Source organism: Prescottella subtropica (assembly GCF_005434945.1).
Classification (GTDB): domain Bacteria; phylum Actinomycetota; class Actinomycetes; order Mycobacteriales; family Mycobacteriaceae; genus Prescottella; species Prescottella subtropica.
On record NZ_SKCH01000023.1, the window covers coordinates 1 to 55581 of the forward strand.

At 70.5% G+C, this 55581-nt stretch carries 61 protein-coding genes and 2 pseudogenes (1 of these 63 only partly in view); 46 read left to right on the forward strand and 17 right to left on the reverse strand.

Features of this window, described 5'->3' with window-relative positions:
* Nucleotides 1–79: 79 nt before the first annotated feature.
* Nucleotides 80–481, reverse strand: a complete 402-nt coding sequence (locus E0497_RS16670; protein ID WP_241665936.1) for a hypothetical protein — start codon at nt 479–481, stop codon at nt 80–82.
* 233 nt (nt 482–714) lie between these two features.
* Between E0497_RS16670 and E0497_RS16675 the strand changes: the two genes are divergently transcribed.
* The 6 genes from E0497_RS16675 (at nt 715) to E0497_RS16700 (ending at nt 5834) form a co-directional block, all read left to right on the forward strand.
* Nucleotides 715–954 (forward strand): hypothetical protein, encoded by a 240-nt coding sequence (locus tag E0497_RS16675; RefSeq protein ID WP_137725918.1) that lies wholly within the window; start codon nt 715–717, stop codon nt 952–954.
* A 39-nt stretch (nt 955–993) separates the two neighbouring features.
* On the forward strand, nt 994–1725 hold the full coding sequence (locus tag E0497_RS16680; RefSeq protein ID WP_137725919.1) for a Mut7-C RNAse domain-containing protein: 732 nt from the start codon (nt 994–996) through the stop codon (nt 1723–1725).
* 128 nt (nt 1726–1853) lie between these two features.
* Nucleotides 1854–2894: a protein kinase family protein gene (locus tag E0497_RS16685; protein ID WP_137725920.1), complete on the forward strand. Its 1041-nt coding sequence runs from the start codon at nt 1854–1856 to the stop codon at nt 2892–2894.
* A gap of 5 nt (nt 2895–2899) precedes the next feature.
* Nucleotides 2900–3886, forward strand: a complete 987-nt coding sequence (locus E0497_RS16690) for a hypothetical protein (protein WP_137725921.1) — start codon at nt 2900–2902, stop codon at nt 3884–3886.
* Complete coding sequence (locus tag E0497_RS16695) at nt 3883–5184, forward strand: adenylosuccinate synthetase (protein ID WP_137725922.1); 1302 nt, start codon at nt 3883–3885, stop codon at nt 5182–5184. Before E0497_RS16690 ends, E0497_RS16695 begins: the two co-directional genes overlap by 4 nt.
* Before the next feature lie 8 nt (nt 5185–5192).
* Nucleotides 5193–5834 (forward strand): NUDIX hydrolase, encoded by a 642-nt coding sequence (locus tag E0497_RS16700; protein ID WP_137725923.1) that lies wholly within the window; start codon nt 5193–5195, stop codon nt 5832–5834.
* 6 nt (nt 5835–5840) lie between these two features.
* Here the strand turns inward: E0497_RS16700 and E0497_RS16705 are convergent, their stop codons facing one another.
* Nucleotides 5841–6470: a TetR/AcrR family transcriptional regulator C-terminal domain-containing protein gene (locus E0497_RS16705; RefSeq protein ID WP_137725924.1), complete on the reverse strand. Its 630-nt coding sequence runs from the start codon at nt 6468–6470 to the stop codon at nt 5841–5843.
* Nucleotides 6471–6580: 110 nt separating this feature from the next.
* Here E0497_RS16705 and bioB point away from each other — a divergent pair, with 110 nt between their 5' ends.
* The 3 genes from bioB to E0497_RS16720 are packed head-to-tail and all read left to right on the forward strand — an operon-like array spanning nt 6581 to nt 8352.
* Nucleotides 6581–7585, forward strand: a complete 1005-nt coding sequence (gene bioB, locus E0497_RS16710; protein WP_137725925.1) for a biotin synthase BioB — start codon at nt 6581–6583, stop codon at nt 7583–7585.
* On the forward strand, nt 7572–7787 hold the full coding sequence (bsaP, locus tag E0497_RS16715; RefSeq protein ID WP_137725926.1) for a biotin synthase auxiliary protein BsaP: 216 nt from the start codon (nt 7572–7574) through the stop codon (nt 7785–7787). The genes bioB and bsaP overlap by 14 nt, the downstream gene beginning before the upstream one ends.
* A 10-nt stretch (nt 7788–7797) precedes the next feature.
* Nucleotides 7798–8352 carry a DUF2567 domain-containing protein gene (locus tag E0497_RS16720; protein ID WP_241665937.1) on the forward strand — a complete coding sequence of 185 codons (555 nt, stop codon included), beginning with the start codon at nt 7798–7800 and terminating at the stop codon, nt 8350–8352.
* A gap of 269 nt (nt 8353–8621) precedes the next feature.
* Here the strand turns inward: E0497_RS16720 and E0497_RS16730 are convergent, their stop codons facing one another.
* Nucleotides 8622–9323, reverse strand: coding sequence for an NUDIX hydrolase (locus tag E0497_RS16730; protein WP_137725927.1), 702 nt, complete (start codon nt 9321–9323; stop codon nt 8622–8624).
* A 103-nt stretch (nt 9324–9426) separates the two neighbouring features.
* On the opposite strand from E0497_RS16730, the gene nadA reads away from it, so the two are divergent.
* The 5 genes from nadA (at nt 9427) to E0497_RS16755 (ending at nt 14046) form a co-directional block, all read left to right on the forward strand.
* Nucleotides 9427–10461: a quinolinate synthase NadA gene (gene nadA, locus E0497_RS16735; RefSeq protein WP_137725928.1), complete on the forward strand. Its 1035-nt coding sequence runs from the start codon at nt 9427–9429 to the stop codon at nt 10459–10461.
* Nucleotides 10461–12047 carry an L-aspartate oxidase gene (locus E0497_RS16740; protein WP_137725929.1) on the forward strand — a complete coding sequence of 529 codons (1587 nt, stop codon included), beginning with the start codon at nt 10461–10463 and terminating at the stop codon, nt 12045–12047. The genes nadA and E0497_RS16740 overlap by 1 nt, the downstream gene beginning before the upstream one ends.
* Nucleotides 12044–12907, forward strand: a complete 864-nt coding sequence (gene nadC, locus E0497_RS16745; RefSeq protein WP_137725930.1) for a carboxylating nicotinate-nucleotide diphosphorylase — start codon at nt 12044–12046, stop codon at nt 12905–12907. The genes E0497_RS16740 and nadC overlap by 4 nt, the downstream gene beginning before the upstream one ends.
* A 16-nt stretch (nt 12908–12923) precedes the next feature.
* Complete coding sequence (locus E0497_RS16750) at nt 12924–13394, forward strand: SRPBCC family protein (RefSeq protein WP_137725931.1); 471 nt, start codon at nt 12924–12926, stop codon at nt 13392–13394.
* A 259-nt stretch (nt 13395–13653) separates the two neighbouring features.
* A complete protein-coding gene (locus tag E0497_RS16755) occupies nt 13654–14046 on the forward strand; it encodes a tail fiber domain-containing protein (protein WP_137725932.1) in 393 nt (130 codons plus the stop codon).
* A gap of 3 nt (nt 14047–14049) precedes the next feature.
* Here the strand turns inward: E0497_RS16755 and E0497_RS16760 are convergent, their stop codons facing one another.
* Together E0497_RS16760 and E0497_RS16765 are read right to left on the reverse strand one after the other, a co-directional pair.
* On the reverse strand, nt 14050–14667 hold the full coding sequence (locus E0497_RS16760) for a LysE family transporter (protein WP_137725933.1): 618 nt from the start codon (nt 14665–14667) through the stop codon (nt 14050–14052).
* 17 nt (nt 14668–14684) lie between these two features.
* A complete protein-coding gene (locus E0497_RS16765) occupies nt 14685–15989 on the reverse strand; it encodes a glycoside hydrolase family 1 protein (protein WP_137725934.1) in 1305 nt (434 codons plus the stop codon).
* Nucleotides 15990–16144: 155 nt separating this feature from the next.
* Between E0497_RS16765 and hisD the strand changes: the two genes are divergently transcribed.
* The 12 genes from hisD (at nt 16145) to E0497_RS16820 (ending at nt 24976) form a co-directional block, all read left to right on the forward strand.
* The gene (gene hisD, locus E0497_RS16770) at nt 16145–17479 is read left to right on the forward strand and encodes a histidinol dehydrogenase (protein WP_137725935.1); all 1335 of its coding nucleotides are present in this window, start codon (nt 16145–16147) and stop codon (nt 17477–17479) included.
* Nucleotides 17476–18600 (forward strand): histidinol-phosphate transaminase, encoded by a 1125-nt coding sequence (locus E0497_RS16775; protein ID WP_137725936.1) that lies wholly within the window; start codon nt 17476–17478, stop codon nt 18598–18600. The genes hisD and E0497_RS16775 overlap by 4 nt, the downstream gene beginning before the upstream one ends.
* Nucleotides 18600–19214, forward strand: a complete 615-nt coding sequence (gene hisB / locus E0497_RS16780; protein ID WP_137725937.1) for an imidazoleglycerol-phosphate dehydratase HisB — start codon at nt 18600–18602, stop codon at nt 19212–19214. The genes E0497_RS16775 and hisB overlap by 1 nt, the downstream gene beginning before the upstream one ends.
* A gap of 4 nt (nt 19215–19218) precedes the next feature.
* On the forward strand, nt 19219–19371 hold the full coding sequence (locus tag E0497_RS20630; protein ID WP_170312994.1) for a hypothetical protein: 153 nt from the start codon (nt 19219–19221) through the stop codon (nt 19369–19371).
* Entirely contained in the window at nt 19371–20537 is a 1167-nt protein-coding gene (locus E0497_RS16785) for an MFS transporter (protein ID WP_137725938.1), read from the forward strand. Before E0497_RS20630 ends, E0497_RS16785 begins: the two co-directional genes overlap by 1 nt.
* Nucleotides 20538–20593: 56 nt before the next feature.
* The gene (gene hisH / locus E0497_RS16790) at nt 20594–21229 is read left to right on the forward strand and encodes an imidazole glycerol phosphate synthase subunit HisH (RefSeq protein ID WP_137725939.1); all 636 of its coding nucleotides are present in this window, start codon (nt 20594–20596) and stop codon (nt 21227–21229) included.
* On the forward strand, nt 21226–21477 hold the full coding sequence (locus E0497_RS16795; protein ID WP_137725940.1) for a hypothetical protein: 252 nt from the start codon (nt 21226–21228) through the stop codon (nt 21475–21477). The genes hisH and E0497_RS16795 overlap by 4 nt, the downstream gene beginning before the upstream one ends.
* A gap of 46 nt (nt 21478–21523) precedes the next feature.
* Nucleotides 21524–22258: a bifunctional 1-(5-phosphoribosyl)-5-((5-phosphoribosylamino)methylideneamino)imidazole-4-carboxamide isomerase/phosphoribosylanthranilate isomerase PriA gene (priA, locus tag E0497_RS16800; protein ID WP_137725941.1), complete on the forward strand. Its 735-nt coding sequence runs from the start codon at nt 21524–21526 to the stop codon at nt 22256–22258.
* 13 nt (nt 22259–22271) lie between these two features.
* Complete coding sequence (locus E0497_RS16805) at nt 22272–23087, forward strand: inositol monophosphatase family protein (protein ID WP_137725942.1); 816 nt, start codon at nt 22272–22274, stop codon at nt 23085–23087.
* A 15-nt stretch (nt 23088–23102) separates the two neighbouring features.
* A complete protein-coding gene (gene hisF, locus E0497_RS16810) occupies nt 23103–23876 on the forward strand; it encodes an imidazole glycerol phosphate synthase subunit HisF (protein ID WP_137725943.1) in 774 nt (257 codons plus the stop codon).
* Nucleotides 23873–24220, forward strand: a complete 348-nt coding sequence (hisI, locus tag E0497_RS16815; RefSeq protein WP_137725944.1) for a phosphoribosyl-AMP cyclohydrolase — start codon at nt 23873–23875, stop codon at nt 24218–24220. The genes hisF and hisI overlap by 4 nt, the downstream gene beginning before the upstream one ends.
* 81 nt (nt 24221–24301) lie before the next feature.
* Nucleotides 24302–24976, forward strand: coding sequence for a DsbA family oxidoreductase (locus tag E0497_RS16820; RefSeq protein WP_137725945.1), 675 nt, complete (start codon nt 24302–24304; stop codon nt 24974–24976).
* A gap of 14 nt (nt 24977–24990) precedes the next feature.
* On the opposite strand, the gene E0497_RS16825 is transcribed toward E0497_RS16820, so the two are convergent.
* From E0497_RS16825 to E0497_RS20670, 3 genes are read right to left on the reverse strand one after another with little or no spacing between them, the layout of a single operon-like run.
* On the reverse strand, nt 24991–25437 hold the full coding sequence (locus E0497_RS16825; RefSeq protein WP_137725946.1) for an STAS domain-containing protein: 447 nt from the start codon (nt 25435–25437) through the stop codon (nt 24991–24993).
* Between the two features lie 57 nt (nt 25438–25494).
* Complete coding sequence (locus E0497_RS16830) at nt 25495–26232, reverse strand: SigB/SigF/SigG family RNA polymerase sigma factor (RefSeq protein ID WP_137725973.1); 738 nt, start codon at nt 26230–26232, stop codon at nt 25495–25497.
* A gap of 47 nt (nt 26233–26279) precedes the next feature.
* A complete protein-coding gene (locus tag E0497_RS20670) occupies nt 26280–26720 on the reverse strand; it encodes an ATP-binding protein (RefSeq protein ID WP_137725947.1) in 441 nt (146 codons plus the stop codon).
* A 207-nt stretch (nt 26721–26927) separates the two neighbouring features.
* Here E0497_RS20670 and E0497_RS16840 point away from each other — a divergent pair, with 207 nt between their 5' ends.
* A complete protein-coding gene (locus tag E0497_RS16840; protein ID WP_137725948.1) occupies nt 26928–27197 on the forward strand; it encodes a DUF6480 family protein in 270 nt (89 codons plus the stop codon).
* A 6-nt stretch (nt 27198–27203) separates the two neighbouring features.
* Here the strand turns inward: E0497_RS16840 and E0497_RS20635 are convergent, their stop codons facing one another.
* Nucleotides 27204–27359 (reverse strand): DUF6131 family protein, encoded by a 156-nt coding sequence (locus tag E0497_RS20635; RefSeq protein WP_170312996.1) that lies wholly within the window; start codon nt 27357–27359, stop codon nt 27204–27206.
* Between the two features lie 102 nt (nt 27360–27461).
* Between E0497_RS20635 and E0497_RS16845 the strand changes: the two genes are divergently transcribed.
* Nucleotides 27462–27641 (forward strand): tautomerase family protein, encoded by a 180-nt coding sequence (locus tag E0497_RS16845; protein WP_137725949.1) that lies wholly within the window; start codon nt 27462–27464, stop codon nt 27639–27641.
* A gap of 11 nt (nt 27642–27652) precedes the next feature.
* Here the strand turns inward: E0497_RS16845 and E0497_RS16850 are convergent, their stop codons facing one another.
* Entirely contained in the window at nt 27653–28147 is a 495-nt protein-coding gene (locus tag E0497_RS16850; RefSeq protein WP_137725950.1) for a MarR family winged helix-turn-helix transcriptional regulator, read from the reverse strand.
* Between the two features lie 142 nt (nt 28148–28289).
* Between E0497_RS16850 and E0497_RS16855 the strand changes: the two genes are divergently transcribed.
* The 10 genes and pseudogenes from E0497_RS16855 to E0497_RS16900 all read left to right on the forward strand — a co-directional run.
* On the forward strand, nt 28290–29828 hold the full coding sequence (locus tag E0497_RS16855; RefSeq protein ID WP_137725951.1) for an anthranilate synthase component I: 1539 nt from the start codon (nt 28290–28292) through the stop codon (nt 29826–29828).
* Nucleotides 29828–30517 (forward strand): TIGR02234 family membrane protein, encoded by a 690-nt coding sequence (locus tag E0497_RS16860; protein ID WP_137725952.1) that lies wholly within the window; start codon nt 29828–29830, stop codon nt 30515–30517. Before E0497_RS16855 ends, E0497_RS16860 begins: the two co-directional genes overlap by 1 nt.
* A gap of 80 nt (nt 30518–30597) precedes the next feature.
* Nucleotides 30598–31407, forward strand: coding sequence for an indole-3-glycerol phosphate synthase TrpC (gene trpC / locus E0497_RS16865; RefSeq protein ID WP_137725953.1), 810 nt, complete (start codon nt 30598–30600; stop codon nt 31405–31407).
* A gap of 61 nt (nt 31408–31468) precedes the next feature.
* A complete protein-coding gene (gene trpB, locus E0497_RS16870; RefSeq protein ID WP_137725954.1) occupies nt 31469–32755 on the forward strand; it encodes a tryptophan synthase subunit beta in 1287 nt (428 codons plus the stop codon).
* Complete coding sequence (trpA, locus tag E0497_RS16875) at nt 32752–33555, forward strand: tryptophan synthase subunit alpha (RefSeq protein WP_137725955.1); 804 nt, start codon at nt 32752–32754, stop codon at nt 33553–33555. The genes trpB and trpA overlap by 4 nt, the downstream gene beginning before the upstream one ends.
* A gap of 5 nt (nt 33556–33560) precedes the next feature.
* The gene (lgt, locus tag E0497_RS16880) at nt 33561–34463 is read left to right on the forward strand and encodes a prolipoprotein diacylglyceryl transferase (protein ID WP_137725974.1); all 903 of its coding nucleotides are present in this window, start codon (nt 33561–33563) and stop codon (nt 34461–34463) included.
* The gene (locus E0497_RS16885) at nt 34460–35113 is read left to right on the forward strand and encodes a TM2 domain-containing protein (RefSeq protein ID WP_137725956.1); all 654 of its coding nucleotides are present in this window, start codon (nt 34460–34462) and stop codon (nt 35111–35113) included. Before lgt ends, E0497_RS16885 begins: the two co-directional genes overlap by 4 nt.
* Before the next feature lie 15 nt (nt 35114–35128).
* Nucleotides 35129–36161 (forward strand): annotated as a pseudogene (locus tag E0497_RS16890) (cryptochrome/photolyase family protein); the annotation flags it as partial.
* Nucleotides 36162–36202: 41 nt separating this feature from the next.
* A complete protein-coding gene (locus tag E0497_RS16895; RefSeq protein WP_421958355.1) occupies nt 36203–36388 on the forward strand; it encodes an SRPBCC family protein in 186 nt (61 codons plus the stop codon).
* Nucleotides 36385–36639: pseudogene (locus E0497_RS16900) on the forward strand (SDR family NAD(P)-dependent oxidoreductase); the annotation flags it as partial. The gene E0497_RS16895 and the pseudogene E0497_RS16900, both read left to right, overlap by 4 nt.
* A 353-nt stretch (nt 36640–36992) precedes the next feature.
* Here the strand turns inward: E0497_RS16900 and E0497_RS16905 are convergent.
* Nucleotides 36993–37649 (reverse strand): fasciclin domain-containing protein, encoded by a 657-nt coding sequence (locus E0497_RS16905; protein ID WP_137725957.1) that lies wholly within the window; start codon nt 37647–37649, stop codon nt 36993–36995.
* A gap of 176 nt (nt 37650–37825) precedes the next feature.
* Here E0497_RS16905 and E0497_RS16910 point away from each other — a divergent pair, with 176 nt between their 5' ends.
* On the forward strand, nt 37826–39391 hold the full coding sequence (locus tag E0497_RS16910) for a molybdopterin-dependent oxidoreductase (RefSeq protein WP_137725958.1): 1566 nt from the start codon (nt 37826–37828) through the stop codon (nt 39389–39391).
* Here E0497_RS16910 and E0497_RS16915 read toward each other — a convergent pair.
* Nucleotides 39384–40136, reverse strand: coding sequence for an anti-sigma factor (locus tag E0497_RS16915; protein ID WP_137725959.1), 753 nt, complete (start codon nt 40134–40136; stop codon nt 39384–39386). The two genes, E0497_RS16910 and E0497_RS16915, sit on opposite strands and share 8 nt — an antisense overlap.
* Complete coding sequence (gene sigK, locus E0497_RS16920; RefSeq protein WP_137725960.1) at nt 40129–40734, reverse strand: ECF RNA polymerase sigma factor SigK; 606 nt, start codon at nt 40732–40734, stop codon at nt 40129–40131. Before sigK ends, E0497_RS16915 begins: the two co-directional genes overlap by 8 nt.
* A gap of 165 nt (nt 40735–40899) precedes the next feature.
* Here sigK and gltB point away from each other — a divergent pair, with 165 nt between their 5' ends.
* From gltB to E0497_RS16945, 5 genes are all read left to right on the forward strand, one after another.
* Nucleotides 40900–45492 carry a glutamate synthase large subunit gene (gene gltB / locus E0497_RS16925; protein ID WP_137725961.1) on the forward strand — a complete coding sequence of 1531 codons (4593 nt, stop codon included), beginning with the start codon at nt 40900–40902 and terminating at the stop codon, nt 45490–45492.
* Nucleotides 45485–46990 carry a glutamate synthase subunit beta gene (locus E0497_RS16930; protein ID WP_137725962.1) on the forward strand — a complete coding sequence of 502 codons (1506 nt, stop codon included), beginning with the start codon at nt 45485–45487 and terminating at the stop codon, nt 46988–46990. The genes gltB and E0497_RS16930 overlap by 8 nt, the downstream gene beginning before the upstream one ends.
* Nucleotides 46991–47063: 73 nt before the next feature.
* Nucleotides 47064–48482, forward strand: a complete 1419-nt coding sequence (gene pyk / locus E0497_RS16935) for a pyruvate kinase (protein ID WP_137725963.1) — start codon at nt 47064–47066, stop codon at nt 48480–48482.
* A gap of 15 nt (nt 48483–48497) precedes the next feature.
* The gene (locus E0497_RS16940) at nt 48498–49385 is read left to right on the forward strand and encodes an acyl-CoA thioesterase (RefSeq protein WP_137725964.1); all 888 of its coding nucleotides are present in this window, start codon (nt 48498–48500) and stop codon (nt 49383–49385) included.
* 94 nt (nt 49386–49479) lie between these two features.
* Nucleotides 49480–51333, forward strand: coding sequence for an ABC transporter ATP-binding protein/permease (locus E0497_RS16945; RefSeq protein WP_137725965.1), 1854 nt, complete (start codon nt 49480–49482; stop codon nt 51331–51333).
* A gap of 18 nt (nt 51334–51351) precedes the next feature.
* On the opposite strand, the gene E0497_RS16950 is transcribed toward E0497_RS16945, so the two are convergent.
* Nucleotides 51352–51693, reverse strand: a complete 342-nt coding sequence (locus E0497_RS16950; protein ID WP_137725966.1) for a transglycosylase family protein — start codon at nt 51691–51693, stop codon at nt 51352–51354.
* A gap of 388 nt (nt 51694–52081) precedes the next feature.
* Nucleotides 52082–52735, reverse strand: a complete 654-nt coding sequence (locus E0497_RS16955; protein WP_137725967.1) for a cysteine hydrolase family protein — start codon at nt 52733–52735, stop codon at nt 52082–52084.
* Nucleotides 52736–52800: 65 nt separating this feature from the next.
* On the opposite strand from E0497_RS16955, the gene E0497_RS16960 reads away from it, so the two are divergent.
* Nucleotides 52801–53361, forward strand: a complete 561-nt coding sequence (locus tag E0497_RS16960) for a hypothetical protein (RefSeq protein WP_137725968.1) — start codon at nt 52801–52803, stop codon at nt 53359–53361.
* A gap of 39 nt (nt 53362–53400) precedes the next feature.
* On the opposite strand, the gene E0497_RS16965 is transcribed toward E0497_RS16960, so the two are convergent.
* A complete protein-coding gene (locus tag E0497_RS16965; protein WP_137725969.1) occupies nt 53401–54594 on the reverse strand; it encodes a lipid-transfer protein in 1194 nt (397 codons plus the stop codon).
* Nucleotides 54591–55043, reverse strand: coding sequence for a Zn-ribbon domain-containing OB-fold protein (locus E0497_RS16970; RefSeq protein ID WP_137725970.1), 453 nt, complete (start codon nt 55041–55043; stop codon nt 54591–54593). Before E0497_RS16970 ends, E0497_RS16965 begins: the two co-directional genes overlap by 4 nt.
* A 338-nt stretch (nt 55044–55381) precedes the next feature.
* Here E0497_RS16970 and E0497_RS16975 point away from each other — a divergent pair, with 338 nt between their 5' ends.
* A protein-coding gene (locus E0497_RS16975; protein ID WP_137725975.1) for an alpha/beta fold hydrolase crosses the window boundary here: on the forward strand, nt 55382–55581 show its 5' portion. It continues 643 nt past the right edge of the window; only the first 200 of its 843 coding nucleotides appear in the window; it begins with the start codon at nt 55382–55384; its stop codon lies beyond the right edge, outside the window.

A 55581-nucleotide genomic window follows, 5' to 3' on the forward strand; every position in this document is an offset into this window, starting at 1 on the left:
AGCTCGGATAGGGCAGACTGGTCCAGGGCCATCGCGTGGTCTCCTTGTCGTGAGTTCCTTGGTCGGTACTCACAGAGCTTCACGCGGTGGCTCTTCCGCTTCCGGGACCGACACGGTCACGGAAGCGGGGATCCCGGTTTACACCACCCCAGGGGACTCTCCCGTCCACCCGTCCGGTCAGCGGCCGGAACCCGCGCCACGACGCGGTCCAGCCGTCACCGTGCAACAGCCCCGACCACTCCCACCGGCGCGGCGTGTCGTCGCCGGTGCGCTGCAGGACCGGTGGGCGCCCGCTCGGTTCGAGCAGGCCGCGCACGGTGACGGTGTCGCCGTCGTCCGCCGGGTATTCGACGAACCGCAGCGGGAACGCGAGCACCTCCCCGACCCGGGGCGGCGGAATCTCCCCGTCCTCGATCGCCAGTTCCTCGACCAGGACGGTGAGAACACGACGGTCACGACCTGATGCACCCGCAGGAGTCATGCGCCCGAGCGTATCCGCGGGCCAGAGAGAGCAGGCTCATCGAGATCGGCGTGGGGAGTCGCACGTCGTCGCAGGGCTTGTCGCCCCGCCGCAGGCCGATTCGAGGTCGACAACCCCTGCGACCACGCGACTCGGCCTGCGACAACAATCCGAAGGCCGGCGACCCTGTACCGGCACGACGAAACCCGCATACGTGGGTACGGTCGACGCAACAGATGCGGACGGGGGAGTTCATGTTGATCGGGATCGGCGCAGCACTGCTGGGCGCAGTGTGTCACCTGTTCGGTGCGGTTCGTGGTGCCCACACGGCCGGCTGGATACTGAGCATCGTCGGCGCGCTGGCGCTGGGCGGCACGCTGTGGAATACGCATCCGGGCGTCGGTATCGCTGTCGCGGTCGGTGTTCTCGTCCTGGTCGACGGGGTGCCCGGCCTGATCTCGGGGTTCCGCCCCGGGCGCGCCACGTATCCCTGACACTCGCGTCGGTCGGTACCGTGGTGGACAGGTGCCACCATGTCCCGTCACCACTGCGAGTTCCGTTTCTACGGTGAGCTGAACGATTTCCTGCGCCCGCTGTTGCGTCGGCGGACGGTCGTGCACGTGTTCGACGGCACCCCGTCGGTGAAGGATCGGATCGAGGCGTTCGGGGTGCCGCACACCGAGGTCGATCTGATCCTGGTCGACGGGGGAGTGGTCGGCTTCGGGCGCCGACTGTGCGGCGGGGAACGGGTTGCCGTCTATCCGACGTTCCAGGCGTTCGACGGCCTGCCGCGGCTGCGGCCCCCGCCGCCGGAGCGGTTCGTCCTCGACGTGCATCTCGGCGCGCTCGCCCGCTACCTGAGACTGCTCGGTATCGACTGCGCCTACACGAACGACGCCCCGGACGACGTGCTGGTGGCGCTGTCACGCACCGAATACCGCGTCCTGCTCACCCGTGACGTGGGACTGCTGCGGCGGTCGGCCGTCGTCCACGGCGGCTTCGTCCACGAGACCGATCCGCGCCGCCAACTCCGCGAGGTGCTCGACCGGTTCCGTCTGGCCGACCGGCTCGCCCCGCTCACCCGCTGCGCCCGCTGCAACGGGATCCTCGAGGCCGCCACCCCGGCGCGCGGGGACGTCCCGGAGTCGGTGCGGGGCGAACAGGTCCGGTTCCGCCGGTGCCCCGACTGCGACCGTTTCTACTGGCCGGGCGGGCACGTCACCCGACTGCGGGGACGGCTCGCCGAGGTCGGCGTCTGGATCTGATCGCCGCCGCAGGGGCTGTCGGACGGTCGCAGACCCATTCGGTGCGGAGAACCCCTGCGACCGGTGGAGAACCCCTGCGACTCCGTGACGTCTTGCAATCTCCACTTGTAGTCATTTAGACTAAAACCATGACCACGACCACTGCAGGTTTCACGGCCGTCGAGTCGGCCACCGCGCCGGCCGACCTGTTCGGTCCTCCCGCAACGGATTCCGCGGCCCGTCGCGCCGCGCGCCGCGAGTTCCACCGGCTGTCGATGCTCGTGCACCCGGATCGGGTCGCTCCGGCCGATGCCGCCCGGGCGGCCGCGGCGTTCGCCACCGTGACGGAGCTGTACCGCAGCTGGTGCGGGGAACCGGTGGCCGCGGTGACGCTGACCGGGACGGCGGGTACCTACACCCTCGGTGGTCGGCATGCGTGCGGATCGGTCGCCGACCTGTTCCGTGCCACGGACACCGACGGCACGCCGGTGACGGTCAAGATTCCGCGCGCGGTGGCGTCGAACGTCCTGCTCGACGCGGAACGGGCCGCGCTCACCGACATCGCGGCCTCGGCCGAGCGCGGACACGACTGGCTGCGCGCCTACTTCCCGACGCTCGTCGACCGGGTCACCCACGTCGATGCCGCGTCCGGGGCCCGGCGGTCGGTGAACGTCCTCGACGCGCTCGCCGACGGCTTCGTCACCCTCGCCGACGTCCGGGCCGCGCACCCCGACGGGATCGATCCGCGGGATTGGGCGTGGATGCACCGACGGCTGCTGCGGGCCGTGGCGGCCGCGCACCGGGCCGGCTGGGTGCACACCGCGATCACCGCCGACAACGTGCTGATCCATCCGGACCGGCACGGGGTGGTGCTCGCCGGATGGTCGTTCGCGACCCGGCCCGGCGACACTCCGGCCGCGCGGATCGGGTCGCAGCGACAGTTCTATCCGCCGGACACCGCGGCGACCCCGGCGTGGGACGTGTACATGACGCACGCGCTGATGCGGCACATGCTCGCAGGCCGTGCCCCGACGGCGATGCGCCGCTTCGTGTCCGGCTGCATGCAGGACGCGCCGCGCCGGCGCCCCGACGCCGCGGACCTGCTCACCGAGTTCGACGACCTCCTCGACCGACTGTACGGGCGACGACGCTTCCGCCCGTTCGCATTCCGCACCTCGAAAGGACAGTGATCATCATGGGTTACGGCAAGTGGGACGACGACACGTTCGCTGCGGCCAAGACGTTCCGGGCCGCCCGCGGACTCGACGACTTCGGCTACACCGCCACGATGCGGTCGCGGCCGTACACCGAGTGGAAGGTGGACCCGAGCCTCGACCCGTACGGGGTGACGGCGCGGGAGTCGCGGGACTCGGACGGCCACCCGGGGTCGCTGCCGATCGCGGTGCTGTTCGACGTCACCGGCTCGATGGGCGTGGTGCCGCGGATCATGCAGGACAAGCTCGGCAAGCTGCACGGGCTGCTGCAACGCAAGGGGTACGCGGACGATCCGCAGATCCTGTTCGGTGGCATCGGCGACGCCGACAGCGATCGGGTGCCGTTGCAGGTCGGGCAGTTCGAGTCGGACAACGCGATGGACGACCAGTTGCGCACCATCTTCCTCGAGGGCGGTGGCGGCGGGCAGAAGTCGGAGAGCTACGAGCTGGCCGCCTATTTCATGGCCCGGCACATCACCACCGACGCGTGGGACCGGCGGGGCCGCAAGGGCTATCTGTTCGTCATCGGCGACGAGCTGAACAAGCCGCGGCTGTCGGCCCGGCAGGTGCGGGCCGTGATCGGTGACGATCTACGTCAGGACGTGAGCGTCGAATCGGTGTACCGGGAACTCGAGCAGCGCTGGAACGTGTACTTCGTGCTGCCGAACCAGTCGGCGTACTACACCGACCCGCAGATCGCCGAGCACTGGACGCGGCTGCTGGGCGAGCGGTTCCTCAAGCTCGACGATCCGGCGGCGGTGTGCGAACTGATAGCCCTGACCGTCGGCATCGGCGAGGACCGCATCGACCTCGGGAAGGGGCTCGCCGACCTGCGCGACATCGGCTCGGTCGACGAGGCCGCCGCGGTCGGCACCGCACTCGCCACGCTCGGCGCCACCCGCGCCCCGGTGTCGACGGCGACACTGCCGCTCGGTGATCCGGGCACCGACGACGTCACGTTCCGATGACCGGCGACATCGGGGGCCGGGACATCGGGGGCCGGGACATCGTCGTCGTCGATCTCGGGTTCGGTGACGCCGGCAAGGGCGCGACCGTCGACTGGCTGTGCTCACCCGACGCGGGCCTGGACGTGGCCGCCGTCGTCCGCTTCAACGGCGGCGCGCAGGCCGCACACAACGTGGTCGCCGACGGCCGGCACCACACCTTCTCCCAGTTCGGGGCCGGTACGTTCTCGGGTGTGCCGACGGTGCTGTCGCGGCACGTGCTCGTCGAACCGATGGCCCTGGCCGCCGAGGCGCGGGAACTCGCGACGCTGGGGGTGCCGAACCCGTTGGGGCTGTTGCACCTCGACCCGGACGCACTGCTCACCACCCCGATCCATGTGGCCGCCAACCGGACCCGTGAGGACGCTCGCGGGGACGGTCGGCACGGGTCGTGCGGCAAGGGCATCGGGGAGACGGCGGCGTATGCGCTCGCGCACCCGGACGCGCCGACCGTCGGCGACTGCCGGACACCGGACCGGTTGCGCGCCAAGCTCACCCGGATGCGTCACGTGTACGGTCCGCTGCTGGACGGCGGCCGGCACCGCCTTCCCGACCTCGACGACCTGGTTGCGATGTACACCGAGTTCGCGGCCGCGGTCCGCATCGTCGACGGCGGCGGTCTCGCCGACCTCGCCGCGCGGGGACGGTTGGTGTTCGAGGGTGCGCAGGGCGTTCTGCTCGACGAGTGGCGCGGCTTCCACCCGCACACCACGTGGTCCACCGTCGAACCGTCGAACGCGCACGTGCTGCTCGACGAGATCGGCCGCGACGGCTACGTGCTCGGTGTGACCCGCACCTACACGACGCGGCACGGTGCCGGACCGCACCCCACCGAGGATCCGTCACTCGCCGCGGCCCTGCCGGAGATACACAACGGGACCGGCCGCTACCAGGGTGCGTTCCGGGTGGGGCACCTCGACGAGGTGCTGTTGCGGTACGCCGTCGACGTGTGCGGTCGCGTCGACGGGCTCGCGGTCACCCACCTCGACGCCGTCGCCCGCGCGGCGGCGGCCGGTGTCCCGCTCCGGACGGGACGGTTCTACCCCGGATTCGGGGACCGGATCGCGCCCGGGCCGTGGCGCGACCTCGACCACCAGCAGCGGCTCACCGACGCCCTCGACGCGGTCTCCGTCGACTACGCGCCGCTCGACCCGGCCGGGGTGCTCGACCGGATCGCGGACGTCACCGGCGTCCCCGTCGTGCTCACCGCGCACGGACCGGACCGGGCCGACCGCCGGGTCGCCGCACCCGTTGCCGCATGATCGACGGCATGGATCAGTCCGCCGTCTCCGTTGACGTGCTCGCCCTCCGGTTCGGTGACCCCGAGCCGGGCCGGTTGCGGTACGCGGTCGCCCCACGCAGCTGGGAGCCGTACACCGGGCAACTCGCACTGCCCGGTGTGCTGCTCGGGGCGGGGGAGCGGCTGCGGGACGCCGCCCGCCGCGCCGTCACCACGAAACTCGGTGTCCCCGACGGATCCGTCGCCGCCACCGGTCAGCTCGCGGTGTTCGACGAGCCGCACCGCGACCCGCGCGGCCCGACCCTGTCGGTGACGATGTGGGCCGTCGTCACCGACGGTGGCGCTCCGGACACGCGTTGGCTGGGCTTCGGCGAGCCCGCCGAGCCCGCCGATCTCGCATTCGACCACGACCGGATCGTCGCCGACGGCCGGGCGATCGCCGGCGATCGGCTCCTGTGGCACGACCGGGTGTTCACGCGCGCCTTGCTCGGCCCCGAGTTCCCGGCCACCTACGCCGTCGAGGTCACCACCGCGCTCACCGGCGCCCGGCCCGACGCCGGCAACCTCAACCGCACCCTGAAGAACCTGCCCGGCCTCGAACGTACCGACGAACGGGTGCGAGTCCAGGCGACGGGCCGGCCGGCGGTCGTGTGGCGGTGGACCGAGCGGTGACGCGGCTCAGGGCCGCGGCGCCGCTTCGGTGAGCCGCGCCCGCACCCCGTCGACGAACAGGGCGAGACCGAAGTCGAACCGCACCTGTGGATCACCGTCGAGCAGTTCGTCGTCGGAGCCGAGGTCGGCGCCCGTCTCGGTGTCCGGGGAGGCCGGGGTGCGGGTGAGGGCGCCCATCTCCGCCAGTTGGGCGCGGGACTGTTCGTCGACGGTGTGCCCGAGCACGAAGTACAGCAGCGTGTACGCCGCGAGTTCGGCGTAGGGGCGGGGCAGGCCGGCCCGGACCCCGGCGCCCACGAAACTTTCCCGCGCCAGATTCGACGTCATCCGCGACGCGTACGTCGCCGCCACCAGTTCGGCGCCGTCGCGGTGCGCGAGCAGGGCGCCACGGAGCCGGTGTGCGAGTTCGGCGATGCCGTCGTCCCACCGCTCCGACGTCACCGGGGCGTCGACGCCCTCGAGGATGCGGTCGGCCATCGCGCCCAGCAGCGTCTGCTTGTTGGGGAAATGCCAGTACAGGGCGCCCGGCTGCACGCCGAGCGAGGTCGCGAGTCGTCGCATCGTCAGGTCGGCGAGACCGTACTCGTCGAGGATCGCCATCGCGCCGTCGAGGACGTCGCCGCGTCGTAGCTGCACCGATCTGCTCCTGCCGATTACCGGGTGGTCCTTTGACACTAATCGACCGCCGCTCTAACGTGAACGCCGTTCAACTTGTACGGTGTTCAAGTCTTCTTCAGGAGCGTGCAGTGACCCAGGCCCCCGACATTCTCGAGATCGCCCGCGACCAGGTCCTGGGCCGCGGTGAAGGATTGACCCAGGAGCAGGTGCTCGCGGTCCTGACACTCGACGACGGCCGTCTCGAGGACCTGCTCGCCCTCGCTCACGACGTGCGGATGCAGTGGTGCGGCCCGGAAGTGGAGGTCGAGGGCATCATCAGCCTCAAGACCGGCGGCTGCCCCGAGGACTGCCACTTCTGTTCACAGTCCGGGCTGTTCGCGTCCCCGGTCCGGTCGGCGTGGCTGGACATCCCCAGCCTCGTCGAGGCCGCGAAGCAGACCGCGAAGACCGGCGCCACCGAGTTCTGCATCGTCGCCGCGGTCCGCGGCCCGGACGCCAAACTGCTCGCGCAGGTCGCCGCCGGGATCGAGGCGATCCGCAGCGAGGTCGACATCCAGATCGCGTGTTCGCTCGGCATGCTCACCCAGGAGCAGGTGGAGCACCTCGCGGCGATGGGTGTGCACCGCTACAACCACAACCTCGAGACCGCGGAGTCGTACTTCCCGAACGTCGTCACCACCCACACGTGGGAGGAACGCTGGGACACACTGCGCATGGTGCGCGAGGCCGGCATGGAGGTGTGCTGCGGCGGCATCCTCGGCATGGGGGAGACGCTCGAGCAGCGCGCCGAGTTCGCCGCGAACCTCGCCGCCCTCGACCCCGACGAGGTGCCGCTGAACTTCTTCAACCCGCGTCCGGGCACCCCGTTCGGGGACCTCGACGTGCTGCCGGCATCCGAGGCCCTCAAGGCCGTCGCCGCGTTCCGGCTGGCGCTGCCGCGCACGATCCTGCGGTTCGCGGGCGGACGCGAGATCACCCTCGGTGACCTCGGCGCCAAGCAGGGCATCCTCGGTGGCATCAACGCCGTCATCGTCGGCAACTACCTCACCACCCTCGGCCGGCCCGCCGAATCCGACCTGGACCTGCTCGTCGACCTCGAAATGCCGATCAAGGCGCTCAATGCCACGATCTGACGCCCCACGCTTCGACCCGTTCACCGGCCGCCCCGCCGGCACCGACGACGTCGTATCGATGTCCGCGCGACTGGGTCTCGAACCGCCCCGGTTCTGTGCGGAGTGCGGCCGGCGCATGGTCGTGCAGATCAGCCCCGACGGATGGTGGGCCGAGTGTTCCCGTCACGGTGTCCTCGATTCGGCCACGCTCGGACGCAGGTAACGTCGCGCGGGTGACGACATCTCCGCATTCGCCCCGGCGCACCCTCGCGCGGATCACCGGCCTGCTCACGGTGGTCGGCGCGCTCGCCGGGGTCGTGTGGGCGCTGCTCGCGCCGGGCGTGCGGATGCTCGTCGTCGAGCAGGACCGGGGTGTCCTGCTGACCTCCGAATCGCAGCACCATTTCGTGGCGACCGCGATGTTCTGCGGCATCGGCCTGGTGGTCGGGGTGCTGTCGGCGGTCGTGGTGTGGGGGGTGCGGCGGGTGCGTGGGCCGGCTGCGGTGGCCGTGCTGGTCGTCGGGTCCGGTCTGAGCGCGGGGGCCGCGATCCTCGCCGGAGCCGGGGTGGCGTCGCTGCGCTTCCCGGACGTGGATTCGCCGGCCGTGGGATCCATCATTGCGGTCGCGCCCGGTATCGGGACACCGACGGTGCTGATCGTGCAGCCGCTCTTCGCGGCCCTGACCTATCTGCTGCTCGCCGGCATGAGCCCGCACGACGACCTCGACACCGGGGCGGTCACGGAACCGGCCGATCCCGCTGCAGTGCCTTCGCCGCTCGCGCCGTGAACGTCGTGAACGCGGTGGCGTCGACGATCCTGCCGGAACAGGTGGTGGGTGACACCACTCGGACTGGGGACGATATCGAGATGGAACCGGTCGTGCAGGTTGCCGGGGAACTGTCGCAGGGGTTGTCCGACTGTCGCAGGCCCATTCGCCGGGGAGAAACCCTGCGACGATGGGACACCCCCTGAGACAGTGTCGCTCGCCGTTCGTCGTCGGGGAACGGGCGCCTTCCGGCGGGATGCCCCACACGTCACTGCCGGCCCGCCGCGCACTCACCCCGGCGGGCGCAGTGCCGCGAATTCGTCGGTGACGCGTAGGCGGGCGTCGGTGAAGCGGTAGAGGGCGGCGGGGCGGCCGCCGGCGCGACCGGAGCGGGCGGTGTTGCCGGTGGCGGTGATGACGCGGCGGCGGGTGAGGACGCGTTGCAGATTGGTGGTGTCCACCTGGTATCCGAGTGCGGCGCAATAGATGTCGCGCAGGGTGGAGAGGGTGAATTCGTCGGGGGCGAGGGCGAACGCGATGTTGGTGTACGACAGTTTCGCGGCGAGACGGGTGCGGGCGTGGTCGACGACGGTGCCGTGGTCGAACGACATCGGTGGCAGCGCGGACACGGGATGCCATGCGGTGTCGGGGGGGAGCCGGGGATCGGCGGGCAGTGGGACGAGGCCCAGGTAGGTGGAGGCGATACGCCGGTCGCCGGGAACCCGGTGTGGGTCGCTGAACACCGACAACTGTTCGAGGTGGGCGACGTCGCGGACGTCGACCTTCTCGGCGAGCTGACGTCGGGCGGAGGTGGCGAGGTCCTCGTCGTCGCCGAGGGTGCCGCCGGGCAGGGACCACGTGCCGGACTGGGGGTCGAGGGCGCGCTGCCACAGCAGCACCATGAGCTCGTCACCTGCGGCGACACCGTCCGGTCCGGGGCGAACCTGGAACACCGCGGTGAGGACTTCGTGGACGGTGCTACCATGTGGCATGTTTTCGATCCTAAGTCGAAAACCTCGATTTCGGAAATTCGGGCCGGCCCGCCCGAGTTGGAGTGACGGGGTTGCCGAGCGGTCCCGTGAAGAAGGAGTGGCCATGACGTCAACGGTGTGGGCGGGTGCTGCCGGACAGATCCAGGACGGTCCCGGTGGATACACCGGCATCGAGGCCGGGCCCGAGTGGGCGGCCGAGGTGCGTCGTCTGGCGAAGGAACGGAACGCCACGATCCTGGCGCACAACTATCAGCTGCCCGAGATCCAGGACGTCGCCGACCATGTCGGTGACTCGCTGGCGCTCTCGCGGATCGCTGCGGAGGCCGAAGAGGGCACCATCGTGTTCTGCGGTGTGCACTTCATGGCCGAGACCGCGAAGATCCTCAGCCCGGAGAAGACGGTGCTGATCCCGGACGAGCGGGCCGGCTGCTCGCTCGCCGACTCGATTACCGCCGACCAGTTGCGGGAGTGGAAGGCCGAGCGCCCCGACGCGCTGGTGGTGTCGTACGTCAACACCACCGCCGAGGTGAAGGGTCTGACGGACATCTGCTGCACGTCGTCGAACGCGGTCGACGTCGTCGCCTCGATCGACGCCGACCGGGAGGTGCTGTTCCTGCCGGACCAGTTCCTCGGTGCCCACGTCAAGCGCGTCACCGGACGGACGAACATGCACATCTGGGCCGGCGAATGCCACGTCCACGCGGGCATCAACGGCGACGAGCTCACCGCGAAGGCGAAGAGCCACCCGGACGCCGAACTGTTCGTGCACCCCGAATGTGGTTGCGCCACCTCGGCGCTCTACCTCGCCGGCGAGGGTTTCGTGCCGGAGGACAAGGTCAAGATCCTCTCGACGGGCGGCATGCTCGACGCGGCCCGGGAGACCGGTGCCACGCAGGTGCTCGTCGCCACCGAGGTCGGCATGCTGCACCAGCTGCGCAAGGCGGCGCCGGGCGTCGACTTCCAGGCAGTCAACGATCGCGCGTCGTGCCCGTACATGAAGATGATCACCCCGGCCGCGCTGCTGCGCTGCCTCGCCGAGGGCAAGGACGAGGTCCACGTCGCCGCCGACGTCGCGGAGCGGGCCCGCAAGTCGGTGCAGCGCATGATCGAGATCGGCAACCCGGGCGGCGGCGAGTAATGCCCGCCGCGGCCGGGAACGAGGGGGTGCAGTGGGAGGCCCGTGCGGACCTGGTCGTCGTCGGTGGTGGGGTCGCGGGTCTGACCGCGGCCCGCACCGCCGCACAGCGGGGCCTGACGGTGCTCGTGCTGAGCAAGGGTGGCCCCACCGACACCGCCACCCAGTACGCGCAGGGCGGCATCGCGGTGGTGGGGGATCCGCGGACCGACTCGGTGGATTCGCACACCGGTGACACGTGCGTCGCCGGGGTCGGACTGTGCGACGGGGTCGCGGTCCGGTCGATCGTGTCGGCCGGGCGGGAGGCGTTCGCCGCGCTCACCGCGCTCGGGGCGGTGTTCGACGTCGGCTCCGACGGGCACATCTCCCGGACCCGTGAGGGCGGGCACAGCACCCGCCGCATCGTGCACGCCGGCGGTGACGCGACCGGCGCCGAGGTGCAACGGGCGCTCAATGCGGCCGGGATGCCGGTGATCTTCGGGGCCGCCGCGGCCCGCGTCACCACCGACGCCCGCGGCGTCACCGGTGTGATCGTGGTGTCCGACAAAGGACTCGGTGTCGTCCACGCCCCGACGGTGGCGCTCGCGACGGGCGGCCTGGGACAGCTGTACTCGTGCAGCACCAACCCGGCGGGCGCGACCGGCGACGGTATCGCGCTCGCCCTCGAGGCGGGTGCGACGGTCGCCGACCTCGAGTTCGTCCAGTTCCATCCCACCGTGCTGTTCGCGCCGGGCGGGACCGGACGCCGGCCCCTGGTCAGCGAGGCGGTGCGCGGCGAGGGTGCCCGCCTGGTCGACGCCGACGGCCGTTCGGTCACCGACGGTGTGCACCCGCAGGGGGATCTGGCGCCGCGGGACGTCGTCTCCCGGGCGATCGCCCGCCGGTTGCGCGAGACCGGAACCGACCACGTGTACCTCGACGCCCGGCACCTGACCGGGTTCGCCGCCCGGTTCCCGACCGTCACGGCGTCGTGCCTGGCCGCGGGTATCGACCCGGCCCACCAACTGATTCCGGTCGCCCCGGCCGCGCACTACTCGTGCGGCGGCGTCGTCACCGACGTGCACGGGCGCACCGGGGTGCCGGGCCTGTTCGCGGTCGGCGAGGTCGCCCGCACCGGACTGCACGGCGCGAACCGGTTGGCGTCCAACAGTCTCCTCGAGGGTCTGGTCGTCGGGGAACGCGTCGGACACGCCGCGATCGAGCGGGCGGGACTGCCCGTGGAGGCCGACGATCTGCTGCTGCCGTTCCGGCGCCGGACGCCCCGCGACCGGGTGCAGGCACTGATGACCGCGCACGCATCCGTCGTCCGTGACGGTGCCGGACTCGATACGGCGGCAACTGAACTGCGCACCGGCGCAGTCGTGGTCGCCGGCCACGGCCGCGCCCTCGAGGACACCGCGCTCGCGGTCGCGGCGTCGGCGCTGGTGCTGGCGGCGTCGCAGCGGCGGGAGAGTCGCGGCTGTCACACTCGCGTCGACCATCCGGACACGTCCGACGCCTTCCGGCGCAGCATCCCCGTGCGGATCGGCCGCGACGGCGAACTCGAGTCGGCGGATGCCGACGTATTGCTATCGATAGGAGCACAGTGAGCACCACGCAGGACCGACTCGATCCGCAGGAGACGCTCGCCCTGGTGCGCACCGCACTGGACGAGGACCTCCGCTACGGCCCGGACGTCACGTCGGTGGCCACCGTGCCCGCCGACGCCGTCGCCGAGGCGTCCGTGGTCAGCCGCGCGGTCGGCACCGTCGCCGGTGTCGACGTCGGCCTGGTGGTGCTCGACGAGGTGATCGGTGCCGGCAACTACGAGGTGATCCACCGGGTCGCCGACGGCACCCGCGTCGTGCCGGGCGACGCCGTCCTCACGGTGAAGGCGCCGACGCTGGCACTGCTCACCGCCGAACGCACGATGCTCAACCTGATGTGCCACCTGTCCGGGATCGCGACCGCGACGGCGGCATGGGTCGACGCCGTCGACGGTACCGACTGCAAGATCCGGGACAGTCGTAAGACGCTGCCCGGGCTGCGCGGCCTGCAGAAGTACGCGGTCCGCGCCGGGGGCGGCGTCAACCACCGGATGGGACTCGGTGACGCGGCGCTCATCAAGGACAACCACGTCGTCGCGGCCGGGTCGGTCGTCGCCGCGCTGCGCGCGGTGAAGGCGGTCGCCCCCGACATCGAGTGCGAGGTGGAGGTCGACACCCTCGAGCAGTTGGATGCGGTCCTCGCCGAGGGTGCGGAACTTGTTCTGCTGGACAACTTTCCGCTGTGGCAGACGCAGACTGCGGTGCAGCGCCGCGACACGGTCTCGCCGTCCACCCGGCTCGAGTCGTCCGGCGGGCTGACCCTCGACGTGGCCGCCGACTACGCCGCGACCGGTGTCGACTACCTCGCCGTCGGCGCGCTCACCCACTCGGTGACGGTCCTCGACCTCGGCCTGGACATGTGACGCGTAGCGTGGAGGCATGAGCGACTCGAACGTTGTCGCAGTCGATCGAGGTCCACGCCGGATAGCCCGCCGGGTCACGGTGGCGGCGGCGCCGTCGACGGTGTTCGCCCTGATCGCCGATCCACGTCGGCATCACGAACTGGACGGTTCGGGGACGGTGCGCGGCGCCGTGTCCGGGCCGGACCGACTCGGCCCCGACTCTGCGTTCACCGTGTCGATGACGATGTTCGGGGTGCCGTACCGGATCACGAGCCGAGTGGTCGATTTCGACGACGGACGTGTCGTCGAGTGGAGACACCCGCTCGGTCATCACTGGCGCTGGGAACTCGAGGAGACCGCGCCGGGACGCACGTCGGTGACCGAGGTGTTCGACTATTCGATGGTGCGGTTCCCCCAGTGGGTGCAGTGGATGGGGTTCCGGGCGAGGAACGAGCAGGGCATCACGGCCACGCTCGCCCGTCTGCGCGAGCGTTACCCCGACGCGTGACCGATCTGCGGCGCAGTGGCGGGGTGTGGTGATTCCCCACCCTGGGGTCTCTTTCCCGGGTGTCCGCCCAGGTCGAAAATGGTATGTGTCCGGATCGGTGCGGCCGTGGACACATCGCGGCCCTCCGGCATCACATCCACAGGTGGAGGAGCCATGCTCGGAATCGCATTGGGATTGGGCGCCGCGGCATTCTCGATCGGACTCAGCGCGATAGGGCTGGGGATCGGTCTCATGCTCAGTGACGCGTCGGTCAAGCACGATGTCCGTCGACTCACCCGTTGAACAGTGGGTCGACACCACGCAGGGACGGGTGCGGGCCCAGGTCCGCGCACGTACCCGGCATCCGGTGGCGTGGCTGCGTTCGGCGGTCACCCACCGGCGTGGTGTCGGGACGCGGCCCGCGTCGGCCGGTGCCGACGAGGTCCTCGACCGGCTCACCGACCTGCCGGTGAGTGTGTGGACCTACGGGTTCGATCATCCGTCGGTCCGGCATCTGGGTCCGATGTCGCAGGACTTCGCGACCGCGTTCGGTCTCGGCGCATCCACCCACCGGATCGACCCGGTCGACGCGATCGGCGTGTGCATGGCGAGCATCCAGGCCCTGCAGCGGCGGGTCGCCGCACTGGAGGCGGAACTGGAACGCCGGGAGTGACGCTCACACCGCGGCCGCGAGTGCGGCCGCGGCCACGAAGAACAGTGCCGCGAACACCCTGCTCGTGGCGAGCTGCTGACGGGGCGACCGCAGTGCCCGCAGCAGTCGTGCGGCGAGGCCCGTGTACCCGGTCATGACGGCCGTGTCGACGGCCACCATCGTCGCGGCCATGAGCGCGTACTGCGGCAGCAGCGGGGCGGACGGGTCCAGGAACTGCGGCAGCACCGCGAGCATGAACACGATCGCCTTCGGATTGCTCGCATTGACGAGGAACGCCCGCGTCACCAGCGCCGCCGCCGACCCCCGTCCGTCGCCGTCCGTCACCTCGATCTCGACGGGCGTCGAACGCCACTGCCGCACACCGAGATACGCGAGATAGGCGACGCCGAACCATTTCACGGTCAGGAACGCGGTCGTCGAACCGGCCAGTAGTGCGCCCACCCCGGCCGCGACGATCGCGATCTGCAGCAGCAGCGCCAGTTGCAACCCGAGGATGTTCCAGTATCCGCGCCGGAACCCGTGCTGCAGGCCCGTCGACATCGACGCGATCGCGCCGGCCCCCGGCGACAGACTGATCACCCAGGCAGCGCCGAAGAACGCCGACCAGAGCTGCCACGACACGGGGTCGAAGTGTAGGCCTAGCTGCCGCTGCTGCCGCTACCGAGGCAACTGAACAGCGGGTCGACGAGTGAGCAGAACGCGGCCGGCCGCACCGGGTGGTAGTCGTCGGGCACGCCGTCGGCCGCAACGACGTCCCGATACGTGGTCACCGCATCGGTGGGCCGTCGGGTCAGCGCAGGGTCGGTGACGGCGTCGACCGTGTACAGGCCGAAACGCGGCCGGTACGAACCCCATTCGTAGTTGTCGGTGATCGACCAGTAGTTGTAGCCGATCACGTCGGCGCCGTCCGCCCGCGCCCGCTCGATCCAGTAGACGTGATCGCGCAGGTGATCCGACCGGGTGTAGCCGTCCGGGCGGGGCTGCCCGTCGTCGGTGGCCATCCCGTTCTCGACGACGTACAGCGGCATGCCGGGCAGCTTCCGGTGGTACGCCGTCAGGGCGTGGTAGATCCCGTCCGGTTGCGGGACGACATCGTAGAACCGGTCGGTTGCGGCCGCGATCGCCGTGACGTTGTCGAGCGAGGCGCCGTAGTAGTAGTCGATGCCCAGGAAATCGAGCTTGTCGGTGACCCGGTCGACGAACAGCGGATCGAGCGCCCCGAACACCGCCGGGACGAACGCCAGGTTGCTGCCGACGCGGGCGGTCGGATCGAGGGCGTGGATGCGGTCGTAGATCTCCCGGTGGGCGCGGGTCATGCCGTCGAACATCCGGGGAACGTCGGTGAGCGAGATCCCGCCGTAGGTGAGTTCGCGCTGCGCGTACGTCGTCGGCTCGTTGAACGTGATCCAGATCGCCCCGACGTCCCGGTAGCGGTCGACGACCTTCCCGGCGTTGACGAGCCAGTCGTCGACGGTCCGCGGGTCGGCCCAGCCGCCCCGGTCGGCGATCCAGCCCGGGTACACCCAGTGGTCGAGGGTGATCATCGGCGTCATGCCGTGGTCGCGGATCCGCCGGACGACGTCGTCGTAGTAGGCGAACTCGGTCTCGTCCCACCGGCCCGGTTCGGGCTGCACCCGTGCCCACTCGACACCGAACCGGAACACGTCGACTCCGAGGCCCGCCGCGTTGTCGATGTCCTCGGCGTAGCGGTGCCGGAAGTCGACGGCATTCCCGACCGGGTCGTCGGTGCGGCCCGCCGCCGAGTAGCGCACCCAGTTGCTGTCCGGGGCCGAGCCTTCCGACTGGAATCCGGACGTCGCGACACCCCACAGGAAGTCGTCCCCCAGTGGTCCGGCCACGGCGGTCGAGGGTGCGGCGATCGGAACGGTGGCCAGTGCGACGGCCAGCGCGGTGGCGGCCAGTGCGGCAGCGAGGTCGGCCATGCCGGAACTCTAGAACGATCGATTGTCCGGACAGGTGTCTTTTCGGAAAGCGGCAGTTCACGGGCCGCGCCGTGTGCGCGTGGGACCGGAGGGCGACCGTGTTGCACCGATCACGGATAATCGAGGCGAACCCCGTTCTCCAGAGAGGACCTCTCATGCTTGCCCGCACCGACCTCCGTGGTCGTACCCCGTCCGTCGCCGAGCTCCGGGGAGCGCTGCCCCGAGGCGGAGTGGACGTGGATGCGGTGCTGCATCAGGTCCGTCCCGTCGTCGAGGACATCCGTGCCCGCGGTGTCGAGGCGGCGCTCGAGTACGGCGAGAAGTTCGACGGCGTCCGGCCCGCCACGGTGCGGGTGCCCCGCGCCGAGCTGACCCGCGCGCTCGCCGAACTCGACGCCGACGTCCGGGCCGCGCTCGAGGTCGCGATCGAACGCACCCGCAAGGTCCACGCCGACCAGCGGCGCACCGACACCGTCACCGAGGTCGTCCCCGGCGGCACCGTCACCGAACGCTGGGTGCCGGTCGACCGCGTCGGCCTGTACGTGCCCGGCGGCAACGCCGTCTACCCGTCGTCGGTCGTCATGAACGTCGTCCCGGCGCAGACCGCGGGCGTCGAATCCCTCGTCGTCGCCTCCCCGCCGCAGGCCGCGTTCGACGGTCTGCCGCACCCGACGATCCTCGCGGCCGCCGAACTGCTCGGTGTCACCGAGGTGTGGGCCGTCGGCGGCGCGCAGGCCGTCGCGCTGCTCACCTACGGCGGCACCGACACGAACCGTGACGAGCTCGCCCCCGTGGACCTCATCACCGGCCCCGGCAACATCTACGTCACCGCCGCCAAGCGGCTGTGCCGCGGCCTCGTCGGCATCGACGCGGAGGCCGGGCCCACCGAGATCGCGATCCTCGCCGACCGCACCGCCGACCCCGTGCACGTGGCCGCCGACATGATCAGCCAGGCCGAGCACGACGTCATGGCCGCGTCCGTGCTGGTCACCGACAGTGCCGAGCTGGCCGACGCCGTGGACAGTGCACTCGCCGCTCAGCTCGAGTTCACCAAGCACCGCGAGCGGGTGGCCACGGCGCTGTCGGGCAGCCAGTCCGGCACCGTCCTCGTCGACGACATCGCCGCCGGTCTGCGCGTCGTCAACGCGTACGCCGCCGAGCACCTCGAGATCCAGACGGAGAACGCGTCCGCCGTCGCCGCGCAGGTTCGCTCCGCCGGCGCCGTGTTCGTCGGCCCGTGGGCGCCGGTCAGTCTCGGCGACTACTGCGCCGGCTCCAACCATGTGCTGCCCACCGCCGGCTGCGCGCGGCACTCGTCGGGTCTGAGCGTGCAGACGTTCCTGCGCGGCATCCACGTCGTCGACTACAGCGAGGACGCCCTGAAGGACGTCGCCCGGCACGTGATCAACCTGGCCAACGCCGAGGATCTGCCCGCGCACGGCGAGGCCGTCCGGCTGCGGTTCGAGACCCTGACCGGGGACCGTAAGTGAGCGGCGTCCCCGGCGCGTCCGCCGGCCTGGACGACCTGCCGATCCGCGACAACCTGCGCGGTCAATCCCCGTACGGCGCACCGCAGTTGACGGTGCCGGTGCAGCTCAACACCAACGAGAACCCGCACCCGCCGTCGAAGGCGCTCGTCGACGACGTCGCCGAGGCCGTCCGGGCGGCGGCCGCGGACCTGCACCGCTACCCGGACCGGGACGCGGTCGCGCTGCGCACCGACCTGGCCGCGTACATGACCCGGCAGACCGGGGTGGCGCTGGACGTGTCGAACCTGTGGGCCGCCAACGGATCCAACGAGGTGCTGCAGCAGCTGCTGCAGGCGTTCGGCGGTCCGGGGCGGACCGCGCTCGGGTTCGTGCCGTCGTACTCGATGCACCCGCTGCTGGTGACCGGCACCCAGACCGAATGGGTGCCGGCGCCGCGCCGCGCCGACTTCTCCCTCGACGCGGCCGCCGCGGTGGCCGTGATCGAGGAACGCCGTCCCGACGTCGTGTTCGTCACCAGCCCCAACAATCCGACCGGGCACTCGATCCCGCTCGAGGATCTGACACCGATCCTGGACGCGGCACCGGGCATCGTGATCGTCGACGAGGCGTACGCCGAGTTCTCGTCGGTGCCGTCCGCGGTCACCCTGATCGACGAGTACCCCACCAAGCTCGTGGTGAGCCGGACGATGAGCAAGGCGTTCGCGTTCGCGGGCGGCCGGCTCGGCTACTTCGTGGCCGCGCCCGCGTTCGTCGACGCGGTGTTGCTGGTGCGGCTGCCGTACCACCTGTCGATCGTCACGCAGGCCGCCGCCCGCGCCGCGCTGCGGCACGCCGACGAAACTCTCGGCAGCGTCGCCGAACTCGCGTCCGAGCGGGACCGGGTGAGCACCGAACTGGCCGCGATGGGGTACACCGTCGTCCCCAGCGACGCCAACTTCATCCTCTTCGGACGCTTCGCCGACGCCGCAGCGACGTGGCAGCGGTACCTCGACGAGGGTGTCCTCATCCGCGACGTCGGCATCGCCGGCCATCTGCGGACCACCGTCGGCCTCGCCGCCGAGAACGACGAACTGCTGCGGGTCAGCCGGATGCTGGCCCCCACCGAACCGAAGGGGCTGTGATGAGCGACCGGATCGCGCGCGTCGAACGGACGACGAGGGAGTCGAGCATCGTCGTCGAGTTGAACCTCGACGGCACCGGGAAGACCGATATCTCCACGGGCATCCCGTTCTTCGACCACATGCTCACCGCCCTCGGTGCGCACGCCAGTTTCGACCTGACGGTGCACGCGAAGGGTGACGTCGAGATCGACGCCCACCACACCGTCGAGGACACCGCGATCGTCCTCGGGCAGGCCCTCGGCCAGGCGCTCGGCGACAAGAAGGGCATCCGACGCTTCGGCGACGCGTTCATCCCGATGGACGAAACCCTCGCGCACGCCTCCGTCGACGTGTCCGGACGCCCGTACTGCGTGCACACCGGGGAGCCGGAACACATGCTGCACAGTGTGATCGGCGGCTACCCGGGTGTCCCGTACTCGACCGTCATCAACCGGCACGTGTTCGAGTCCATCGCGTCCAACGCCCGCATCGCCCTGCACGTGCGGGTGCTGTACGGACGCGACCAGCACCACATCACCGAGGCCGAGTTCAAGGCCGTCGCCCGCGCGCTGCGCGAAGCCGTCGAACCCGATCCGCGGGTGTCCGGGGTGCCGTCCACGAAGGGTGCTCTGTAGACCCGTGAGCACGATTTTCATGTACATCCTGTTCCTCGGCGCCGGGTTCGCACTCGGCGGCGCCTACTCGATGTGGAAGGTCAACAAGCTCGCCTCCGGTGTGCTCGTGGCGTTGGCGATCCTCGCGGCGGCGTCGGGACTCCTGCGGTTGATCTGATGCGCGAACTCCTGCGGACCCGCGGGATCCTCATCGCGTTCCTGATGGGCACGACCACGTTCGGTGGCTGGTCGCTGCTGCTGCCGGTGGTGCCGTTGGCGATCGCCGACGGCGGCGGTGGTGCCGCGGCCGCGGGCGGGTCGACGGCGATCTTCATGGCGACGACGGTGGCCACACAGTTGCGGGTGCCGGCATTGCTGCGGCGGCACGGCTACCGGACGGTGCTGGGAGTCGGCTGCGTGCTGCTCGGCCCGCCGTCGCTGGCGTTCGTGTGGAGCGTCGACATCGTGCCGGCACTGGCGGTGTCCGCGCTCCGCGGTGTCGGCTTCGGTCTGGTGACCGTCGCCGGGATCGGCCTGCTCGCCGAACTCGCGCCCCGGAACCTGCTCGGCCGGGTCACCGGCGCGAACGGGGTCGCGATCGCCTCTGCCCAGATGATCGTGCTGCCGCTGGGTCTGGCGCTGTACAAGACGGGTCAGTCGTCGCTGGTGTTCGTGCTCGGCGCGCTGATCCCGACACTGTCGCTGCTGTCGATCTCCCGGCTGCCGGCCGTCCCGAAGCCGGGGCTCCCGGCGGGCCGCAAGGGGCTGCCGCTCGGGGTGCTGCTGGTTCCGTGCGTCGCGATGCTCGCCGTGTCCGCGGCGTACGGGGGCATGTCGTCGCTGCTGTCGATCGCGGTCGCGGACCGGGCGGCCGTGGTCGGGGCGGCGTTGGCGGCGTCGGCCGGTGCCATGCTCGTGGGCCGCTATGGGGCCGGTGTGATCGCGGACCGGTTCGGCGTCGGGCGCACGCTCGTCCCGGCGCTGCTGCTCGGCGCCGCCGGCACGGCTGCCTTGGCCGGGGCAGTGGCGGGTGTGGGCGGCGACATCGGACTGATCGGCGGGGCGACGGCGTTCGGTGCCGCGTTCGGTGCCGTCCAGAACGAGGCGCTGCTGGCACTGTTGGCCTCTGCGGGCCCCGAGCGGGTCGGCGCGGCCAGTGCCGCTTGGAACATCGCGTACGACGGCGGCACCGGCATCGGGTCGATCGCGCTCGGTGTCGTCGCGGGGGCGGCAGGATATCCGGCGGTGTTCTGGCTCGCCGCGATCGTGATCGTGGCCGTCACACCCGTCGCGGTGTGGCCGCGGGCCGTTGCTGCGACATCGGTCGAGAGTCGCCCGCAGTAACCGCCCGCAGAAGCCGTCAGCAGGGGCCGACGCACCCGACCGCTAGAGTCACGGCCATGACCGCACGCAAGGTTGCTCTCCTCGATTACGGCTCCGGAAATCTGCACTCGGCGCAGCGCGCCCTCGCCCGCACCGGGGCCGAGATCGAGGTGACGAACGACCCGTACGTCGCCCTGAACGCGGACGGTCTCGTCGTCCCCGGTGTCGGCGCGTTCGCGGCGTGCATGGAGGGGCTGCGGGAGGTTCGGGGCGAACGGATCATCGGGCAGCGGCTCGCCGGTGGCCGCCCGGTCCTCGGTATCTGTGTCGGCATGCAGATCCTGTTCGAGCGCGGCGTCGAGCACGGGGTGGAGGCCGACGGCTGCGGTGAATGGCCCGGCACCGTCGAACGGCTCGAGGCGGACGTGCTGCCGCACATGGGCTGGAACACCGTCGACGCCCCCGCCGACAGCGTCCTGTTCGCGGGCATGGACGCCGACACCCGCTTCTACTTCGTGCACTCGTACGGCGTCCGCCGCTGGGAGCTGCCCGAACCGGAGGTGCTCGCCCCGCCGAAGCTGACGTGGGCGCAGCACGGCGACCGGTTCCTCGCTGCCGTCGAGAACGGCGCCCTGTCGGCCACCCAGTTCCATCCCGAGAAGTCCGGTGACGCCGGCGCCCAACTGCTGGAGAACTGGGTCCGCGGCCTGTGACCGGCGGCCCCGGCCCGGACGGCGACGGCGACGGCGACCTGTCGCTCGCGAAGCTCGCGCTGGCGACGATGGGCACCGGGGCCACGATCCTGATCGTCGCGGCGGTCCTCGTCGTGGCGTTGCGGCCGGGGCCGATCCCGGGGCTCGTCATCGCCCTCGCCGGGATCGTCGCGGCGATCGCGGCGATGGGTGCGGTGTCGAAACGCATGACCCGCCGTGCGTTCGGCGATCGGGGACGTGACGGGTGACGACCCGGGGCCCGGGTGTGGCCGGGGACCCATTAGGATCGGCGCGGTGAGCCTGGTCCTTTTGCCTGCTGTAGATGTCGCCAACGGTGAAGCTGTTCGCCTCGTTCAGGGAGAGGCGGGAAGCGAGACCAACTACGGTGCGCCCCGCGACGCCGCCCTGGCGTGGCAGAACGACGGTGCCGAGTGGGTGCATCTGGTCGATCTCGATGCCGCGTTCGGTCGCGGCTCCAACCGTGAACTGCTCGCCTCGGTCGTCGGCGAACTCGACGTCAAGGTCGAACTGTCCGGCGGAATCCGCGACGACGCCTCCCTCGAGGCGGCCCTCGCGACCGGTTGCGCCCGCGTCAACCTGGGCACCGCCGCCGTCGAGAACCCCGACTGGTGCGCCCGCGCCATCGCCAAGCACGGCGAGCGTATCGCCGTCGGTCTCGACGTCAAGCTGATCGACGGCGACTACCGGCTGCGCGGCCGCGGCTGGGTGTCCGACGGCGGCGACCTGTGGGAGGTCCTCGAGCGGCTGAACCGGGACGGCTGCTCGCGGTACGTCGTCACCGACGTCAGCAAGGACGGCACGCTGACCGGCCCGAACCTGGAACTGCTCAGCGCCGTGTGCGCCGCCACCGATGCACCGGTCGTCGCGTCCGGCGGTGTCTCGACCATCGCCGACCTCGAGGCCATCGCCGGTCTCGTCGGGGAGGGTGTCGAGGGGTCGATCGTCGGAAAGGCGCTCTACGCAGGACGATTCACGCTGCCCGAGGCACTCGCCGCGGTGTCGCGCTAGGACGGAGCCCGCGATGAACCGCACCTCGGACCCGCAGACGTTGCTGGCGATCGCCGGCGACGTGCTCGACGGTGCCGCGGGACGGTTCGTCGCGGGACTCGGCGCGCCGAGCGCGGTCCACAAGGGCCCCAAGGACTTCGCGACCGAGGTCGATCTGGAACTCGAACGGACGATCACCGCGGAACTCGAACGCCGCACCGGCATCGAGGTCCACGGCGAGGAGTACGGGGGACCGGCGACGCACTCCGGTGACGTGTGGATCCTCGACCCGATCGACGGCACGTTCAACTACTCGTCGGGTCTGCCGACGGCGGGGATGCTGCTGGCGCTGCTGCGGGACGGTGTTCCGATCCTGGGCCTGACGTGGCTGCCGCTCACCGCGGAGACCTTCGCGGCCGTCGCCGGTGGGCCGCTCCACCGCAACGGGATTCCGTTGCCGCGGCTCGAGAAGCGGACACTCGCCGACTCGATGATCAGCTTCGGCGCGTTCAACCTCGACAGCGGCGGCCGTTTCCCCGGCCCGTACCGGTTCGCGCTGCTCGGCGAGCTGAGCCGGGTGTCGTCGCGGATCCGGATCCGCGGCTCCACCGGCGCCGACCTCGCCTACACGGCGTCCGGAAGTTTCGGTGGCGCAGTCGTGTTCGGCCACCACGTGTGGGACAACGCGGCCGGGGTCGCGCTGGTGCGGGCGGCCGGCGGCATCGTCACCGACCTGCACGGCGACGACTGGCACATCGGCTCGAAGTCGGTGCTCGCGGCCGCACCCGGCGTCCACGCCGAACTTCTCGACATACTTCACGCTCTGGGTGATCCCGGAGACGCGGCCTGAAGGAGGGCCACAACGATGACTCTGGCTGTTCGGGTGATACCGTGCCTCGACGTCGACGCGGGACGCGTCGTCAAGGGCGTCAACTTCGAGAATCTGCGGGACGCGGGCGATCCCGTGGAACTCGCCGCCACCTACGACGCGCAGGGCGCCGACGAGCTCACGTTCCTGGACGTCACCGCGTCCAGCGGTGACCGCGGCACCATGCTCGACGTCGTCACCCGCACCGCCGAACAGGTGTTCATTCCGCTCACGGTCGGCGGCGGTGTCCGCACCGTCGACGATGTCGACCGACTGCTGCGCGCCGGCGCCGACAAGGTCAGCGTCAACACCGCGGCCATCGCCCGCCCCGAGGTGCTGCGAGAGATGTCGCAGCGCTTCGGGTCGCAGTGCATCGTGCTGTCCGTCGACGCCCGCACCGTGCCCGCCGGTCAGGAGCCGACCCCGTCCGGGTGGGAGGTCACCACGCACGGCGGTAAGCGGAGCGCCGGCATCGACGCCGTCGAGTGGGCCACCCGCGGCGCCGAACTGGGGGTGGGGGAGATCTTGCTCAACTCGATGGACGCCGACGGCACCAAGGCCGGTTTCGACCTGGCCATGATCCGCGCGGTCCGCGCCGCCGTCGACGTCCCGGTCATCGCGAGCGGCGGCGCCGGTGCCGTCGAGCATTTCGTGCCGGCCGTCGCGGCCGGGGCCGACGCGGTCCTCGCGGCGAGTGTCTTCCACTTCGGGGAGATGACGATCGGCGACGTGAAGAACGCGATGCGCGCGGAAGGGATCACCGTCCGATGAGTCTCGACCCCACGATCGCCGCGAAACTCGAGCGCAACGACGCCGGACTGTTCAGCGCCGTCGCCCAGGAGAAGTCGACCGGCGCAGTCCTCATGGTCGCCTGGATGGACGACGAGGCCCTCGCCCGCACCCTCGCGACGCGGAAGGGCACCTACTATTCGCGGTCCCGGCAGCAGTACTGGGTCAAGGGCGAAACCAGCGGCCACACCCAGTACGTGCACGAGGTGCGCCTCGACTGCGACGGCGACAGCATTCTGCTGATCGTCGACCAGGAGGGCGCCGCCTGCCACACCGGCACGCACACGTGCTTCGACACCGAGGTGCTCCTGAGCCCGGAGGACTGATCCGGCCGGCCGTGCATCTTTCGCGCGCCACCGGGTACCCGGACGGCACAGGTGTCGTGCGACGGAAGGTGGTGCGCGGTCATGCGTGTCGAACCCGGAACGGTGGTGGTGTACACCGATGTGGCGTGCGGATGGTCGACGCTCGCGCTGCACCGGTTCTATCGGGAGCGGGAACGAGCGCACCTGACCGACGCGGTGCGGGTCGATCACCGACTGTTCGCGCTCGAGGACCTCAACCGGGTGCCGACCCCGAAACGGGTCGTGGACGCCGAGATCCCGGTGCTGGGGGCACTCGAACCCGGGCTCGGGTGGAGCCTGTGGCAGCGGGATCCGGCGCAGTGGCCGGGCACGTCGCTGCCGGCGAACGAGGCGGTGCACGCCGCGAAGCTGCAGTCGCTGCGGGCCGCGGAGGAACTCGACATGGCGATCCGGCTCGCGTTCTTCCGTGACAGCCGCCCCGTCCACCTGACGTGCGAACTGTGCGAGATCGCCGCGGCGTGCCCACACGTGGACGTCGACGTGCTCGCCGAGAACCTCGACGAGGGCACGGCCCGGGCCGCGATGATGCGGGACTACCGCACCCGCGGCGACCGGGTGCAGGGCAGCCCGCACTTCTTCCTCGCGGACGGCTCCGACACCCCCAACCCGGGCATCGTGCTGCACTGGGTGGGGGCGCCCGGCGTCGGATTCCCGGTCGTCGACTCGGACGATCCGACCGCCATGGCGGACCTGGTCCGCCGCGCCGCGGAGCGGTGACACGGACCCGAGGTTTACCCGTCTGCGGTGTGGAACGCGCCCTCCGTGCGTTCGTAGACGAGCGCGGCCTCGACGGTGGGCCGGCACGTGAGCTGCCGGCGTGTCCCGGTCGCGTCGAGTGCGCGGTAGACCCCGCGGGTGGCGGTGACGAGGGCGAAGTCGATGCCGTGGCTTTCGGTGAGATCCTTCGCCTCCACCAGGGCCGCGGTCGCGTCGACGCTCACGAAGTCGGTGTGTGAGAGGTCGAGGACGATGAGGTCGCCGGCCTCGATGCCGCTCGCGGTGAGTTCGTGCAGGGCACCGCGGTACGCGCAGCGGAAATCGTCGACGGTGCGCATGTCGAGGCTGTCCGGGTATGCGACGACCACGGCCGACGCCGGGGTGTGGGACAGCAGCAGTCCGGTCTCGGGAACGGCGTCGAAACGCGGCATCGTGGTGGTGGACAGGGCAGACTCGGGCACGGTGTACCTCCGTCCCGTCGGGTGAGGTGCCTTCCGGGTGTTCGGTCTCCCTCGTTTCTAACACCGACCCGGGTCGCTGTACAGGTCACGAAGCTTGCCGAGCGTGTCCGCGAGGATGCGGGAGACGTGCATCTGGGAGACGCCGATGCGTTCGGCGATCTGGGTCTGGGTCTGGTCGCCGAAGAACCGGAGCAGCAGTACCGTCCGTTCGCGATCGGACAGACCCTCGAGAAGGACACGAATCGTTTCGTGGTCCTCGACGCCGGCCAGGTCGGAGTCGTCGTCGCCGAGGACGTCCGCGATGGTCGACCCGGGCCCAGGCCCGGCAGGCGTCGCATCGACGGACAGCGCCTGATAGCCGCTCGCCGCCTGCAGTCCCTGTACGACGTCCTCCTCGGAGACACCCAGTTCACCGGCCATCTCGCGGGGGGTCGGGGCCCGGCCCAGCCGCTGCGACATCGCCGTCGCGGTCCGGGTCATCTCGAGATGCAACTCCTTGAGGCGGCGCGGCACCCGGACCGCCCACCCGGCGTCGCGGAAGTGCCGGCGCACCTCGCCCATGATGGTGGGGACCGCGAACGCCAGGAAGTCGCACCCCCGGTCGACGTCGAACCGGTCGACGGCGTTCACCAGGCCCAGGCTCGCCACCTGGAGGAGATCGTCGTACGGTTCGCCACGGCGGTCGAACCGGTGCGCGATGTGCTCGGCGAGGGGGAGGCAGCGGGTGATGATGGACCGGCGGACCTCGTCGCGCGCCGGATCGTCGGGTGTGAGTGACGCCAACTCCGTGAACATCGGTTTCACGTCGCGGTACTCGTCGGAGCGTTCGACGGCCCGTCGGGTCACGTCGCGTCCCCGCTGCACATCGTGAACGAGATCGTCACCGACACGTACTCGCCGCCGTCGTGGTCGTGGTCGCGGTCGACGGAGAGGGTGTCGGTCAGGGTGCGCAGCACGTGCCAGCCGAAGCGACTCTCGATCGGGGTGTCCGCCCCCGCCGCGGTCGCGGTGACCGCGGCGGAGAAACGGAACGTGTCGGGGGACAGCCGGAACCGGCAGACGATCACGGTGTCGGGAACCGCGATACGCAGCAGCGTGCTGCATGCTTCGTCGACGGCGAGACGCAGATCGGCGAGCTGGTCGAGATCCATGTTGCACTGCCCGGCCAGGGCCGTGGACACGCCGCGCAGCGGCCCCAACTGGGCGGACTCGGCCGGGGCCCGCAGTTCGAGGGTGGGGGCGGATCCGTCCGGCTGTGCCGTGGTTGCGCAGGTGTGCGTCATGACTCCTCGCTGCGGGTTCCGGTCTCGGCGGCGCGGCGTGCTGGTCGCCCGTGTCGCAGAGATTCCCGAGTGGTGCGAGTTCCAAACGTGTCGGCGCACCCAGCCTCCCACGGATACGGGTCGACCGTTCGGGCCCGACGTGGTTACGGTGGCATCGGGGGCGCACGAGGGTCGCCATCCTCGGTAGCCGACGATCCGGAGGACGTCATGACCGAAACACTCCAGAATCTCAGCCCGCGCCACAATCCCGATCCCGAACCCGGTCACATCCCCGACCTCGAACCCGGGGGTGGCGTCCCGGCCGGTTCGACGCCACCCGAGTCCGAGGGCATATCGGACCTCGCCGGCCACGAACCGGACACCCGGAACCGTTTCCCGGTGACGGGGATCGCGACCGTCGTCGTGGTCGCGGCGATCGCCGTCACGTTCGTCGTGGTCGCGATCGGGTTGCTCCTGATGGTCGCCGGAGGTGGGTGACGTCGGTCAGTACCAGTGGCGTCGGCCGCCCACCGCCCGGCCGGTGGCACCGATCAGGGCGAGGATCACGCCGATGACGAGCAGTACGATGCCGATCGTCCAGATGATCGAGATCCCGGTGAGGAAACCGATCAGCAAGAGGATCAAACCCAGGACAATCATCGCTTCGTCTCCTTCTGTGGGACCGATGACCGGATACCCCGTCGGCGCCGGCGGAAACATCCCGGGCGCGCCGCCGTCGGGTGAGTTGGCACAATCTCCGCCATGCCTCTCATCCAGATCAGTCAGACCCCCGGCCTGACCGCCGACCAGAAGCGCGATGTCATCGCCGCCGTCACCGCCGCGTACGCGGAGGCGGCGGGCAAGAACGCGTCGTCGGTGTGGGTCACCCTCACCGACGTACCCCGCGAGAACTGGGGTGTCGGCGGCGTGCCGCTGGGCTGAGTCCCGCCGGGTCAGGCCTTGCCGGTGCCGGCGGCGATACCGCGGTCGAGTTGATCGATCAGGGCGTCGCCGAGCACCGACAACTGTGCCACCTGAGTGGCGTCGAGACCTGCGAACACGAGCGCCTGGACGGTCCGCACATGTCCGGGGGCGGCCTCCGCGACCGTGGTCAGGCCGTCGTCGGTGAGGACGGCGAACGCGCCGCGGACACCGGGAACCGTGTCGCGGCGCACCCAGTCGCGTTTCTCCATCCGGGTCACCACGTGCGACAGCCGGGACAGCGACGCGTTGGCGTGCGCCGCCAACTCGGACAGCCGCAACCGCCGCTCGTCGGCCTCGGACAGGGCCGCGAGAACGAAGTACTCGAAATGGGTGAGTCCCGAATCGCGCTGCAACTGGGTGTCGAGCGCCGCCGGTAGCCGGGTGACGAGGGCGACGAGGGTCTGCCACGCGTCCTGCTGTTCGGGCGTGAGCCACGGGATGTCGGTGCTGTCGGGCGTGCTCATGGCTCCCAGGGTGTCAAACACCGGAACGGCACCGATCGACCGGGGAACGGACGCCGCCGCTGTGCGCCTTTTCGGTGGTACCCACTACCAAAAAGGCGCACGGGGCGCGCAGCGCCACCGCGGCGCCTGGGATGATGGGGGCATGCGCGACGATTCGACCACCACCCGCGAACAGTTCCGTGCTCTTGCCGCCGAGCATCGGGTCGTCCCGGTGATCCGAAAGGTGCTGGCGGACGCGGAGACTCCGCTGTCGGCGTACACCAAGTTGGCGGGCAGTCGGCCCGGCACGTTCCTGCTGGAGTCGGCGGAGAACGGCCGGTCGTGGTCGCGCTGGTCGTTCATCGGCGCGGGCAGTCCGGCGGCACTGACGGTGCGCGACGGGGAGGCCGCGTGGTTCGGCAACGTCCCGGCCGGTGCCCCGTCCGGCGGCGACCCGATCGTCGCGCTCGGCCGCACCCTGGAGTTGCTGCGCAGCGAACGGTTGCCGGACCTGCCGCCGCTCACCGGTGGCATGGTCGGTTTTCTCGGGTACGACGCGGTCCGCCGGCTCGAGCGTCTCCCGGAGCATGCCGTCGACGACCTGCAGATCCCGGAGATGGTGATGCTGCTGGCCACCGATCTCGCGGCGGTCGACCACCACGAGGGCGCGATCACGCTCATCGCGAACGCCGTCAACTGGGATGGTTCCGACGAGCGGGTCGACGAGGCCTACGACGACGCCGTCACCCGACTGGACCGGATGACCGCGGCGCTGTCCGCGCCCGCCCCGTCGACGGTGTCCACGTTCACGCGGCCGGCCCCGGCGTACCGGCGGCAGCGCACCACCGAGAGTTTCGGGGCGGACGTGCACCGGCTGATCGGGGAGATCGAGGCCGGTGAAGCGTTCCAGGTGGTGCTGTCGCAGCGTTTCGAAATGGACTGCGCGGCAGAGCCGATCGACGTCTACCGGATGCTGCGGGCGTCGAATCCGAGCCCGTACATGTATCTCGTGCAGGTCCCGGACGGGGACGGCGGCACCGCGTTCTCGATCGTCGGATCCAGCCCGGAGGCGCTGGTGACCGTCAAGGAGGGGGTCGCGACGACGCATCCCATCGCCGGCACCCGGTGGCGCGGCGCCACCGAGGAGGACGACATCCTGCTCGAGAAGGATCTCCTCGCGGACGAGAAGGAGAACTCCGAGCACCTCATGCTCGTCGACCTGGGCCGCAACGACCTGGGCCGGGTGTGCGAGCCGGGGACGGTGAAGGTCCACGACTACCGGCACATCGAGCGCTACAGCCACGTCATGCACCTCGTCTCCACCGTGACCGGACGCCTCACCGACGGCAAGCACGCCCTCGACGCCGTCACCGCGTGCTTCCCGGCCGGCACCCTGTCCGGGGCGCCGAAGGTGCGGGCGATGGAGCTGATCGACGAACTCGAGCCCACCCGGCGCGGCATCTACGGCGGCATCGTCGGCTACCTCGACTTCACGGGGGACGCGGACACCGCGATCGCGATCCGCACCGCCCTGATCAAGGACGGGACCGCCTACGTGCAGGCCGGTGCCGGGGTGGTCGCCGACTCCGATCCGGTGTACGAGGACACCGAGGCCCGCAACAAGGCGATGGCGGTGCTCAGCGCCATCGCCGCCGCCCAGACACTGCGGCCCTTCGCCGGGCCGCACGGAGGTGACCGCTGATGGGCACGACCACGACCGGACGACGCGCCACCGGGATCGCGGCACTGCTGCTCGCACTCGCGGCACTGTGCCTGTGGGGGTCGTCGCGCATGACGTGGGTGACCGTCACCTCGTCCGACGGACTGGGCCAGGACCGGGTGACGGACCTGGACGGCGGCACCTGGGCGGCCGCGACCACCCCGCTCGCGCTCGTGCTGGTCGCGGCGATCGCGGCCGCGTTCGCGGTGCGCGGGTGGGTGGTGCGTGTCGTCGGCGGTCTCGTGGCGGTGGTCGCGGTGCTCGCCGCGGTGCCCGCGGTCGGTCTGCTCGTCGGCGGCGCGTCGAACGAACAGGCGTCGGACATCGCGGGATTCGGTCGGGTCGGGACGCAGGTGACCGCCGCCGACGTGGCGACCCTGCCGGCGCTGCTGGTGCTGTTCGGGGCGGTCGCGGCCCTCGCCGCCGCGGTGGTGTTGATTCGCAAACCTGCTGCGGCGGGCGGGCTTTCGGGTAAGTACGACAGCCCTGCCGCGCGCCGTGAGGCGGCCGGGCGGGTCGGAACCGGGTCGTCCGACGAGCCGAAGTCGCAGCGGATGCTGTGGGACGCGCTCGACGCCGGTGAGGACCCGACGGTCGGGGACACGGATCCGGGCGACACCGATGTGAGCAAGGGCACGCCGCCTTCGGGTACCCGCCCGGAGGACGACTGACCCCGGCCTCTACCCTGAAGCATGAACCGATGAGTTTCTCCTCACATCGGTTGACATGCCGGAAAGGACTCGGGGCCTCGATGACTGTTCTCGACTCGATTCTCGACGGGGTGCGCGCCGATGTCGCTGCCCGTGAAGCGGTTCTGGACCTCGCTGCCGTGAAGGCAGCGGCGGCCGCCGCACCCCCCGCACTCGATGCCGCGGCCGCGTTGCGCGCCCCCGGTGTCGGGGTGATCGCCGAGGTCAAGCGGGCCAGCCCCTCCAAGGGTGCGCTCGCCGACATCCCGGACCCCGCGGTCCTCGCCGCCGCCTACGAGGCCGGTGGCGCCCGGGTGATCAGCGTCCTCACCGAGGAGCGCCGGTTCCACGGCAGCCTCGCCGACCTCGACGCCGTCCGGCGGGCGGTGAGCATCCCGATCCTGCGCAAGGACTTCATCGTCGGGCCGTACCAGATCCACGAGGCTCGCGCGCACGGCGCGGATGTCGTCCTGCTGATCGTCGCGGCCCTCGACCAGAACACCCTCACGTCGCTGCTCGACCGCACCGAATCGCTCGGTATGACCGCGCTCGTCGAGGTCCACACCGAGGAGGAGGCGGACCGTGCGCTCGAGGCCGGCGCGAGCGTCATCGGCGTCAACGCCCGCAACCTCAAGACCCTCGAGGTCGACATGAGCACGTTCGGGCAGATCGCCCCGGGCCTGCCCAGCAACATCGTGAAGATCGCCGAGTCCGGTGTGCGTGGTCCGGCGGACCTGCTCGCGTACGCGGGTGCCGGGGCGGACGCCGTCCTCGTCGGTGAGGGCCTGGTGACCAGCGGAGACCCGCGGCACGCGTGCGCGGAACTGGCGACGGCGGGTGCGCATCCGTCGTGCCCGAAGCCGTCGCGCTGAGACAGTCCGCACAGCAGGACCCGACCATTCGTTCTCGTCACGGTTGGGGCAGACTGGGGGAGTGAGTTCACGCAACGACGCCCTCGTCTCGAAGGGTGGGAGCCTGCCCACCGCCAGCGCCGGCCTGACCGAGCGTTCCGGTCACGATCCCGATCCCGGTGGTCACTGGGGCATCTTCGGTGGGCGGCACGTCCCCGAGGCGCTCATGGCGGTCATCGAGGATGTCACCGCGGAGTACGACAAGGCGCGCGGGGACGACGAGTTCCTGCACGAACTCGACCGTCTGCAGCGGGACTACACCGGACGGCCGTCGCCGGTGTTCGAGGCGACCCGGCTGCGTGATCACGCCGGCGGGGCCCGCATCCTGCTCAAGCGGGAAGACCTGAACCACACCGGATCCCACAAGATCAACAATGTGCTGGGTCAGGTGCTGCTCGCCAAGCGGATGGGCAAGACCCGCATCATCGCCGAGACCGGTGCCGGCCAGCACGGTGTCGCGACCGCGACCGCGTGCGCGCTGCTCGGACTCGAATGCGTCATCTACATGGGCGCCGTCGACACCGCCCGGCAGGCGCTCAACGTCGCCCGCATGCGCCTGCTCGGTGCGGCGGTCGTGTCCGTCGACACCGGGTCAGCCACGCTCAAGGACGCGATCAACGAGGCGCTGCGCGACTGGGTCACCAACGCCGACCGCACCTACTACTGCTTCGGCACTGCCGCGGGCCCGCACCCGTTCCCGATGATCGTGCGCGACTTCCAGCGTGTCGTCGGCCTCGAGGCGCGCGCCCAGGTGCAGGACATGACCGGACGCCTGCCCGACGCCGTCGTCGCGTGCGTCGGCGGCGGCTCCAACGCGATCGGCATCTTCCACGCGTTCCTCGACGACCCGTCGGTCAAGCTGGTCGGCTACGAGGCGGCGGGCGACGGCGTCGACACCGGCCGGCACGCGGCCACGTTCACCGGCGGCAGCCACGGCGCGTTCCAGGGTGCGTTCTCGTACCTGCTGCAGGACGAGGACGGTCAGACCATCGAGTCGCACTCGATCTCGGCGGGCCTGGACTACCCGGGTGTCGGCCCCGAGCACGCGTACCTCAAGGAGGCCGGCCGGGCGTCGTACGAGCCGATCACCGACACCGAGGCGATGGACGCGCTGCTGCTGCTCTCGCGCACCGAGGGCATCATCCCGGCCGTCGAGTCCGCGCACGCGGTCGCCGGTGCTCTGAAGCTGGGCCGGGAACTCGGCGAGGGCGCGATCATCGTCGTGAGCCTGTCCGGCCGCGGCGACAAGGACATGGACACCGCCGGCAAGTGGTTCGGCCTGTTCGACGAGGAAGGTACATCCAAGTGAGCCAACGAGTTTCGCGCCTGGCACCGACGTTCGCGCAGTGCCGTGAAGAGAAGCGCGCCGCGCTCGTGGGATACCTGCCCGCCGGCTACCCGGACGTGCCGACGTCGATCGACATGTTCAAGACGATGGTCGATGCGGGCTGCGACATCATCGAGGTCGGCGTCGCCTACTCCGATCCCGTGATGGACGGCCCCACCATCCAGAAGGCGGCGGAAACCGCGCTGGCCAACGGGGTTCGGCTGCGGGACGTGTTCACCGTCGTCGAGCAGATCGCGTCGGTCGGCGGTAACGCCGTCGTCATGACGTACTGGAATCCGGTCCTCAAGTACGGCGTCGACGCCTTCTCCCGGGACCTGGCGTCCGCCGGCGGTCTCGGCATGATCACGCCGAACCTCATCCCCGAGGAGGCCGGGGACTGGATGGCCGCGTCCGAGGAACATCACCTCGACCGGATCTTCCTCGTCGCACCGTCGTCGACCGAGGAACGCCTCGCGATGACGCTCGAGGCCAGCAGCGGATTCATCTACGCCGCCTCGACGATGGGCGTCACCGGCGCCCGCGACGCGGTGTCGTCGATGGCCCCCGAACTGACCGCCCGCATCCGCACGCACTCCGACATCCCCGTCGGTGTCGGCCTCGGGGTGCGCTCCGGTGCGCAGGCCGCGGAGATCGCGTCGTACGCGGACGCCGTCATCGTCGGCTCCGCGATCGTCTCCGCCGTCGAACAGGGGGCGGGCGCGGTGCGCACGCTCACCGAGGAACTCGCGAAGGGTGTGCGCTCGGCTACCGTGGCCCCGTGACTTCGATGGTGACTTCGACCGAACTACTCGCCTACATTCCGAGCCCACCGCAGGGTGTGTGGCACCTGGGGCCGTTGGCCCTGCGGGCCTACGCGCTGTGCATCATCGCCGGCATCGTCGTCGCCATCGTGTGGGGCGACCGCCGGTGGGTGGCCCGGGGCGGCGAGAAGGGCACCGTCCTCGACATCGCGATCTGGGCGGTCCCGTTCGGTCTGATCGGTGGCCGGCTCTACCACGTGATCACCGACTGGTCGACGTACTTCGGTCCCGGCGGCAGCCCGGTCGACGCCCTGAAGATCTGGCAGGGTGGCCTCGGCATCTGGGGGGCGGTGGCGCTCGGCGCCGTCGGCGCCTGGATCGGCTGCCGGCGCCGCGGCATTCCGCTGCCCGCGCTCGGGGACGCCGTCGCGCCGGGCGTCGTCCTCGCGCAGGCCATCGGACGGCTCGGCAACTGGTTCAACCAGGAACTGTACGGCCGGGAGACCACGGTGCCGTGGGGACTCGAGATCTACGAACGCGTGAACGACGCGGGCCGCCTCGACACCCTCAACGGCGTCTCGAACGGCGTCGTGCAGCAGGTCGTCCACCCGACGTTCCTGTACGAACTGGTGTGGAACCTGCTCGTCGTGGTCCTGCTCGTCGTGGTGGACCGCCGTTTCGCGATCGGGCACGGCCGCCTGTTCGCCCTGTACGTCGCCGGGTACTGCGGCGGCCGGTTCTGGATCGAACTGATGCGCTCCGACCACGCCACCGAGATCCTCGGCATCCGCGTCAACTCGTTCACGTCGGCGATCGTGTTCGCCTGTGCGGTCGCCTACTTCGTGCTCGCGAAGAAAGGCCGGGAGGCGCCGCAGGACCTGCAACCGCACCGCCCGGACGTCGTTTCCGTGAAGGGGGACCACGCATGATCGACCTCGGCAAGCCCGGTGACGGCGACCCCGACGAGACGGGGAAACAGCCGTCCACGCCGGAGTTCGGGTCCCCGTTCGACTACGACCCGACGGCCGACGCCTCCCTGACCGAGTCGACGACCGGCACGTCGTCGGTGCCGCCGTCCGGCGGGCAGAGCGCGGGCCCCGGCTGGGACACCTACTCGGGGACCGGCAACGGCCCCGGCTGGGGTTCGGGCCCGAGCTATCCGCCGCCGACCGGTCCGGTCGGTGGGATACCGACCGGGCCGGTGTTCGGGACGCCCCAACCGGAGTACTCGCAGTCCGGGTACTCGCAGCAGCCGCCGCCGTACCCGGCGGCCCCGCAGTATCCGGCCGGCTATCCGGTCGGGTACGGGTTCGCCGACCCGATGGCCCCGTTCGGTCGGGACCCGATCACCGGTGAGCCGTACTCGGACAAGACGAAGGTCGCGGCCGGTCTGCTGCAGATCCTCCTCGGCGCGTTCGGTGCGGGCCGCTTCTACACCGGGCACACCGGTATCGCGATCGCCCAGATCCTCGTCACGTGGCTCACGTGCGGCCTCGGTGTCGTGTGGCCGGTCATCGACGGCATCGTGATGCTCGCCGGCACCGTCCGTGACGCGCAGGGGCGCAAGCTGCGGCCGTGACCCGAGGGCAGGGGCGTCGCGCACGGAGATCCGGTGACGGTGATCCCGGCCCTGGCCCGGGAGACCGGGGCCGGTGCGGTGCACGTGTCCGTGGATTTCGCGCCGTACGGCAAGCGGCGGGACGCGGCCGTCGAGACTGCGCTCGGCGGGGTTCCGTTGGTGCGGACCGGGTCACCCTACGTGGTCGCCCCCCGGGCGGGTCCGCAAAGCGGACGGGGATCTTTACCGGGTGTTCACCCCGTTCCGTCGCGCATGGCTCGATCACGGCTGGCGGGCGCCGGCCCGAACCGGCCCGTCGACGGTGTCGTGGATCGATCCGGACGGGCTGGCGTTGCGGTGCGAGATTCCCGACGACTCCGATGGGTCGGCGGCACTTCCACCGGCCGGTGAGTCCGCCGCACGCGGGCGGTGGCAGGAGTTTCTCGGTGACGAACTCGACCGGTACCGCGTCGACCGGGACCGCCCCGATCTCGACGCCACCAGTCGGATGTCGCCGTACCTGAAGTTCGGGTGCGTGCATCCGCGTACGTTGCTGCACGATCTGGTGGGCCGGTCGGACGAGGGCGCGGTCACGTTCCGCAGTGAACTGTGTTGGCGAGACTGCTACGCAGACGTTCTGCATCACCGTCCCGACACGGTGCGGGCCGCCTACAACCACCGCTTCGACGCGATGCGTCACGACACCGGCCCGGACGCGGAACGGGCGTTCGCCGCGTGGGCCGCGGGCCGGACCGGGTTCCCGATCGTCGACGGTGGCATCACCTCCAACCGACACGGATGGCAGTGGACGGCCGGATGCGGCATCGGTGCCGCACCGTACTTCCGGGTGTTCAACCCGACCGTGCAGGGGGAGAAGTTCGACCCGTCGGGTGACTACGTGCGCCGCTGGGTACCCGAGTGGCGCGGGATCGCCGGCAGGCAGGTACATCGACTACCCGGCGGATCACCGGACGGGTATCCGGCGCCACTCGTCGACCATGCCGACGAGCGTCGGGAGGCGCTGGCACGGTACACGGAGCTCACTGCTTCCCATCCGCGGCGGCCGTAGCGTCGAATCCCCGTCGACCGTCGGAATCGTGGAGGTGGATTGTGGGCATCCGATTCGGCAGCGTCGTCGAGGCGCCGCGAGACGAGGTGTTCGCCCGGCATGAGCGGCCTGGGGCCCTGCAACGGCTGTTGCCGCCGTGGCAGCCGCTCACCGCGATCTCGGAGGCGGCGTCACTGGCGGAGGATTGCCTGCGCCACCAGCTCGGACACCAGGCGGCGTTGCCGTGACCGCGCACTGCCGAAACGAGCAGCCCCTGCGGATCCTCGTCACCGGTGCCACAGGGTGCATCGGGGGTCGGCTCGCACCACGACTGGTCGCCGCCGGCTACCGGGTGCGGACCCTGGCCCGCAACCCCGACAAGATCAGCGATGTCCCGTGGGCAGCGGACGTCGAGGTCGTGCAGGGGGATCTGGCCGACCCGGCGTCGCTCGACGACGCGTGCCGTGGCATCGACGTCGTGTATTACCTGGTTCACTCGGAGGTGTTCGCGTACCTGGCCGACTTCCGGACCACCGAACCGTGGGATCCGGCCACTCTCCGGACCTTCCGGTTGGGCGGTGACGGCGGAGTCGGGACGCCCTACGCGACCACGGCCCGTTTCCCAGGTCTGATCAGCGACCTCGTCTACGAGGTCGTCGCGATGACCCGGTTCGTCGATCGAGCTGTGCGGGTCGAACACGTCGGTGATCGTGCACGACACGCTCGCTGTCGTCCAGCACCCGAGCGGTCGGAACTCGGTCTGCTATCGGGCACGGTTCGCCTTCGGGTAACGGCGGGAGGCGGTCCCGGTGGCACGCACCGAGACCGCCCCGTCGGTCGAGGACGCCGGTGTTACTGCGCCGGCGGCATGAGGACCGAATCGATCAGGTAGACGGTCGCGTTCGCGGTCTGCACGCCACCGCACACGACGTTGGCGCCGTCCACCTTCAGGGCGTCACCGGAGCCGGTGACGGTCAGGGATGCACCCTCGGCGGTCGCGTGCGTTCCGTCGACGTCGGCGGGTGCCAGCCGGCCCGGAACCACGTGGTACGTCAGGATCTTCGTCAGTGCGGCCGAATCCGTTTTCAGGGAGTCGATCGTGGCCGGATCGATCTTCGCGAAGGCCGCGTCGACGGGTGCGAAGACGGTGAACTCGCCGCCGTTGAGGGTGTCGACCAGGTTCACGTCCGGGTTGAGCTTCCCCGACACGGCCTGCGTCAGGGTGGTCAGCATGGGATTGTTCGACGCCGCGACGGCGACCGGGTCCTGCGCCATGCCCTCGACCGAGCCGGCACCGGTGGGCACCTGCTGCGCGTACGCGGCGCATCCGGGGCCGACCAGGTCCGCGGCGGGGCCGGCCGCCATCGCGGACGTCGTCGACTGCATGGACTGGGAGGACGCCGGCGTGCCGGTCCCGGCGGAGTCGTCGCTGTCGGACGAGCAGGCGGACAGTCCGAGGACCGCCACTGCGGTGAGGCCGACGGCGGCTGCGGTGCGGTAGGTCTTCATCGTGATTCCCACTTTCGATGTGGTCGGGTGGGGTCAGCGGTGCGCTGATGTCCCGGTGTCATCAGGCTTTCGGCGCCGGGGGCAGTGCGGATGGGTCGGATGTGGAAGAATTTTTCCGGTATCCCGATCGTGGGTCGGAGACCCATCCGATCCGCTTGTCGCGGCGAACGTTTCGTATGACGACACAGAAGCAGCGAGACCCGGCCGGTCGGGTCCGGACCCTCCCCGGCCGGGTGCTGGCGGGCGTACTGGCCGCCGGCGCGGTGCTGGGCGTGGGGGAGTTGGTCGCGGTGCCGATCGGTTCCGCCTCGTCCCCGTTCTTCGCGGTCGGGGCCACGACGGTGGACCGGAGCCCGGCGTGGGCGCGGGAGTTCGCGATCACCACGTTCGGCACCGACGACAAACCCGCCCTGTTCCTGGGCATGACCGCCCTGATCGTGGTGCTCGCGGCCGTCGCGGGTGTCGTCGAGCGAACCCGGCGCCCGTACGGCAGCGCGATCCTGCTCGCACTCGGTGGGGTCGGGGTCTACGCCGCCGCGACGCGCCCCGGCGCCACGGCCGCGTCGGTGCTGCCGACCGTCGTCGGGGTCGCCGTCGGGATCGCGGCGCTGCGTCTGCTCACCGTCCGATCTCGCGGACTTGACGAACCGGACGCGACCGGCGACAGCATGTCGCGGCGCCGGTTCCTGGTCCTCGCCGCGACGGTCGCGGCGGGAGCCGCGGCCGCCGGAGCGGCCGGGCGGCGTCTCACCGCGACGCTGGCGGGGGCGATCCGGGATCGGGCCGCGTTCCTGATCCCGTCGGTGGCGGCCGCGGACCGGGCCCGGCCCGTCCCGCCGGGCACCGATGTCGCGGTCCCCGGCGGCACCCCGTTCGTCACCGGGAACGACGACTTCTACCGCATCGACACGGCACTGCAGGTCCCCATGCTCACCACCGCCGACTGGAGTCTGCGCATCCACGGCATGGTGGATCGCGAGAGAACGCTGCACTGGGACGATCTCGTGGCGCGGACACCGATCGAACGCACCGTGACGCTCACGTGCGTGTCCAACGAGGTGGGCGGCAACCTGGCCGGTAACGCCACCTGGACCGGTTATCCGATCGCCGACCTGCTCGACGAGGTCGGTGTGTCGTCGGACGCGGACATGCTGCTGTCCACGAGCGTCGACGGATTCACGATCGGCACCCCGATCGCGGCCCTGCGGGACGGCCGTGACGCGATCCTCGCGGTGACGATGAACGGGCAGCCGCTGCCCTTCGAGCACGGCTACCCGGTGCGCCAGGTGGTGCCCGGCCTGTACGGTTTCGTCTCCGCCACCAAATGGGTCGTGGACTGGGAGATCACCCGTTTCGATCGGGCTCAGGCCTACTGGACGCGGCGCGGATGGGCGGCGCAGGCGCCGATCAAGACGGCGTCCCGGATCGACGTACCGGCGTCGTTCGCGCGGATCGCGGCGGGGGAGACGATTGTCGCGGGCACCGCGTGGGCGCAGCACCGTGGCATCGCCCGGGTCGAGGTCCGCGTCGACGGCGGACCGTGGCAGGACGCGATCCTCGCACCCGAATACTCGACCGACACGTGGCGGCAGTGGAAGTGGCGGTGGCAGGCGGCACCGGGAACCCACACCTTGCAGGTGCGGGCAACGGACCGCGACGGCGCAGTGCAGACCGAGGAGCGTGCCGCACCGGTGCCGGACGGCTCCAGCGGCTGGCACACCCGCTCGGTGACCGTCATGTGAGTGTGACCACGACGATCGGATTCCCGGTCGGCAGGGCCGATCCGCTGCCCGGTTCGACAGTGACCGCGAGGGAGATGGCCGTGTCCAGGTCCGGCACCACCTCACCGCCGGGCGGCGGCATCGTGTCGGCGCTCATCGTCCCGGCCGAGCGCGGTTCGCCGGCCGCGGACAGGAACCACATCTGGTAGACGTGGCCCGCCGGGGGCGGCGGCACGTTCGACATCGACACGACGACGGCATCGGACCGGGCAGAGGAACTGAGCGTGATGGTGCCGCCGGCGACGTCCGTGGTGACCGTCCGGGCGTCGGGGTCGGCGAGGACCTGCTCGACGGTCGGCGCCGACGGGGTGTGCTCGAGTTGGCGTACGGCGATCCCGGCGCCCACCCCGACCACGACGACGGCCGCGGCTGCGGCGACGGCGCGGCCCAGTCGCCGCCGACGACGCGCACGCCGGTCCGCGAGGTCGTCGCGGGGGGCGCCTGCCGGTGCCGGCGCGGCCTCGATCGCCCGCAGCAGCCGGCCCCGGAGCTCGGGGGGTGGTGCGTCGGCGTCCCGGGACGTCACCCGCGCCATCGTCTCGTGGACGCCGGACACGATCCGGGCGAACTCCTCGGCCGTGGCGGCGCTCGCCGCGTCTAGGCGCCCGGTGATCGTGGCCCGTTCGGTATCGGAGACGGCGTCGAGCGCGAACGGGTAGGCGAGGTCGATCAGGTCCTGCTCGTCGTCGCTGCGGTGGTCAGGCATCGGTGTTCACCCCCAGACAGTTCTTCAGTCGGATCAGGCCGTCGCGGATGCGGGACTTGACGGTGGGCAGGGCCACCTCGAGATGGTCGGCGACCTCGCGGTAGGTGCGGCCGCCGTAGTACGCGAGACCGATCGCCTCGCGTTGCGTGTCGGTGAGCGTCCCCAGGCAGTCGGCGACCTGCTGTTCGTCGAGGCGCTGTTCGACCTCCTCGGACACCGTGTCGTGATCGCGTCCGAGGTGGGTCGCGCCGTATACGTGGTTGCGGTCCGTCGCCGACTGTTCGGCACGCACCCGGTCCACGCTGCGGTGATGGGTCAGAGTCATCAGCCATCCGATCGGGCTTCCCAGGGCGGGGTCGTACTGCTGCGCCGCCGCCGTCCACACCTGCAGATACACCTCCTGGGTGATCTCCTCGGCCAGCGCCGGGTTCCTCAGGACGCGGGCCGCGAGACCGAACACCCGGGCACTCGTGTGGTCGTAGAACTCGGCGAACGCGTCACGGTCTCCGCCGGCGACCGCACCGAGCAGCTCGGCGAGCACCGCGGGAGAGGGAGCCCGGTGCCCGGTGCCGGTGCCGAGCCGGTGGGGACCGTCCATGCTCGAATCGTTTCATACTCCTGATTCGGAGCTGCGGGCGTCGTGGATCGGTGCCCGGACGGCGGCCCGGCCGCGGCCGTTTCGTCATCGATTCCGGTGACCGGGGCGCGGTAAACTGGCCCGGCCGGGTGTAAGCCCGGCGACCTTCCGGTGTGGAGGTGTTCGGTGCTTTTTTCCCGGCAACCCGATTCCCGTGCCGCTGCCGCGGGGCTCTACACCCGCGATACCGAATCGGATTCGTGCGGTGTGGCGATGGTCGCGGACGTCCACGGCCGCCGTTCGCATGCGATCGTCGAGGACGCCCTGCTGGCGCTCGAGAATCTCGAGCATCGCGGTGCCGCCGGCGCGGAACCCAACAGTGGTGACGGTGCGGGCATCCTGATCCAGCTGCCGGGCGAGTTCCTGCGCGGGCTCGCCGACGCGGAGTCCGGCATCGACCTGCCCGCACCGCTGCCCGACGGCCGCGAGACGTTCGCGGCCGGCATCTGCTTTCTGCCGCAGGACCCCGCCGACCGGGAGTCCGCGCGGGCCCGGGTCCGGGACATCGCCGGCCGGGAGGGCATCGAGATCCTCGGCTGGCACGCCGTCCGGGTCGACCCGGACGGCGCCGACGTCGGCGCGTCGGCCCGCTCGTGCATGCCGCACATGAGCTACCTGTTCGTGACCGCGGCCGGGGCGCCGTGCGGCGGAATCGACCTGGACCGGCGGGTGTACGGGCTCCGCAAGCGGGTCGAGCAGACCCCCGACGGCGGTCCCGCAACGGGTGTCTATCTGCCGTCGCTGTCGAGTCGGACGCTGGTGTTCAAGGGCATGCTCACCACCGAACAGTTGCCCCGGTTCTTCCCGGAACTACGCGACCCGCGGATGTCGAGTGCCATCGCGCTCGTCCACAGCCGGTTCTCCACCAACACGTTCCCGTCGTGGCCGCTGGCGCACCCGTTCCGGTACGTCGCCCACAACGGGGAGATCAACACGGTGTGCGGCAACCGGAACCGGATGCGGTCGCGGGAAGCACTGCTCGGGTCGGCGCTCCTCCCCGGGGAGCTCGAGCGGCTGTTCCCGGTCTGCACCCCGGACGCGTCGGATTCGGCGTCGTTCGACGAGGTGCTCGAGTTGCTGCATCTCGGGGGCCGGTCGCTGCCGCACGCGGTGCTCATGATGATCCCCGAATCGTGGGAGAACCATGCGGCGATGTCCGACGAGCTGCGCGCCTTCTACCAGTTCCATGCGTCGGTGATGGAGCCGTGGGACGGTCCGGCGTGTGTGACGTTCACCGACGGCACCGTCGTCGGCGCGGTCCTGGACCGCAACGGGCTGCGTCCGGGACGGTGGTGGCACACCTCCGGTGGGCGGGTCGTGCTGGCGTCGGAGGCGGGGGTGCTGCCGATCCCGCAGTCCGAGGTGATCGAGAAGGGCCGGCTCGAGCCGGGGCAGATGTTCCTCGTCGACACCGCGGCCGGGCGGATCGTGCCCGACGGTGAGGTCAAGGCGGCGCTGGCCGCTCAGCACCCGTACCGGGAGTGGCTGCATGCGGGGCTGCTCGATCTGCGGTCGGTGCCGTGCCGGGGCCGGGTACCGCACGACCACGAGTCGGTGGTGCGCCGGCAGCAGGTGTTCGGCTACACCGAGGAGGAGCAGCGGGTGCTGCTCGCGCCGATGGCCACCGCCGCGGTCGAACCGATCGGTTCGATGGGCACGGACACCCCGATCGCCGTCCTCTCGCAGCGGCCGCGGCTGCTGTTCGACTACTTCGTGCAACAGTTCGCGCAGGTGACGAACCCGCCGCTGGATGCGATCCGGGAGGAGATCGTCACCTCGCTGCGCCGGGTGATGGGGCCGGAACAGAATCTGCTCGAGCCGACCGCGGCGTCGTGCCGGCAGATCGTCCTGTCGTGGCCGGTCCTCGACAACGTCGAACTCGGCAAGATCATCGACGTGAACGCGGACGGCGACTGTCCCGGGTTCGCGACCGCGGTGCTTCGGGCCCTGTACTACGCGGACAGTGGCGGCGACGGCATGGCCGAGGCGCTCGAGGAGTTGCGGGAGGCGGCGAGCGCCGCGATCGGGAACGGCTACCGGACGCTGGTGATCTCGGACCGGGACTGCGACCATCTGCGGGCGCCGATCCCGTCGCTGCTGGCGGTGTCCGCCGTCCACCACCACCTGGTGCGGACCAAGGAACGCACCAGGGTGGCGCTCGTCGTCGAGTCCGGGGACGCCCGCGAGGTGCACCACATCGCGATGCTCATCGGGTGCGGCGCGGCCGCCGTCAACCCGTACCTGGCGATGGAGTCGATCGAGGACCTCGTCGACGAGGGGGAGCTGACCGGGATCGAGTCGCCCGTCGCGGTCCGCAACTATCTGACCGCGCTCGGCAAAGGCGTGCTCAAGGTGATGTCCAAGATGGGGATCTCGACCGTCGGATCCTATACGGCAGCACAGGTTTTCGAGGCCGTCGGGCTGTCCCCGGAGGTGGTCGGCGAGTACTTCACCGGCACCGTGAGCCGGCTCGGCGGCGTCGGACTCGACGTGCTGGCCGACGAGGTGGCCCGCCGGCACCGGGTCGCCTATCCGGAGAATCCGACGTCGACGGTGCACCGGCGGCTCGACGTCGGCGGCATCTACCAGTACCGCCGGGGCGGCGAGCTGCATCTGTTCACTCCCGAGACGGTGTTCCTGCTCCAGCACGCCACCCGCACCGGCCGCGACGACGTGTTCGACCGGTACTGCGCCGAGGTGGACCGGCTGTCCGCCGAGGGCGGCACACTGCGCGGATTGTTCGAGGTGCGTCGCGGTGTGCGCGACCCGGTGCCACTCGACGAGGTGGAGCCCGTCGAGGCGATCTTCCCGCGGTTCAACACCGGCGCGATGAGCTACGGGTCGATCTCCGCGGAGGCGCACGAGACGATCGCGGTCGCGATGAACCGGATCGGCGGTCGCTCCAATTCGGGGGAGGGCGGCGAGGACGTCGACCGGTTGTACGACCCGTCGCGGCGCAGCGCCGTCAAACAGGTCGCGAGCGGACGGTTCGGGGTGACCAGCGACTACCTGGTCAACGCGTCCGACATCCAGATCAAGATGGCGCAGGGCGCCAAGCCCGGGGAGGGCGGGCAGCTGCCCGCGTTCAAGGTGTATCCGTGGATCGCGAAGACCCGGCACTCGACACCCGGGGTGGGGTTGATCTCCCCGCCGCCGCACCACGACATCTACTCGATCGAGGATCTGGCGCAGCTGATCCACGATCTCAAGAACGCCAACGAGCGGGCCCGCGTGCACGTCAAGCTGGTCAGTTCGGTGGGGGTGGGCACGGTCGCGGCGGGCGTGAGCAAGGCGCACGCCGACGTGGTCCTCATCTCGGGGCACGACGGGGGCACCGGGGCGTCGCCGCTGACGTCGCTCGAACACGCAGGCCTGCCGTGGGAGATCGGGCTCGCCGACGCGCAGCAGACCCTCGTCCTGGGCGGGCTGCGGGACCGGATCACGATGCAGTGCGACGGCGGTCTGCGCACCGCCCGCGACGTCGTCGTGGCGATGCTGCTCGGGGCCGAGGAGTTCGGCTTCTCCACCGCCCCGCTCATCGTGGCCGGCTGCATCATGATGCGGGTGTGCCACCTCGACACCTGCCCGGTGGGGGTCGCCACCCAGAACCCGGAACTGCGGAAACGGTTCACCGGGAAACCCGAGTTCGTCGAGGAGTTCTTCCGGTTCGTCGCAGAGGGGGTGCGCCGGTATCTCGCCGACCTCGGGTTCCGCAGCGTCGACGACGCCGTCGGGCACCCGGAACTGCTCGGGACGGCGGCCGGGGTGGCGCACTGGAAGAGCCGCGGCCTGGACCTGGGACCGATCTTCGCGGCGACCGCACCGGTGTCCGGGGACGGCGTCGTGCAACGGCGGCGGGTCCGCGACCAGGACCATGGCCTCGACGTCGCGCTGGACCGCACCCTGATCCAGTTGGCCGAGGGGGCGCTCGAGGACGCGTTGCCGGTGCGGCTCGACCTTCCGGTCCGCAACGTCAACCGGACCGTCGGCACCCTGCTCGGCTCGGAGGTGACCCGCCGTTACGGCGCCGCCGGACTGCCCGACGACACCATCCGCGTCCGTCTCGAGGGCACCGCCGGGCAGTCGCTGGGCGCGTTCCTGCCGCCCGGCATCACGATCGACCTCGTCGGTGACGCCAACGACTATGTGGGCAAGGGGCTTTCGGGTGGTCGGATCGTGGTCCGGCCCGCCGACGACGTCCTGTTCCTGCCCGAGACGCAGGTGATCGCCGGCAACACGCTGCTGTACGGGGCCACCGGCGGCGAGGCCTACTTCCGCGGCCGGGTCGGGGAACGGTTCTGTGTCCGCAACTCCGGTGCGCTCGCGGTCGCCGAGGGCGTCGGCGATCACGCCTGCGAGTACATGACCGGGGGACGGGTCGTCGTGCTCGGCCCGACCGGGCGGAACGTGGCGGCCGGCATGTCCGGTGGAATCGCGTTCGTCCTCGACGTCGACCCCGACAAGGTCAATGCGGCGATGGTGCGGTTGCAGACACCCGGCGCCGAGGACCTGCAGTGGCTGCGGACGGTGGTCGAGCAGCATCTGCGCTGGACGGGATCGACCGTCGCGGCGTCGGTGCTCGCCGACTGGCCGCGCCGCTCGGCCCTGTTCACCAAGATCATGCCGATCGACTACGAGCGGGTCCTCGAGGCGACCCGCACGGCGCGGGCCGGTGGCCTCGACGTCGACACCGCGATCATGGAGGCGGCTCGTGGCTGATCCGCACGGTTTCCTGCACGTGACCAAGAAGGAAGCCCGCAAACGCCCGGTCGCCGAACGCGTCCGGGACTGGCGGGAGGTGTACGCGCCGCAGTCCGCCGCCGGCCGCGCCCGCGAGGTGTCCGAGCAGGCGCGGCGCTGTATGGACTGCGGCATCCCGTTCTGCCATTCGTCGAGTGCAGGCTGCCCGCTCGGCAACCTCATCCCCGAATGGAACGACCTGGTCCGGCGCGGCCGCTGGGACGCGGCCGCCGAACGCCTGCACGCCACCAACAACTTCCCCGAGATCACCGGACGGATCTGCCCGGCACCGTGCGAGTCGGCGTGCGTGCTCGCCCTCGCCGACACCCACACCACCGGCAGCGTCACGATCAAACGGATCGAACAGACCATCGCGGACACTGCGTGGGAGAAGGGCGAGGTCGGCCCGGTGCTGCCGGCACTCAGTTCGGGACGGCACGTCGCCGTCGTCGGCTCCGGGCCGGCGGGTCTGGCGGCGGCGCAGCAGCTGACCCGGGCCGGGCACGACGTGACGGTGTACGAGCGCGACGACCGTCTCGGCGGGCTGCTGCGCTACGGGATCCCGGCGTTCAAACTCGAGAAGTCGGTGCTCGATCAGCGGCTGACCCAGATGCGGGTCGAGGGAACGCATTTCGTCCCCGAGGTGGAGGTCGGGGTGGAACTGCCGGTGCCGACGCTGATGTCCCGGTTCGACGCGGTGGTGCTCGCGACCGGCGCGCTGCGTGCCCGCGACAACCACGGTATCGAGGGCCGCGACCTCGACGGCGTGCATCTGGCGATGGAGCATCTGGTCGCCTCCAACCGGGAATGCGAGGGGGACGGGCCGTCGACGATCACCGCCCGCGGCAAGCACGTCGTCATCATCGGCGGCGGCGACACCGGCGCCGACTGCCTCGGCACCGCGCACCGGCAGGGCGCCCTGTCGGTGACGCAACTCGACTACCGGCCGCCGCTGCCCGCCGAACGCGACGAGGAGGCGTCGCCGTGGCCGTCGTGGCCGATGGTGCTGCGCACCACGCCCGCGCACGCCGAGGGTGGTGTACGGCGGTACGAGGTTGCGGTGCAACGCTTTCGGGGTGACATGGACGGTCATGTCCGGTCGATGGTCCTCGCGGAGGTGCGGCCCGGACGGGACGACACCGGCCGGCGCACGTTCGAACCCGTCGGCGAGGAACTCGAATTGCCGTGCGACCTGGCGCTTTTCGCGATCGGATTCGAGGGGACCGACCGGGGGGCGCTGCTCGACGGTCTCGATCTCGACGTCAACCGGCGCGGGGTCCTGTCGTGCGGATCCGACTGGCAGACCGCCACTCCCGGCGTGTTCGTGTGTGGTGACGCACACCGCGGCGCGTCGCTGGTGGTGTGGGCGATCGCCGAGGGGCGCTCGGTGGCCCACGGCGTCGACGCGTATCTCATGGGCAATTCGGAACTTCCGGCTCCCGTGCACCCGCGGGCCCTGCCGCTGACCGTCCTCTGATGCTCACCTGCGCGTCACCGGCCGTTGCCGCGCCGAATAGAGTTCGTTTCCCGAGAGGACTAGGCTTTGCGTCGTGACCCGACGCACGAAGATTGTCTGCACTCTAGGCCCAGCGACCGCCACCGGCGACCGTGTCCGCGAGCTCGTCGAGAGCGGAATGGACGTCGCGCGACTGAACTTCAGCCACGGTGAACACGCCGACCACGAGGCGAACTACCGCCGCGTCCGGGACGCTGCCGAGGCCACCGGCCGGGCAGTGGGCGTCCTCGCCGACCTGCAGGGACCGAAGATCCGGCTCGGACGGTTCGCCGAGGACCGCACGATGTGGGAGACCGGTGAGCAGGTCCGCATCACCGTCGCCGACTGCGTCGGCACCCACGACCGGGTGTCGACCACCTACCGGCAGCTCGCCGAGGACGCGCAGCCCGGCGACCGCCTGCTGGTCGACGACGGCAAGGTCGGACTGGTCGTCGAGGCCGTCGACGGCGACGACGTGGTGTGCCGTGTCACCGAGGGCGGCCCGGTCTCCAACAACAAGGGCGTCTCGCTGCCCGGCATGAACGTGTCGGTACCGGCCCTGTCCGAGAAGGACATCGCCGACCTCGAGTTCGCGCTGCGCCTCGGTGTCGACTTCATCGCCCTGTCGTTCGTGCGGTCGCCCGCCGACGTCGAACTCGTCCACGACGTGATGGACCGGGTCGGCCGCCGGGTTCCGGTGATCGCCAAGCTCGAGAAGCCCGAGGCGATCGAGAACCTCGAGGCCGTCGTCCTCGCGTTCGACGCGGTGATGGTCGCCCGCGGCGACCTGGGTGTCGAACTGCCGCTCGAGCAGGTGCCGCTGGTGCAGAAGCGGGCCATCCAGATCGCCCGCGAGAACGCCAAGCCGGTCATCGTCGCGACCCAGATGCTCGAGTCGATGATCGAGAACTCGCGTCCGACGCGGGCCGAGGCGTCCGACGTGGCGAACGCGGTCCTCGACGGCGCCGACGCGGTGATGCTGTCCGGTGAGACGTCCGTCGGCAAGTACGTGATGGAGACCGTGCAGACCATGGCGCGGATCCTCGAGGCCGTCGAGACCGACCCGGCGCGGGTGCCGCCACTCACGCACGTCCCGCGCACCAAGCGCGGCGTCATCTCCTACGGTGCCCGCGACATCGGTGAGCGACTCGACGCGAAGGCCCTGGTCGCGTTCACCCAGTCCGGTGACACGGTGCGCCGACTCGCGCGACTGCACTCGCCGCTGCCGCTGCTGGCGTTCACGCCGCTCGAATCGGTGCGCAGCCAGCTGGCCCTGTCGTGGGGCACCGAGACGTTCCTCGTCGACCCGGTGGCCTCCACGGACCAGATGTTCACGCAGGTCGATCACGCGCTGCTGTCCCTCGGCCGCTACAACCGCGGCGACATGGTGGTGATCGTGGCCGGTTCCCCGCCCGGCACCGTAGGCTCGACCAACCTGATCCACGTGCACCGGATCGGCGAGGAAGACCACTAGAAGGGAAACACGCGGGTGAGCGATCCGGGGACAGTTGTGCGATCGGCCGATCTGGAGACACTGCTCTCGGTCCTGGATCTCGAGCAGATCGGCGACGACACCTACCTGGGTCGGCACCCCAACGAGGCCGGCAGCCGCACGTTCGGCGGTCAGTTGGTCGCGCAGGCGCTGGTGGCGGCGGATCGGACGGTCGACGGTGACCGTCCGATCCACGCGATCAACGCCCATTTCATCCGCGGCGGCAACGTCAAGGCACCCCTCGAGTACCGGGTCGAGCGGCACCGGGACGGCCGGGCGTTCGCCAACCGTCAGGTCACCGCCTACCAGGACGGCAACGTCGTGTTCTCGATGTTCGCGGCGTTCCAGGACGGGGCGGGTGGCCTCGAACACGGTGTCGCGATGCCCGACGTGCCGGCGCCGGAGGACTGCCCGTCGTTCGACGACCACATCGTCGGCTACGAGGAGAAGCTGCCACACTTCGTCGAGGCGCTGCACCCCATGCAGATGCGGTACGCGAACCCGCCGACGTGGGTGCTCAAGGACTCCGGGGAGCGGTTGCCCCACAACCGGGTGTGGATCCGCACCGACGGAGACCTGCCGGATGCGTCGTGGGTGCACAGTGCCGCGCTCGCGTACGCGTCGGACACCACGGTCCTCGACTCGGTCCTCACCACGCACGGCCTGTCGTGGGGCCTCGACCGGATCGTCGCGGCCACCGTCAACCATTCGATCTGGTTCCACCGTCCGTTCCGATTCGACGAATGGGCCCTGTACGCAACGGAATCGCCGGTTGCGTCCGGTTCCCGCGGGCTGGGGCGCGGGCACTTCTTCGGCCGGGACGGCGAGGTCGTCGCCACGGTCGTCCAAGAAGGCGTGATTCGGCACTTCCCGTCGCGTCGATGACGGTCGAACCGGTGACCGCCGAACCGATGATACGGCGGCCCCGACGCTATTAGACTTCGAATTCTCCTGGACGGCACCGTCGATGGGGGAAGCGATGCGCAGCGAATCGATCGACTGGAACCACGAAGCGGTCACGAGCCTGTTGTGGACGGCGCGGGCGTTCGCGATCGCCGCGGTCTGCCTCGTGCTCGTCGGACTGCTGCTCACCCGCTGGACCCGATGGGGTCGGCAGTTCCGGGCGATCTCGGGGGCGTTCTTCACCGGCCGCGACTCGTGGCGCACATGGGCCCTGGTGGCGGTGATGCTGGCGCTCGCGGTGACGGGCGTGCGGCTCACGATCCTGCTGTCGTATCAGGGCAACGAGATGTACACGGCGCTGCAGTACGCGGCGCAGGCGTACTCCGGCGGCGACGCGGCCGCACTCGATGCGGCCCGCTCGACGTTCTGGCGGTCGATCGTGGTGTTCTCCGTCCTCGCGACGATCCACGTGGTCCGCTCGCTGCTCGACTACTACGTGGGGCAGGCCTTCGTCATCCACTGGCGGGTGTGGCTCACCGACCGGATGGCCACGGACTGGCTCGGCGGCCGCGCCTACTATCGGAATCGGTTCATCGACAAGGGAATCGACAATCCGGACCAGCGCATCGAAACCGACGTCACGACGATGACGGCGGTGTCGCAGACCCTCTCGATCGGACTGGTGACCGCGGTGACGTCCCTGGTGGCGTTCACCAAGATCCTGTGGGACCTGTCCGGCCCGCTGACCCTGGTCGGGGTGTCGGTGCCGCGGGCGATGGTCGTGGTGGTGTACGTCTACATCCTGGTCGCGACGGTTCTCGCGTTCTGGATCGGGCATCCGCTGATCCGGTTGAACTTCCTCAACGAACGGTTGACCGCCAACTTCCGGTACGCGCTGGTGCGACTGCGGGACCGGGCCGAATCCGTCGCGTTCTACCGGGGCGAGACGGTGGAACGGTCCGGGCTGCTCGGACGGTTCGCGGCGGTCATCGGCAACGCGTGGCGGATCGTGTACCGGACCCTGAAGTTCAACGGTTTCAACCTCGGGGTCAGCCAGATCGCGATCGTGTTCCCGATCGTGCTGCAGGCGCCGCGGTTCTTCGCCGGCACCATCACCCTCGGCGACATCACCCAGAGCGCCACCGCGTTCGGGCAGGTGTCGGATTCGCTGTCGTTCTTCCGGCAGTCGTACGACGCGTTCGCCGGGTACCGGGCCGCCCTCGTGCGTCTCAGCGGCCTGCTCGACGCCGACGAGAAGGCCCGCCGGCTACCGGCGGTCCGCACCGACCACGTCGACGGGGAAGTCGAATTGACCGCGGTGCGGGTGGATCTGCCCGACGGCCACCCCCTGGTCGACGACCTGGACCTGCGGTTGACGCCGGGGGAGGCGCTGCTGGTCAGTGGGGCGTCGGGCAGCGGGAAGACGACGCTGCTGCGGACGCTCGCCCAGATGTGGCCGTATGCGGGTGGTGCGGTGCGACGCCCGACGGGGGAGCAGGCCCTGTTCCTGTCGCAGTTCCCGTATCTGCCGTTGGGGGATCTGCGGGACGCGGTGGCGTATCCCGGGCAGGCCGCCGACTTCGGTGACGACCGCATCCGGGACGTGCTGGGTCGGGTGGCGCTGGGGCATCTGACGGACCGTCTCGGTGAACCCGAGGACTGGTCGGCGATCCTCTCCCCGGGGGAGCAGCAGCGGGTGGCGTTCGCTCGGATCGTCCTGCTCCGGCCGCAGGTCGCGTTCCTCGACGAGGCGACGTCCGCGGTCGACGAGGGACTCGAATACCAGCTGTACACCTTGATCCGGGAGGACGTGCCCGACTGCATGCTGGTCAGCGTCAGCCACCGCAGCACCGTCGACCGCCACCACACGCGCCGGCTCGAACTGCTCGGAGACGGGGCATGGCAACTGTCGACGGTGCCGGTGGGCTGACGCCCGGTCAGACGGCGGTTACAGGTACTGGCCGCACGTCGGCCAGGCCCCCGCGCCCTGGCTCGCGAGAATGGATTCCGCGACCTGGATCTGCGCGTCACGCGAATTGTCGTGGGGCAATCCCGCACCACCGTGGGCGTTCCAGGTGCTCGCGCTGATCTGCAGTCCGCCGTAGTAGCCGTTGCCGGTGTTCGCCCCCCAGTTGCCGCCGCTCTCGCACTGCGCGACCGCATCCCAGCCGCCGGAGGCGGCGTGGGCGGGTACGACGGTGAGTGCGAGGGGTGCGACGGCCAGTGCGGCGGCCGCGGCGGTGGTGCCGAGAGTGCGGGTGACGGTGATCGTCGACAAGCGTGAAGACATGCGTGGTTCCTCTCCGTGGTCGGAGGCGAGGATGTCCGACGGTGCACGATTCGACGCGTGCAGCCGGTGCGCGGTGTGACCGGTGCGCTGGACGGCCGGGCCACCGGACGGTGGTTCCCTCGCCGTGCCCCTGGAAGATGTGCCGTATCCGATCCCGCTGGGGCGGAAGAGCGTTGGCTGCGGGTCGGAGGTGCTCGGTGTGTCGAGCCGGTGACGACGCTAGGACGGATCGGGGGCGGCGTCACCAGTCGGGTTTGTCGTACGAGGGACGTACGACCCTGGTGCTCGGGTGCTGCCGGTGCAGGTCGGCTCGGCGATTCCCGGAGTGTCGAGGAGATGAACAGGAGTCGAAATTGTGATCGGCATCACTATGTTTATGTGAACTGGATCACTTCAGGCTGTCCGTGATGTCCGCGACGGTCATCGTGACGACCCCGATGGACCGGGCATCCGCGAGCCGGTCCGGGGTCGCACCGGACGTCGCATCGGTGACCGATACGACCCGGAAATCGCGATTCGAGGCATCGAACATGGTGGCGCGCGGGCAGTTCGGGAAATTGCAGCCGGCCACGACGGCCGTGTCGACCCCGTCCCCGGTGAGGTACGCGGCCAGGTCGGTGCGGTGGAACGCACTCCACCGCGGCTTCCACACGATAGATTCCCCCGGGCCGACGATCTGACGGTCGCCGCGGAGCAGGAGATCGGTGTCCAATCGCGGTGCGCCGCCCGGAAACAGGCCGTCGACGATCTCCGCGCCGGCCGTACCGGGGCGGACGATCGACGCGTCGCCGCGGCCGATCGCCGTGCGGCGCACCCGATCCACGTCGTCGCCGGTGTACAGGCGCACCACGTGCACGACCGGTCGGCCCGCCCGGCGATAGGAGTCCAACAGAAGCCGCAGGCGGGGAACGATGTTCGCGGTCCCGGCCACCGGAAGCGTGCCCGTCTCGGTGAAATCGTTCTGCATGTCGACCACCAGCAGCGCCGACGAATTCAGGTGCGGGCGAACGTGTTCGTCGAGGGACGCGATCGGATCGGGCATGGGTGGAATGTAGTCGGGTACGTCGCCGGAAACAGCGGGATTCGCTGTTCTGCCATGATGTTTCGATGAGTGAAGATATTCGGAAACGTGGCACCGCTGCGACCGGATGGATCAGTGCCGCGTTCTGGTGCCTGATCCTCGGGTGGCTGTACGCGGCGGTGGGGATACCGCCCTGGTGGGCGTGGGTCCTGTTCGTCGGCCTCGGCGCCGCACTCACGGCGGCCTGGTGGCGGAGCCGGTACCGGAGCCGGTACCGACTCGTGTTCGGAGCCCTCTGCGGGCTCGGCGGGGCGGCCGCGGTGGCCGTTGCCGCCGCGGCCCTCGTCGTTCCGACGACGGTTGCGGTGGGCAGCGTCGGGGATGCCCGGATCGAATGCGGGTCCGTGCTGGTTCCGTTCTCCGGGGCGAGCATGCGGGTGACGTCGGCGGCCACCGGGGAACCCGTGGTGCTGCGCAACCCGATTCCCCGCGACGCGATGGAACAGCGCTGCGCGGACGACCACCGGCTCATGACCCGCAACGCGGCGTCCGTCGCCGTGGTGGCATTGCTCCTGATCGTGCGCTCGGCCGGACATCTGCGGCCCGCACCGTCCCGCGAACACGACAGCGCCCCGCCGCAACCGTGAATCCGATTGCGGCAGGGCGCTGCTGGTGGCTGTACCCGATCAGACGGAGACGATGACCGACGAACCGTGGCCGAACAGGCCCTGGTTCGCGGTGATGCCGACACGGGCACCCTCGACCTGGCGTCCCTCGGCCTGGCCGCGGAGCTGCCACGTCAGCTCGCACACCTGCGCCAGCGCCTGGGCGGGGACGGCCTCACCGAAGCAGGCTAGACCGCCGGACGGGTTGACCGGGATGCGGCCGCCGATGGTGGTGTCACCGGCACGCAGCAGGGCCTCGGCCTCGCCGCGCTTACACAGCCCCAGATCCTCGATCCAGTCGAGTTCGACGGACGTGGCGAGGTCGTACACCTCGGCGACGTCGACGTCCTCGGGGGAGATGCCGGCCTCCTCGTAGGCGGCGTCGCCGATCGACTCCTTGAACGTGCGCTCCGGGGCGGGGACCGCGGACGCCGACTCGGTGGAGAAGTTCGGCATGTCCATGATCGTCTGCGGGAACGTCGGCGTGACCGTCGAGATCGCCTTGATCCGAACGGGACCGACGATGCCCTTCTTGCGGGCGTACTCCATCGAGGTGAGGATGATCGCGGCGCCGCCGTCGGAGGTGGCGCAGATGTCGAGCAGGTGCAGCGGGTCGGCGACCACCGGGGAGGCGAGCACGTCCGCCGCCGACACCTCCTTGCGGTAGCGCGCATACGGGTTGTTCAGGCCGTGGCGGGCGTTCTTCACCTTGACCGCGGCGAAGTCCTCGACCGTGGCCCCGTACAGGTCGATGCGGCGGCGCGCGTTGAGCGCGAAGTACGCCGGGTTCGTCATGCCCATCAGGCGGAACCGCAGCCAGTCCGGGTCGTCCCAGCGCTCACCGGCGACCGGGGCCAGGAAGCCCTTCGGGGTGGTGTCGGCGCCGACGACGAGCGCGACGTCCGACAGACCCGCGAGGATGCGGGCACGGGCGGTGTCGAGGGCCTGCGCGCCCGTCGCGCACGCCGCGTACGACGTCGCGACGCGGGCACCGTTCCAGCCGAGGGCCTGCGCGAACGTGGCACCGGCGACGTAGCCGCCGTAGCCGTTGCGGACCGTCTCGCCACCGACGATCAGGTCGACGTCCTGCCAGTCGACACCCGAATCGGCCAGTGCGGCACGGGCGGCGGCGACACCGTACTTGACGAACGACTGTCCCCACTTGCCCCAGGCGTGCATGCCGACGCCGAGGACGGCCACATCGTTGTTGCTCATGCCTGTGCCCCGTTCTCTGCAGCCGCGACCGGCTTCCAACGCCAGATGGTGCGGTCTCCGGTCTCGTCCGTGTACAGCGTCTCGACGACGAGTTCGACCGGGTTGCCCACCTTCAGATCTGCGACACCGAAGCCGTCGGCAACCTGGCCGAGCACGACGAGTCCCTCCGGCAGTTCGACGGCGGCGAGAGCGAACGGCACGTACGGATCGGTGTTCGCGATGTACGGGGCCGGCGGCTTGTACTGCGCGTCGGTGTACGACCACACGGTGCCGCGACGCGACAGTTCGACGTCGTCGTATTCCTCGCCCGAGCACGCCGGGTTCTTGCAGAAGGTGGCCTCCCGGGGGAACGAGATGTTCCCGCAGGACCGGCACTTGGTGCCGATCAGGGCCGGCTCCGGCCCGGTGGTGAACCAGCCCTCGACGGCCGGTGTGGCGGTGTCGCTCATGCAAACCTCATCTGCTTGTCGAGCCTGAAAGACCGGACGCCTCGGCGGTCCGGCAGCGGAACGGGTTGCAGTATTGCATGGGTTGACTGATTCCAGATTCGTGGTCTCACCCACCGGTTCCCACCCCCGGTGAATCCGGTCAATCGGTAGAACCGGAAGAAATCGGGCGTTGACCTGCGGGGTGGCGTATTGGTCGATTGCCCAACACGCCGACCGTTCGGTGCGTGAACTCCGTCACTGTCGGTCGTTCGACCGCTATCGTGATGGCGACTCGTCGGAGGTGCGTCGTGCGCAGTGAACCCAGTGAGGCCGTCGGAACCGTCATGCCGGAAGACCGGGTGATCGCGTTGCGGGACGGCCGGGCGATGGGATTCGCCGACTACGGACCCGCGGACGGGTTCGTCGTCGTCCACGCCCACCGCAGCATGTCCTGCCGGCACGACGTCCGGGCCTTCGCCCCGGTCGCCGAGGCCGCGGGAATCCGGCTGATCTCACCGGACCGGCCCGGCATCGGCCTGTCCGACCCCCGCCCCGGCCG

Bases quoted from the DNA above. Each gene is read 5' to 3' on its own strand.
- E0497_RS16670 (WP_241665936.1), bottom strand. From the start codon at position 481: ATGACTCCTGCGGGTGCATCAGGTCGTGACCGTCGTGTTCTCACCGTC.
- E0497_RS16675 (WP_137725918.1), top strand. From the start codon at position 715: ATGTTGATCGGGATCGGCGCAGCACTGCTGGGCGCAGTGTGTCACCTG.
- E0497_RS16680 (WP_137725919.1), top strand. From the start codon at position 994: ATGTCCCGTCACCACTGCGAGTTCCGTTTCTACGGTGAGCTGAACGAT.
- E0497_RS16685 (WP_137725920.1), top strand. From the start codon at position 1,854: ATGACCACGACCACTGCAGGTTTCACGGCCGTCGAGTCGGCCACCGCG.
- E0497_RS16690 (WP_137725921.1), top strand. From the start codon at position 2,900: ATGGGTTACGGCAAGTGGGACGACGACACGTTCGCTGCGGCCAAGACG.
- E0497_RS16695 (WP_137725922.1), top strand. From the start codon at position 3,883: ATGACCGGCGACATCGGGGGCCGGGACATCGGGGGCCGGGACATCGTC.
- E0497_RS16700 (WP_137725923.1), top strand. From the start codon at position 5,193: ATGGATCAGTCCGCCGTCTCCGTTGACGTGCTCGCCCTCCGGTTCGGT.
- bsaP (WP_137725926.1), top strand. From the start codon at position 7,572: ATGCCACGATCTGACGCCCCACGCTTCGACCCGTTCACCGGCCGCCCC.
- E0497_RS16730 (WP_137725927.1), bottom strand. From the start codon at position 9,323: ATGCCACATGGTAGCACCGTCCACGAAGTCCTCACCGCGGTGTTCCAG.
- nadA (WP_137725928.1), top strand. From the start codon at position 9,427: ATGACGTCAACGGTGTGGGCGGGTGCTGCCGGACAGATCCAGGACGGT.
- E0497_RS16740 (WP_137725929.1), top strand. From the start codon at position 10,461: ATGCCCGCCGCGGCCGGGAACGAGGGGGTGCAGTGGGAGGCCCGTGCG.
- E0497_RS16750 (WP_137725931.1), top strand. From the start codon at position 12,924: ATGAGCGACTCGAACGTTGTCGCAGTCGATCGAGGTCCACGCCGGATA.
- E0497_RS16755 (WP_137725932.1), top strand. From the start codon at position 13,654: ATGTCCGTCGACTCACCCGTTGAACAGTGGGTCGACACCACGCAGGGA.
- E0497_RS16765 (WP_137725934.1), bottom strand. From the start codon at position 15,989: ATGGCCGACCTCGCTGCCGCACTGGCCGCCACCGCGCTGGCCGTCGCA.
- hisD (WP_137725935.1), top strand. From the start codon at position 16,145: ATGCTTGCCCGCACCGACCTCCGTGGTCGTACCCCGTCCGTCGCCGAG.
- hisB (WP_137725937.1), top strand. From the start codon at position 18,600: ATGAGCGACCGGATCGCGCGCGTCGAACGGACGACGAGGGAGTCGAGC.
- E0497_RS16785 (WP_137725938.1), top strand. From the start codon at position 19,371: ATGCGCGAACTCCTGCGGACCCGCGGGATCCTCATCGCGTTCCTGATG.
- hisH (WP_137725939.1), top strand. From the start codon at position 20,594: ATGACCGCACGCAAGGTTGCTCTCCTCGATTACGGCTCCGGAAATCTG.
- E0497_RS16805 (WP_137725942.1), top strand. From the start codon at position 22,272: ATGAACCGCACCTCGGACCCGCAGACGTTGCTGGCGATCGCCGGCGAC.
- hisF (WP_137725943.1), top strand. From the start codon at position 23,103: ATGACTCTGGCTGTTCGGGTGATACCGTGCCTCGACGTCGACGCGGGA.
- hisI (WP_137725944.1), top strand. From the start codon at position 23,873: ATGAGTCTCGACCCCACGATCGCCGCGAAACTCGAGCGCAACGACGCC.
- E0497_RS16820 (WP_137725945.1), top strand. From the start codon at position 24,302: ATGCGTGTCGAACCCGGAACGGTGGTGGTGTACACCGATGTGGCGTGC.
- E0497_RS16830 (WP_137725973.1), bottom strand. From the start codon at position 26,232: ATGTTCACGGAGTTGGCGTCACTCACACCCGACGATCCGGCGCGCGAC.
- E0497_RS20670 (WP_137725947.1), bottom strand. From the start codon at position 26,720: ATGACGCACACCTGCGCAACCACGGCACAGCCGGACGGATCCGCCCCC.
- E0497_RS16840 (WP_137725948.1), top strand. From the start codon at position 26,928: ATGACCGAAACACTCCAGAATCTCAGCCCGCGCCACAATCCCGATCCC.
- E0497_RS20635 (WP_170312996.1), bottom strand. From the start codon at position 27,359: ATGATTGTCCTGGGTTTGATCCTCTTGCTGATCGGTTTCCTCACCGGG.
- E0497_RS16845 (WP_137725949.1), top strand. From the start codon at position 27,462: ATGCCTCTCATCCAGATCAGTCAGACCCCCGGCCTGACCGCCGACCAG.
- E0497_RS16850 (WP_137725950.1), bottom strand. From the start codon at position 28,147: ATGAGCACGCCCGACAGCACCGACATCCCGTGGCTCACGCCCGAACAG.
- E0497_RS16855 (WP_137725951.1), top strand. From the start codon at position 28,290: ATGCGCGACGATTCGACCACCACCCGCGAACAGTTCCGTGCTCTTGCC.
- E0497_RS16860 (WP_137725952.1), top strand. From the start codon at position 29,828: ATGGGCACGACCACGACCGGACGACGCGCCACCGGGATCGCGGCACTG.
- trpC (WP_137725953.1), top strand. From the start codon at position 30,598: ATGACTGTTCTCGACTCGATTCTCGACGGGGTGCGCGCCGATGTCGCT.
- lgt (WP_137725974.1), top strand. From the start codon at position 33,561: ATGGTGACTTCGACCGAACTACTCGCCTACATTCCGAGCCCACCGCAG.
- E0497_RS16885 (WP_137725956.1), top strand. From the start codon at position 34,460: ATGATCGACCTCGGCAAGCCCGGTGACGGCGACCCCGACGAGACGGGG.
- E0497_RS16905 (WP_137725957.1), bottom strand. From the start codon at position 37,649: ATGAAGACCTACCGCACCGCAGCCGCCGTCGGCCTCACCGCAGTGGCG.
- E0497_RS16910 (WP_137725958.1), top strand. From the start codon at position 37,826: ATGACGACACAGAAGCAGCGAGACCCGGCCGGTCGGGTCCGGACCCTC.
- E0497_RS16915 (WP_137725959.1), bottom strand. From the start codon at position 40,136: ATGCCTGACCACCGCAGCGACGACGAGCAGGACCTGATCGACCTCGCC.
- sigK (WP_137725960.1), bottom strand. From the start codon at position 40,734: ATGGACGGTCCCCACCGGCTCGGCACCGGCACCGGGCACCGGGCTCCC.
- E0497_RS16945 (WP_137725965.1), top strand. From the start codon at position 49,480: ATGCGCAGCGAATCGATCGACTGGAACCACGAAGCGGTCACGAGCCTG.
- E0497_RS16950 (WP_137725966.1), bottom strand. From the start codon at position 51,693: ATGTCTTCACGCTTGTCGACGATCACCGTCACCCGCACTCTCGGCACC.
- E0497_RS16955 (WP_137725967.1), bottom strand. From the start codon at position 52,735: ATGCCCGATCCGATCGCGTCCCTCGACGAACACGTTCGCCCGCACCTG.
- E0497_RS16960 (WP_137725968.1), top strand. From the start codon at position 52,801: ATGAGTGAAGATATTCGGAAACGTGGCACCGCTGCGACCGGATGGATC.
- E0497_RS16965 (WP_137725969.1), bottom strand. From the start codon at position 54,594: ATGAGCAACAACGATGTGGCCGTCCTCGGCGTCGGCATGCACGCCTGG.
- E0497_RS16970 (WP_137725970.1), bottom strand. From the start codon at position 55,043: ATGAGCGACACCGCCACACCGGCCGTCGAGGGCTGGTTCACCACCGGG.